Source organism: Amycolatopsis kentuckyensis (assembly GCF_041679295.1).
Lineage (GTDB): Bacteria > Actinomycetota > Actinomycetes > Mycobacteriales > Pseudonocardiaceae > Amycolatopsis > Amycolatopsis kentuckyensis_A.
The window spans coordinates 1054356-1110552 of the sequence record NZ_JBGDMD010000002.1; the positions used below are offsets into that span (position 1 = coordinate 1054356).

Annotated in this window: 52 protein-coding genes (2 of these 52 only partly in view); 34 read left to right on the forward strand and 18 right to left on the reverse strand. The window is 72.1% G+C overall.

What is annotated here, in order from left to right; translation table 11 throughout:
- The 16 genes from ACERZO_RS11150 to ACERZO_RS11225 all read left to right on the forward strand — a co-directional run.
- Positions 1-111, forward strand: partial view of an ExsB family transcriptional regulator gene (locus ACERZO_RS11150; protein WP_372664463.1) — the end only. The gene continues 714 nt to the left of window position 1, outside the view; only the last 111 of its 825 coding nucleotides appear in the window; the start codon falls outside the window, past its left edge; its stop codon occupies positions 109-111.
- 265 nt (positions 112-376) lie between these two features.
- Positions 377-2191, forward strand: coding sequence for an AfsR/SARP family transcriptional regulator (locus ACERZO_RS11155; protein ID WP_372664464.1), 1815 nt, complete (start codon positions 377-379; stop codon positions 2189-2191).
- A gap of 234 nt (positions 2192-2425) precedes the next feature.
- Positions 2426-4090, forward strand: coding sequence for a class I adenylate-forming enzyme family protein (locus ACERZO_RS11160; protein WP_372664465.1), 1665 nt, complete (start codon positions 2426-2428; stop codon positions 4088-4090).
- A complete protein-coding gene (gene aroF, locus ACERZO_RS11165; protein WP_372664466.1) occupies positions 4087-5151 on the forward strand; it encodes a 3-deoxy-7-phosphoheptulonate synthase in 1065 nt (354 codons plus the stop codon). Before ACERZO_RS11160 ends, aroF begins: the two co-directional genes overlap by 4 nt.
- Before the next feature lie 73 nt (positions 5152-5224).
- Entirely contained in the window at positions 5225-7147 is a 1923-nt protein-coding gene (locus ACERZO_RS11170; protein WP_372664467.1) for an FAD/NAD(P)-binding protein, read from the forward strand.
- Positions 7144-8454: a class-II fumarase/aspartase family protein gene (locus ACERZO_RS11175; protein WP_372664468.1), complete on the forward strand. Its 1311-nt coding sequence runs from the start codon at positions 7144-7146 to the stop codon at positions 8452-8454. Before ACERZO_RS11170 ends, ACERZO_RS11175 begins: the two co-directional genes overlap by 4 nt.
- Positions 8451-9542, forward strand: coding sequence for a branched-chain amino acid aminotransferase (locus ACERZO_RS11180; protein WP_372664469.1), 1092 nt, complete (start codon positions 8451-8453; stop codon positions 9540-9542). Before ACERZO_RS11175 ends, ACERZO_RS11180 begins: the two co-directional genes overlap by 4 nt.
- Positions 9539-10135: a mycothiol-dependent nitroreductase Rv2466c family protein gene (locus ACERZO_RS11185; RefSeq protein ID WP_372664470.1), complete on the forward strand. Its 597-nt coding sequence runs from the start codon at positions 9539-9541 to the stop codon at positions 10133-10135. The genes ACERZO_RS11180 and ACERZO_RS11185 overlap by 4 nt, the downstream gene beginning before the upstream one ends.
- Positions 10136-10145: 10 nt before the next feature.
- A complete protein-coding gene (locus tag ACERZO_RS11190; RefSeq protein ID WP_372664471.1) occupies positions 10146-11414 on the forward strand; it encodes an ATP-grasp domain-containing protein in 1269 nt (422 codons plus the stop codon).
- A gap of 50 nt (positions 11415-11464) precedes the next feature.
- Entirely contained in the window at positions 11465-12682 is a 1218-nt protein-coding gene (locus ACERZO_RS11195) for an ATP-grasp domain-containing protein (RefSeq protein WP_372664472.1), read from the forward strand.
- On the forward strand, positions 12679-13920 hold the full coding sequence (locus ACERZO_RS11200; protein ID WP_372664473.1) for an MFS transporter: 1242 nt from the start codon (positions 12679-12681) through the stop codon (positions 13918-13920). Before ACERZO_RS11195 ends, ACERZO_RS11200 begins: the two co-directional genes overlap by 4 nt.
- A 19-nt stretch (positions 13921-13939) precedes the next feature.
- Positions 13940-15274 carry a hypothetical protein gene (locus tag ACERZO_RS11205; protein WP_372664474.1) on the forward strand — a complete coding sequence of 445 codons (1335 nt, stop codon included), beginning with the start codon at positions 13940-13942 and terminating at the stop codon, positions 15272-15274.
- A 16-nt stretch (positions 15275-15290) separates the two neighbouring features.
- Positions 15291-15965 (forward strand): cyclase family protein, encoded by a 675-nt coding sequence (locus tag ACERZO_RS11210; protein WP_372664475.1) that lies wholly within the window; start codon positions 15291-15293, stop codon positions 15963-15965.
- Positions 15958-17115, forward strand: coding sequence for a DUF362 domain-containing protein (locus ACERZO_RS11215; RefSeq protein WP_372664476.1), 1158 nt, complete (start codon positions 15958-15960; stop codon positions 17113-17115). The genes ACERZO_RS11210 and ACERZO_RS11215 overlap by 8 nt, the downstream gene beginning before the upstream one ends.
- Positions 17112-18452: an anthranilate synthase component I family protein gene (locus ACERZO_RS11220; protein WP_372664477.1), complete on the forward strand. Its 1341-nt coding sequence runs from the start codon at positions 17112-17114 to the stop codon at positions 18450-18452. The genes ACERZO_RS11215 and ACERZO_RS11220 overlap by 4 nt, the downstream gene beginning before the upstream one ends.
- Positions 18449-19030 carry an anthranilate synthase component II gene (locus ACERZO_RS11225; RefSeq protein ID WP_372664478.1) on the forward strand — a complete coding sequence of 194 codons (582 nt, stop codon included), beginning with the start codon at positions 18449-18451 and terminating at the stop codon, positions 19028-19030. The genes ACERZO_RS11220 and ACERZO_RS11225 overlap by 4 nt, the downstream gene beginning before the upstream one ends.
- Here the strand turns inward: ACERZO_RS11225 and ACERZO_RS11230 are convergent.
- From ACERZO_RS11230 to ACERZO_RS11245, 4 genes are all read right to left on the reverse strand, one after another.
- Entirely contained in the window at positions 19027-19296 is a 270-nt protein-coding gene (locus ACERZO_RS11230) for a hypothetical protein (protein ID WP_372664479.1), read from the reverse strand. The two genes, ACERZO_RS11225 and ACERZO_RS11230, sit on opposite strands and share 4 nt — an antisense overlap.
- Before the next feature lie 146 nt (positions 19297-19442).
- Positions 19443-20030, reverse strand: a complete 588-nt coding sequence (locus tag ACERZO_RS11235; protein WP_372664480.1) for a TetR/AcrR family transcriptional regulator — start codon at positions 20028-20030, stop codon at positions 19443-19445.
- Entirely contained in the window at positions 20014-20847 is an 834-nt protein-coding gene (locus tag ACERZO_RS11240) for a class I SAM-dependent methyltransferase (RefSeq protein WP_372664481.1), read from the reverse strand. Before ACERZO_RS11240 ends, ACERZO_RS11235 begins: the two co-directional genes overlap by 17 nt.
- Before the next feature lie 46 nt (positions 20848-20893).
- Positions 20894-21853, reverse strand: a complete 960-nt coding sequence (locus ACERZO_RS11245; protein WP_372664482.1) for an ArsR/SmtB family transcription factor — start codon at positions 21851-21853, stop codon at positions 20894-20896.
- A 429-nt stretch (positions 21854-22282) separates the two neighbouring features.
- On the opposite strand from ACERZO_RS11245, the gene ACERZO_RS11250 reads away from it, so the two are divergent.
- The 5 genes from ACERZO_RS11250 to ACERZO_RS11270 are packed head-to-tail and all read left to right on the forward strand — an operon-like array spanning position 22283 to position 26612.
- Positions 22283-24466, forward strand: coding sequence for a HAMP domain-containing sensor histidine kinase (locus ACERZO_RS11250; RefSeq protein ID WP_372664483.1), 2184 nt, complete (start codon positions 22283-22285; stop codon positions 24464-24466).
- 5 nt (positions 24467-24471) lie between these two features.
- Complete coding sequence (locus tag ACERZO_RS11255; RefSeq protein WP_372664618.1) at positions 24472-24894, forward strand: roadblock/LC7 domain-containing protein; 423 nt, start codon at positions 24472-24474, stop codon at positions 24892-24894.
- Positions 24891-25268, forward strand: a complete 378-nt coding sequence (locus ACERZO_RS11260; protein ID WP_364462721.1) for a DUF742 domain-containing protein — start codon at positions 24891-24893, stop codon at positions 25266-25268. Before ACERZO_RS11255 ends, ACERZO_RS11260 begins: the two co-directional genes overlap by 4 nt.
- Entirely contained in the window at positions 25249-25836 is a 588-nt protein-coding gene (locus ACERZO_RS11265; RefSeq protein WP_372664484.1) for a GTP-binding protein, read from the forward strand. Before ACERZO_RS11260 ends, ACERZO_RS11265 begins: the two co-directional genes overlap by 20 nt.
- A gap of 17 nt (positions 25837-25853) precedes the next feature.
- Positions 25854-26612, forward strand: a complete 759-nt coding sequence (locus tag ACERZO_RS11270; protein WP_372664619.1) for an MHYT domain-containing protein — start codon at positions 25854-25856, stop codon at positions 26610-26612.
- Here ACERZO_RS11270 and ACERZO_RS11275 read toward each other — a convergent pair.
- Both ACERZO_RS11275 and ACERZO_RS11280 read right to left on the reverse strand, forming a co-directional pair.
- A complete protein-coding gene (locus ACERZO_RS11275) occupies positions 26609-27217 on the reverse strand; it encodes a PaaI family thioesterase (protein WP_372664485.1) in 609 nt (202 codons plus the stop codon). The genes ACERZO_RS11270 and ACERZO_RS11275 overlap by 4 nt on opposite strands.
- Positions 27218-27248: 31 nt before the next feature.
- Positions 27249-28010 (reverse strand): SDR family NAD(P)-dependent oxidoreductase, encoded by a 762-nt coding sequence (locus tag ACERZO_RS11280; RefSeq protein WP_372664486.1) that lies wholly within the window; start codon positions 28008-28010, stop codon positions 27249-27251.
- Positions 28011-28079: 69 nt separating this feature from the next.
- On the opposite strand from ACERZO_RS11280, the gene ACERZO_RS11285 reads away from it, so the two are divergent.
- Positions 28080-28583, forward strand: a complete 504-nt coding sequence (locus ACERZO_RS11285; RefSeq protein WP_372664487.1) for a hypothetical protein — start codon at positions 28080-28082, stop codon at positions 28581-28583.
- A gap of 23 nt (positions 28584-28606) precedes the next feature.
- Positions 28607-29149 carry a ferritin gene (locus ACERZO_RS11290; protein WP_372664488.1) on the forward strand — a complete coding sequence of 181 codons (543 nt, stop codon included), beginning with the start codon at positions 28607-28609 and terminating at the stop codon, positions 29147-29149.
- Between the two features lie 3 nt (positions 29150-29152).
- Here the strand turns inward: ACERZO_RS11290 and ACERZO_RS11295 are convergent, their stop codons facing one another.
- The 6 genes from ACERZO_RS11295 to ACERZO_RS11320 form a co-directional block, all read right to left on the reverse strand.
- On the reverse strand, positions 29153-29623 hold the full coding sequence (locus tag ACERZO_RS11295) for a hypothetical protein (RefSeq protein WP_372664489.1): 471 nt from the start codon (positions 29621-29623) through the stop codon (positions 29153-29155).
- Positions 29624-29743: 120 nt separating this feature from the next.
- A complete protein-coding gene (locus ACERZO_RS11300) occupies positions 29744-30850 on the reverse strand; it encodes an alpha/beta hydrolase family protein (protein WP_372664490.1) in 1107 nt (368 codons plus the stop codon).
- The gene (locus tag ACERZO_RS11305) at positions 30847-31959 is read right to left on the reverse strand and encodes an alpha/beta hydrolase family protein (protein WP_372664491.1); all 1113 of its coding nucleotides are present in this window, start codon (positions 31957-31959) and stop codon (positions 30847-30849) included. The genes ACERZO_RS11300 and ACERZO_RS11305 overlap by 4 nt, the downstream gene beginning before the upstream one ends.
- Before the next feature lie 19 nt (positions 31960-31978).
- Complete coding sequence (locus ACERZO_RS11310) at positions 31979-32962, reverse strand: transporter (protein WP_372664492.1); 984 nt, start codon at positions 32960-32962, stop codon at positions 31979-31981.
- Complete coding sequence (locus ACERZO_RS11315; protein ID WP_372664493.1) at positions 32959-33840, reverse strand: ABC transporter ATP-binding protein; 882 nt, start codon at positions 33838-33840, stop codon at positions 32959-32961. The genes ACERZO_RS11310 and ACERZO_RS11315 overlap by 4 nt, the downstream gene beginning before the upstream one ends.
- Positions 33837-34232 (reverse strand): GntR family transcriptional regulator, encoded by a 396-nt coding sequence (locus tag ACERZO_RS11320; RefSeq protein ID WP_372664494.1) that lies wholly within the window; start codon positions 34230-34232, stop codon positions 33837-33839. The genes ACERZO_RS11315 and ACERZO_RS11320 overlap by 4 nt, the downstream gene beginning before the upstream one ends.
- 546 nt (positions 34233-34778) lie before the next feature.
- Here ACERZO_RS11320 and ACERZO_RS11325 point away from each other — a divergent pair.
- Positions 34779-36251, forward strand: a complete 1473-nt coding sequence (locus ACERZO_RS11325; protein ID WP_372664620.1) for an alpha/beta hydrolase — start codon at positions 34779-34781, stop codon at positions 36249-36251.
- 43 nt (positions 36252-36294) lie between these two features.
- Here the strand turns inward: ACERZO_RS11325 and ACERZO_RS11330 are convergent, their stop codons facing one another.
- Positions 36295-37500 carry a glycosyltransferase gene (locus ACERZO_RS11330; RefSeq protein WP_372664495.1) on the reverse strand — a complete coding sequence of 402 codons (1206 nt, stop codon included), beginning with the start codon at positions 37498-37500 and terminating at the stop codon, positions 36295-36297.
- Between the two features lie 87 nt (positions 37501-37587).
- Positions 37588-38919 carry an NAD(P)/FAD-dependent oxidoreductase gene (locus ACERZO_RS11335; RefSeq protein ID WP_372664496.1) on the reverse strand — a complete coding sequence of 444 codons (1332 nt, stop codon included), beginning with the start codon at positions 38917-38919 and terminating at the stop codon, positions 37588-37590.
- 260 nt (positions 38920-39179) lie between these two features.
- Here ACERZO_RS11335 and ACERZO_RS11340 point away from each other — a divergent pair, with 260 nt between their 5' ends.
- From ACERZO_RS11340 to ACERZO_RS11355, 4 genes are all read left to right on the forward strand, one after another.
- Positions 39180-39860 carry a hypothetical protein gene (locus ACERZO_RS11340; protein WP_372664497.1) on the forward strand — a complete coding sequence of 227 codons (681 nt, stop codon included), beginning with the start codon at positions 39180-39182 and terminating at the stop codon, positions 39858-39860.
- Between the two features lie 167 nt (positions 39861-40027).
- The gene (locus ACERZO_RS11345; protein WP_372664498.1) at positions 40028-41599 is read left to right on the forward strand and encodes a DNA polymerase Y family protein; all 1572 of its coding nucleotides are present in this window, start codon (positions 40028-40030) and stop codon (positions 41597-41599) included.
- 138 nt (positions 41600-41737) lie between these two features.
- A complete protein-coding gene (locus tag ACERZO_RS11350) occupies positions 41738-45046 on the forward strand; it encodes an error-prone DNA polymerase (protein WP_372664499.1) in 3309 nt (1102 codons plus the stop codon).
- 81 nt (positions 45047-45127) lie between these two features.
- Positions 45128-47098: a cellulose binding domain-containing protein gene (locus ACERZO_RS11355; RefSeq protein ID WP_372664500.1), complete on the forward strand. Its 1971-nt coding sequence runs from the start codon at positions 45128-45130 to the stop codon at positions 47096-47098.
- Between the two features lie 67 nt (positions 47099-47165).
- Here the strand turns inward: ACERZO_RS11355 and ACERZO_RS11360 are convergent, their stop codons facing one another.
- The gene (locus ACERZO_RS11360) at positions 47166-47582 is read right to left on the reverse strand and encodes a MarR family winged helix-turn-helix transcriptional regulator (protein WP_372664501.1); all 417 of its coding nucleotides are present in this window, start codon (positions 47580-47582) and stop codon (positions 47166-47168) included.
- 54 nt (positions 47583-47636) lie between these two features.
- On the opposite strand from ACERZO_RS11360, the gene ACERZO_RS11365 reads away from it, so the two are divergent.
- Both ACERZO_RS11365 and ACERZO_RS11370 read left to right on the forward strand, forming a co-directional pair.
- On the forward strand, positions 47637-48035 hold the full coding sequence (locus ACERZO_RS11365; protein ID WP_372664502.1) for an SRPBCC family protein: 399 nt from the start codon (positions 47637-47639) through the stop codon (positions 48033-48035).
- Positions 48032-48715: a class I SAM-dependent methyltransferase gene (locus ACERZO_RS11370; RefSeq protein WP_372664503.1), complete on the forward strand. Its 684-nt coding sequence runs from the start codon at positions 48032-48034 to the stop codon at positions 48713-48715. The genes ACERZO_RS11365 and ACERZO_RS11370 overlap by 4 nt, the downstream gene beginning before the upstream one ends.
- Here the strand turns inward: ACERZO_RS11370 and ACERZO_RS11375 are convergent.
- Positions 48686-50713 carry a glycogen debranching N-terminal domain-containing protein gene (locus tag ACERZO_RS11375; RefSeq protein ID WP_372664504.1) on the reverse strand — a complete coding sequence of 676 codons (2028 nt, stop codon included), beginning with the start codon at positions 50711-50713 and terminating at the stop codon, positions 48686-48688. The two genes, ACERZO_RS11370 and ACERZO_RS11375, sit on opposite strands and share 30 nt — an antisense overlap.
- Positions 50714-50828: 115 nt before the next feature.
- Between ACERZO_RS11375 and ACERZO_RS11380 the strand changes: the two genes are divergently transcribed.
- From ACERZO_RS11380 to ACERZO_RS11395, 4 genes are read left to right on the forward strand one after another with little or no spacing between them, the layout of a single operon-like run.
- Positions 50829-51875 carry a LacI family DNA-binding transcriptional regulator gene (locus ACERZO_RS11380; RefSeq protein ID WP_372664505.1) on the forward strand — a complete coding sequence of 349 codons (1047 nt, stop codon included), beginning with the start codon at positions 50829-50831 and terminating at the stop codon, positions 51873-51875.
- 25 nt (positions 51876-51900) lie between these two features.
- Entirely contained in the window at positions 51901-53130 is a 1230-nt protein-coding gene (locus ACERZO_RS11385) for a sugar ABC transporter substrate-binding protein (protein WP_372664506.1), read from the forward strand.
- Positions 53131-53134: 4 nt separating this feature from the next.
- Positions 53135-54190 (forward strand): carbohydrate ABC transporter permease, encoded by a 1056-nt coding sequence (locus ACERZO_RS11390; protein ID WP_372664507.1) that lies wholly within the window; start codon positions 53135-53137, stop codon positions 54188-54190.
- A complete protein-coding gene (locus tag ACERZO_RS11395) occupies positions 54187-55002 on the forward strand; it encodes a carbohydrate ABC transporter permease (protein WP_372664508.1) in 816 nt (271 codons plus the stop codon). The genes ACERZO_RS11390 and ACERZO_RS11395 overlap by 4 nt, the downstream gene beginning before the upstream one ends.
- 1 nt (position 55003) lies before the next feature.
- On the opposite strand, the gene ACERZO_RS11400 is transcribed toward ACERZO_RS11395, so the two are convergent.
- Both ACERZO_RS11400 and ACERZO_RS11405 read right to left on the reverse strand, forming a co-directional pair.
- Positions 55004-55858, reverse strand: a complete 855-nt coding sequence (locus tag ACERZO_RS11400) for an LLM class flavin-dependent oxidoreductase (RefSeq protein ID WP_372664509.1) — start codon at positions 55856-55858, stop codon at positions 55004-55006.
- On the reverse strand, positions 55858-56197 hold the 3' end of the coding sequence (locus tag ACERZO_RS11405; RefSeq protein ID WP_372664510.1) for an aldo/keto reductase. 680 nt of this gene lie beyond the right edge of the window; 340 of the gene's 1020 nt are visible here — the last part of the coding sequence; its start codon lies beyond the right edge, outside the window — the gene reads right to left on this strand; its stop codon occupies positions 55858-55860. Before ACERZO_RS11405 ends, ACERZO_RS11400 begins: the two co-directional genes overlap by 1 nt.

Genomic DNA, 56197 nt, shown 5'->3' on the forward strand with positions numbered 1-56197 from the left:
GCGCGGCCGGGGCTCGCCGCGGCCGTGGTCGGCGAACTCGCCGGCCTCGGGCTGACCGGCCCGGGCGAGGTCGGGGCCTATCGCCCACCCGCACTCGCGCCACCGCCGTAGGTCATTCGCCTGCGCGGTGATTTGTGCCGTCGCCGAACGGGCTATGAAAAAACCACACACCGGACCCGTCGCTATCGCGTCGGACATATTCGTCGGCCAATTGCGACGATTCGTGTACGGACCGAGTCGATCATTCTCGGTTGCCGTGCCGAAAACACCGTGTCGGTTGTTCCGTCCTGCCGAGCGCGTTTCTCGGCTATATTTCCCGAGTTCGGCGGTCACCGCTGCGAGCGGTAGCCGCCCGCGTACGGTGGGGGAGGATCGCATGTACTTCGAGTTGCTCGGCACCTTGCGGGTCCAGCGTGACGGGGAGCGGGTGGACCTCGGCGGGCTGCGCCAGCAGCGGCTGCTGGTGATGCTGCTGTTGAACGTGAACAAGGTGGTCGGCGCCGACCGGCTGCTGGAGGCCATGTGGGACGGTGAGCCGCCGGTGACCGCGCGAAGACAGCTGCACAACGCCGTCGCCGCGCTGAGACGCAGCTTCGGGGCGGCCAAGCACCTCGTCGTCAAGGACGGTCCCGGCTACCGGATCACCGCGGACCCGCAGAACGTCGACGCGCACCGGTTCACCGCGCTGGTCGCGTCCGCCTCGGCGGCGGCCGCGGCCGGGCGGACCACCTCCGCCGTCGAGCACCTGGAGGCGGCGCTCGCGCTGTGGAACGGGCCCGCGCTGTCCGGGTTGCCGAGCTCGGTGTTCGAGATCGCCGCCGCGCGGCTGGAAGAGAACCGGTTGACCGCGACCGAACGGCTCATCGGGCTGCGCCTGGACGGCGGCGAGGCGTCGGCGCTCGTCCCGCAGCTCGGCGAGCTCGTCTCACGGCACCCGCTGCGCGAGGAGACCCGCAAGCTGCTGATGCTGGCCCTGCACCGGTGCGGCCGCACGGCCGACGCGCTCAACGCGTACGAGCAGGGCCGGCGGATGCTGCGCGACGAACTGGGCGTCGACCCCGGCGCGAGCATCCGTGAGCTGTACGAACGGATCCTGCGCGACGACCCGCCGAAGCGGCGGCCCGAGCCCGCGCCGGGCCGGTCGTTCCTGCCGTACGACACCGCGCACTTCACCGGCCGCGCCGAGGAACTGCGCTTCCTGGCCGGCAGCCGGCCGGCCGGGACCGCGTTGAGCATCCTGGCCGTCGACGGGATGGCCGGCGCCGGCAAGACGACGCTGGCCGTCCGGCTCGCCCACCAGCTCGCGCACCGGTACCCCGAGGGGCACCTCTACATCGACCTGCACGGGCACACGGACGGCCAGCCGCCGCTCGAACCGGACGCGGCGCTGGAGCGGCTGCTGCTGGACTTCGGGCTCCCGGCGGCCCGGATCCCCCGCGACGCCCGGCAGCGCGCGGCCCGCTGGCGCGCGGAGGTCGCCGAGCGGCGCGTCCTGGTGGTGCTGGACAACGCCCTCGACGCCCGGCAGGTCCGCCCGCTGCTGCCCGGCACCGGCAAGGCGCAGGTGATCATCACCAGCCGCCGTCGGCTGACCGGCCTCGACGGGGTGACGTCCCGTTCCTTGGACGTCTTCCCGGCGTCGGACGCGGCCGCGCTGTTCACCCGGATCGCCGGACCGGAGCGGACCGCGGGCCGGCCGGACGCGGTCGCGGAGATCGTGGCACTGTGCGGGAACCTGCCGCTGGCGATCACGATCGCCGCGTGCCGCTTCCACAACCGGCCCGCGTGGACCCTGGACGACCTGGCCTTCCGCCTGCGCGACCGCGGGCGGCGGCTGGCCGAGCTCAGCTTGGAGGACCGCAGCGTCGCGGCGCGGTTCGAGGTGTCGTACGAGCGGCTGACGGCCGAGCAGCGCCGGCTGTTCCGGGCACTGGGCGCGTTCGCGGGCGAGGAGTTCGACGCGGCCGACGCGGCGCTGCTGCTGAGCCGGCCGGTGCCGGACGCGGAACGGGTGCTGGAGGAGCTGTTCGACGCCCACGTGCTGCGGCAGCGCACCGCGGGCCGGTACCACTTCCACGCCCTGGTCCGGGAGCACGCGCGGGCGAAGGGCGAGGAGCCCGAGGCGCTGCTGACGACGTTCGGCCGCACGACGCTGCCCTCGGTCGGCGAGCTGGAGTGCAGCCTCGGCTGACCCCGCCGCGGTGTAGTGAATGACTCATTCCTGTCGCCAGGCGACAGGAATGAGTCATTCACGTCGTCCGGGCTGTCCTTCCGTGACAACTCCGGTACCCAGCGCAAACCCTTGCCCCGCAATGCCTCCGTCCCGATGCACCACCGATGCACCGGCGAGGCTACGCCGATGGTCCCGCCCGGCATCCTCGGGTCCAGGAGACAAAACCGTGGTCCCGCAGCAGAAAGTGATGCCATGGAGTTCACGCACAAGACCGTCCTGAGCCCCGAGCTGCGCGCCCGGGTGCTCGCCGATCCGAGCATCGGCGGGGGAAACCTGCTGCCCGCGATGCTCGAGCTCAACCCGTTCCCGGACGAGCCCTTCATCCACTCGCTCACGCCGATCCCGTACACCGACGGCGGAACGCGGCACTGGTTCAGCCTCCGCGACCTCGACCACCTCGTGCAGAGCTGGTCGGTCTGGTACCTCGAGCGCGGGGTGCGGCCGCACGACCGGGTCGCCGTCTTCCCGCCGGACTCCATCCAGTACTTCCTGCACCTGTCGGCGCTCGCGCAGATCGGCGCGATCTCCATGCTGATCAACAGCAACGCGAAGCGGGACAGCGCGGTCGCCCTGATCGAGCGCAGCGGGGCCACCGGCCTCTACACCGACGCCGAACGGCTCGCCCGGATCGCCCCGGACCTCGACCGGCTGAACCTGAAGTGGGTCCACACCGACCAGGACGGGCCGCCCTCGGCCGTCCTGCCCGACGCGGACCGGTTCCGGCACCACCCGGACGACCCCGTCGGCCTCATGCACTCCTCCGGGACCACCGGCCTGCCGAAGCCGGTCATCCACACCCACAAGACCATTTTGGACGGTCCGAAGTGGCGGGCGGTGAACTACCAGGAAGAGTCCGACGCGCTCATCCTCAACGCGCTTCCGCAGTCACACCAGGGTTGTGTGTCGTTCAACGCCTACGCCGTGCTGGGCGGGCAGCCGATGGTCGTCCACCGGGACGTCTCCGGCAGCGAGCTGGCCGAAGCCGTCGAGGCGCACAAGCCGACGATGGTGATGGCCTTCGGCCACGCCTACCCGGAGCTCGCGGCGATCGAGACGCCGAAGGGCGCGCTCGACTCGGTGAACATCTGGGTGTCCATGGCGGACGCCATTCACGAGCGGCACCTGAAGAACATCCTCGGCCGCCGGTCGCCGGAGCTGCCGCCGGCCGCGTTCCTGGACCGGCTCGGCACCACCGAGCTGGGCTGGGGTGTGCTGATGCAGCCGCGCACCCTCGCGACCGAACGCAACGACCGCTGCGTCGGCAAGTCGGTCGGATTCGCCGAAGTCGCCATCGTGCGGGAGAACGGCACGCTCGCCGAGCCCTACGAGTACGGCTTCCTCGGCGCGAAGCCGCCGTCGATGACCGTGGGGTACTGGGGCAACCAGGACACCTACTACCGCAGCAAGCTCGCCGGCTACTGGCTGACCGGGGACGTCGCCTACCGCGACGAAGAGGGCAACTTCTACCAGGTCGACCGCGCGGTCGACGTCGTGCACACCGCCGAGGGCCCCGGCTACTCGGTGCTGATGGAGGAGCTGATCCTCAACGAGGTCGCCGGCGTCGAGGACTGCACCGTCGTGGCCGGCGGTTACGGCGGGGAAAAGGTGGCCGTGGCCGTCGTGACCGGCCGGGACGTCGACGCCGAGAAGGTGCTGTTCGCGGCCAACGAAGCCCTGCGCGCCAACGGGAAACCCGAGCTGTCGGTCGTCGAGGTCGCCACCGGTGCCGACGACTTCCCGCTCGGCGTGACCGGGAAGTCGCTCAAGCGGTTCCTCCGCGACAAGTACAAGGACCTCGCCGTCCACGTCCGGGACCGCCGGGGCAAAAACCTCGCGACGAGCGACGCGCTCGCGTGACCACCGGAGAAGAGACGATCGCCGTGACCCACCAAGACCAACTGCTCGTGTTCGACGAGACCGTGACCCGCGCCCGGGTCGACGGCTGGCTGCGGTACCTGGAGTCCGCCGGCTCGCCGACACAGGTGTACCGCCTCGGCGCGAGCCACGTCCTCCCGGTGTCCGGAGTGGACAACCCCGAGCTGCTCGCCGCGGCGGCGGACCTGCCGTCGCCGACCCGGCGCGTGCCGCGGGGCGGCGAGGCGTGGCTGGGCCGCCGGGAGCTGCGCCCGGCCGGGACCGAGGTCACGCTCGGACCGACCACGATCGGGGACGGCTCGGTCGCGGTGATCGCCGGCCCGTGTGCGGTCGAGACGCCGGAGCAGATGCTGGCGACGGCGGAGCTCGTCGCCGAGCACGGTGCCGTCGCGTTGCGGGGCGGGGTCTTCAAGCCGCGGACGTCACCGCATTCGTTCCAGGGACTCGGGTTCGGCGGTCTCGAACTGCTCGTCGAGGCCCGGAAGCAGACCGGCTTGCCGTTCGTCACCGAAGTCGTCGACGCGGAGCACGTCAAGCGGCTGGCCGAGGTCGTCGACGGCTTCCAGATCGGCGCGCGGAACATGCAGAACTTCGCGCTGCTGAGCGCGGTGGGCCAGAGCGGCCTGCCGGTCGTGCTCAAGCGCGGGTTCGGCTGCACCGTCGAGGAGACCCTCGCCGCCGGGGAGTACCTGCTGCTGGAGGGCAACGACCAGGTGGTGCTGTGCGAGCGCGGCATCCGCACGTTCGAGCCGTCGGCGCGGTTCACCCTCGACCTGACGGCGGTGGCGCTGTGGAAGCAGCGCACCCACCTGCCGGTGATCGTGGACCCGAGCCACTCGGGCGGGCGCCCGGAGCTGGTGGAGCCGCTGTCGCTCGCCGCGGTCGCGGCCGGCGCGGACGCGCTGCTGATCGACGTGCACGTCCGGCCGGAGGAGGCGCTGTGCGACGCCAAGCAGGCGTTGCGGCCGGAGCAGTTCGCCGGGCTGATGACCCGGCTCGCCGGCGCTGCCGCCGGCCTGGGCCGCACCTTGCGGAAACGCTGACCAAGACCTCGTGAGTGAGAAACAGTGTTCCAACCCTGTTTCTCACTCACGACCTGTACGGGAGTGGGAGATCGTGTTCGGGGAGACGTCGGAGATCGCCGTGGTCGGGCTCGGCCCGCGCGGGCTGTCGGTCGCGGAACGGCTGAGCGCCAACGCACGCGCGCTCGTGCCGCGGGGCCACCGGCTCGTGGTGCACCTCGTCGACCCGCGGCTGGCCGACGGCGGCCAGGTGTGGCGCAGCACGCAGGACCGCCTGCTGCTGATGAACACCGTCGCGTCGCAGGTGACGATGTTCGTCGACGACACCGTCGACTGCGCGGGCCCGGTCGTGCGCGGCCCGAGCCTGTACGAGTGGGCGCGCTCGATCGCCCTGCTCGGCAGCCCGGCCGTGCCGGACGCCGTCCGGGCCGAAGCCGAGGAGCTGGGCCCGGACGACTACCCGTCGCGCGCGTTCTACGGCAGCTACCTGCGGTGGACGCGGCGGCGGATCACCCGGACCGCGCCGCCGTCGCTCGAGTTCGTGGCGCACCAGGCACGGGCCGTCGACGTCCGGGACCGCGTCGGCCGGCAGGACGTCCTGCTGGACGACGGCACGACGATCGGCGGGCTGGCCGCCGTGGTGCTCGCGCTCGGCCACCAGCCGCACGAGCTCAGCCCGGCCGAAGCGGACCTGAGCCGGTACGCGGGGCGGCACGACCTGCGGTACGTGCCGCCGGGCAACCCGGCCGACGCGTCGCTCGACGACGTGCCCGCGGGGGAGCCGGTGCTGCTGCGCGGGATGGGCCTGAACTTCTTCGACCACCTGGCCCTGTTCACGCTCGGGCGCGGCGGCGAGTTCACCCGCGAGCCGGGCGGGGCGCTGACCTACGTGCCGTCCGGCCGGGAGCCGCGGCTGGTCGCCGGGTCGCGGCGCGGGGTCCCGTACCAGGCCCGCGCCCGCAACGAAAAGGGCGCGTCCGGCCGGCACGAACCGCGGTTCCTCACCACGTCGGTCATCGAGCGGCTGCGGGACGGCGCCGACTTCCGCCGGGACGTCTGGCCGCTGATCGACCAGGAGGTCCGCACGGTCTTCTACGCGGCCCTCGTGCGGGAACGCGGGTGCGCGTGCGACGTCGAGGAGTTCACCGAAGCGTTCGCGGCGGCCGGGCCCGCGGAGGTGCCCGCGGATCCCCTGGCGATGCGCGAAACCGAGGCCCAGCGGATCGTGCTGACCAAGTTCCGGCTCGACCGGACCTGGGACTGGCGCGGCGTCGCGGCGCCCTACTCGGCCACCGACCTCGCCTCGACGTCGGCGTTCCGCACGTGGTTGCGGTCCTATGTGGACACAGAGCTGGTCGAAGCGCAGAAGGGCAACGTGACCGGCCCGCTCAAGGCGGCCACGGACGTCCTGCGCGACCTGCGCAACGAGATCCGGCTGGTCGTCGACCACGGCGGCATCTCCGGCGCGTCCTACCGCGACGACCTGCGGCGCTGGTACATGCCGCTCAACGCGTACCTGTCGATCGGGCCGCCCGCCGAGCGCGTCGAGCAGTTCGGCGCGCTGCTGGACGCGGGCGTGCTCGAAGTGCTCGGCCCGGACCTGCGGATCGAGGCGGCCGGCGGCCGGTTCGCCGCACGGTCGGCGGCGTGCCCCGACGTCACGATCCGCGCGAAGACCTTGATCGAGGCACGCCTGCCGGACACCGACCTGCGGCGCACGACGGACCCGCTGCTGCGCGCCTTGCTGGCGCGCGGGGAATGCCGCCCGTACCGCATCGGGGAGTTCGAGACGGGCGGCCTCGCGGTGACGCGCCGGCCGTACCACGTGCTGGACGCGGGGAACCGGCCGCACCCGAGCCGGTTCGCCTTCGGCGTGCCGACGGAAGCGGTGCACTGGGTGACGGCGGCGGGCATCCGGCCCGGCGTCAATTCGGTGATCCTCGGCGACGCGGACGCCATCGCGCGCTCGTGCCTGCGGATCGCCGTCGAACGGGACGACCTGGGGAGGACCGCATGAGCGAGCTGCTCGCTCCCGCGTGGGCCGGGACCGGCGCCGGCGCGCTCGTCGACGACCACGCTCTGCTGGCCGCGATGCTCGCCACCGAGGCCGCCTTGGCCGAGGCGCAAGCCGAGCTGGGCACGATCCCCGAAACGGCCGCGAAAGCCATCCGGGCCGTCGGGGTCGAAGACCTCGACGCGCAGGCCATCGCGGCGGGCGTGCGCGAGACGGCGAACCCGGTGGTCGCCTTCGTCACCGGGCTCACCGCGGCCGTCGACCCGGCCGCCGCGGAGTACGTCCACCGCGGCAGCACCAGCCAGGACATCCTCGACACCGCGCTGATGCTGCTGTGCGCGAGCACCCTCGACCGCGTCGAGCGCGATTTGCGAACCACCGCCGCGAGCCTGGCCGAGCACGTCCGGACCCACCGGGACACGCCGATGGCCGGGCGCACCCTGACCCAGCACGCCGTGCCCGTCACCTTCGGGCTCAAGGCGGCGACCTGGCTGCACCTCGTCCTCGACGCCGTCGAGCGGGTGCGCCGGGCGCGTGCCGACCTGCCGGTCTCGCTCGGCGGCGCGGCCGGGACCCTCGCCGCGTACGAGGAGTACGGGCCCGGCTCGCTGGAACTGCCCGACCGGGTGGCGGAAAAGCTCGGCCTGGCCCCGCAAGTCCTGCCCTGGCACGGGATCCGCACGCCGATCGCCGACGTCGCTTCGGCGCTGCTGGTCACCACCGGCGCGCTCGGCAAGATCGCCGCGGACGTCCTCGTGCTGACCCGCACCGAGATCGGCGAAGTCACCGAGGAGCGCGCGCCCGGGCGTGGGGCGTCCTCGGCGATGCCGCAGAAGCACAACCCGGTGTTCGCGACGCTCGTGGCGACCGCGGCCCGGCAGCTGCCGCCGCTCGCCGTCGTGCTGTTCGGGTCGATGACCGCCGAGGACGAACGCTCGTCCGGCGGCTGGCACGCCGAGTGGCAGCCGCTGCGGGACGCCCTGCGCACCACCGCCGGAGCGGCCGCCAACGCCGTCCGGCTGGCCGAGACGCTGCGGGTGCATCCCGACGCGATGGCGGCGAACCTGCGGCTGACGCGGGGCGCGATCGTCTCCGAACGCCTCAACGCCGTCCTGGCCCCGAAGCTGGGCAAGGCCGCGGCCAAGCGCCTGCTGACCGAGGCCACCGCCGAAGCCGAGCGCACCGGCGCGGACCTGGCCGGCCTGCTCGACGTTTCCCCCGGCCTGCTGGACCCGGCGGGCTACACCGGACTTTCCGGCCCGCTGGCCGACCGGGCCCTGGCCCGCTTCGAACGCGAGGAGCGACGATGACGACCCTGGACTTCGCCCACGAGCGGACCGACCCGATGCCCGCCGACCAGCGCGAAGAGCTGCTGCGGATGCCGGGCTTCGGGTCGCTGTACTCCGACCACATGATCACCGCCCGGTGGACCGCCGGCCGCGGCTGGCACGACGCCCGCAGCCGGCCCCTCGCCGGGTTCTCGCTGCACCCCGCCACCATGGCGTTCCACTACGGACAGACGATCTTCGAGGGGCTGAAGGCGTTCTGGCGGCCGGACGGCAAGCACGTCCTCTTCCGCCCGCGCGACCACGCCGCCCGGTTCGCGCGGTCGGCCCGCCGGATGGCCATGCCCGAACTGCCGGAGGCGGACTTCCTCGCGGCCGTGACGGCGCTTCTGCGCGTGGACGGCGACTGGGTGCCGAAGGCCCGTGGGCACAGTTTCTACCTGCGCCCGTTCATGATCGCCAGCGAGACGCACCTGTCGAACCGGCCCGCCGAGGAGTACCTGTTCGCGGTGATCGGCAGCCCGGCCCGGCCCGCGGCCGCGGAACCGGCCCCGATCCGGCTGTGGGCGTCCCCCGAGTACGTCCGCGCGGCCGACGGCGGCACCGGCACGATCAAGTGCGGCGGCAACTACGGCGGGTCCTACGTCGCGCAGCGCGAGGCCGCGGCGCACGGCTGCCACCAGGTCGTCTGGCTGGACGCGCGCGAGCGCCGGTACGTCGAAGAAGTGGGCGGCTCCAACCTGTTCTTCGTCGAGGGCGACCGGCTCGTGACGCCACCGCTGAGCGAAACGCTGCTGGCCGGCGTCACGCGCGACTCGATCCTGCGGCTGGCCCCGCGGCTCGGCCTGGCGGTCGCCGAAGAACCGGTCACCCTCGACGACTGGGAACGCGGCTGCCGGGAGGGTCGCATCACTGAGACGTTCGCGTGCGGGACGGCCCGCGCGCTGGCCCCGGTCGGGCACGCGGTCACGCCGGACCGCGAGTGGGCCATCGGCGACGGCACGACGGGCCCGGTCACCCGCCGCCTGCTGAACGCCCTGCTGGACATCCAGTACGGCGAGACCCCCGACGAGTTCGGCTGGCTGCACGCGGTCACCGGGAGGACTTCGTGAAGATCGACTTCTACTTCGACCCCGCCTGCCCGTTCGCCTGGATCACCTCGCGGTGGATCCTCGAGGTCGAGCAGCACCGCGAAGTCACCCTGCGGTTCCGGGTGATGAGCCTCGGTGTGCTCAACGAAGACCGCGAGATCGAGCCGTGGTACCGCGACTTCTGCGACCGCTCGTGGGGCCCGGTCCGGGTCTGCGTCGCCGCCGCCCAGGAGCACGGCGAGGACGTCCTGCGCGACCTCTACACCGCGCTCGGTACCCGGATCCACAAGGGACGGAACAAGGACTTCCCCGACGTCGTCGCGCAGGCGTTGGCGGAGGTCGGGCTGCCGGCTTCGCTCGCGGACGCCGCCGAGAGCACCGAGTACGACGAGGCCCTGCGCAAGAGCCACGCCGAGGCACTCGCCCCGGTCGGCGCCGACCTCGGGACACCGGCCATCCACGTCGACGGCACCGGCTTCTTCGGGCCCGTGCTCAACGCCATCCCGCGCGGCCAGGACGCCGTCGACCTGTTCGACGGCGTGGTCGCGCTCTCGCGCAACCCGCACTTCTTCGAGCTGAAGCGCGCCCGGACGCCGGGCCTGAGTTACGAGTGAGGGAACGGACATGAGACGCATCGGGTTCGTCGAGTCGAACCGGTCCGGATCCGGCTTCGACGCCCTGCGGGCGGCGCGCGGGCTGGGCCTGCACGTCACCTTCTTCAGCTGCGGGCTGGATCGCTACCACGCGACGCCGGGCGGCACCGAGGTGCTCGAAACGTGCGTCGACGAGTTCGTGTCCTGCCCGACCCACGAGCTGGAACCGCTGCTGGAGGCGGTCAAGGCCGTCGACGCCGCCAAGCCACTCGACGCGCTGCTCTCGGTGGCCGAGTACGAGGTCATCCAGGCCGCCGAAGCGGCCCGCCAGCTCGGCCTGCCCGGCCCCGACCCGGCCGCCATCCGGATCGCCCGCGACAAGGCCGCGCAACGACGGCGGTGGGCCGAACGCGGGGTGCCCGTGCCGGAGTTCCGCGTCGTCACGACGGCCGGGCAGGCCGTGCGGGCGGCGGGGGAGATCGGGCTGCCGTGCGTGGTGAAGGCGGTGGACGAGACCAGCGGCGCGCACGTCGTCCGCTGCACCACGCTCGACGAGGTCACCGCGACGTTCACCGCGATCCGCTCCGCGACGACCAACCGCCGCGGCCAGGCCCGCTCGCCCGAGGTGCTCGTCGAGGAGTGCCTCGTCGGGTTCGAGGTCAGCGTCGAGGTGCTCGCCGAGGCGGGCGCGGTCCGCGTGCTCGGCGTCACGGACAAGATCCTCGGCGGCCGCAACCGGTTCGTCGAGCTGGGGCACAGCTTCCCGACGGCGTTGCCGGCCGCCGTCCGGCGCGAGCTGGAGTCGGCCGCGGTGGCCGCCACCGAAGCCGTCGGCTTCGACCTCGGCATCGCGCACGTGGAACTCAAGTACACCGGCGACGGCCCGAAGCTGATCGAGATCAACCCGCGGCCGGCCGGCGACCGGATCACCGAGCTGATGGACGCCAGTTTCGGCTGGTGCACGATGGAGCTGCTGATCCGCCAGTACCTGGGGGAGTCCGCCGGCGACGTCGTGACCGAGCCGGCGCGCGGCGCGGCGATCCGGTACCTCACCGCCGACCCCGGGGTCGTGACCGCCGTGACCGGCCTGGACATCGCGGCCGCCGTGCCCGGGGTCCGCGAAGCCGGGGTGTCGGTCGGGCCCGGCGGGCGGGTGGACCCGTTGCGGGTGAACGAAGACCGCGTCGGCCACGTCCTCGCGACGGCCGCCGACGCCTACCTGGCGGGCCGGATCGCCGAGGCCGCCGCCCAGCAGATCGTGGTCGAGACCCGCGCCGATGCGCCGCCGATGGCCCGCTGATGGCGGCGTCGGCGAGGCTGGACGGCGTCCGGACGGGAGGAAGAGAAGAAATGCCGAACCTCGTGATGGTGATGCCCTACAAGGCATACCTCGGCAAGGCGCGGGCGGAGGGCTTCCGGGTCACGGCGATCTGGGACCCGGCCGAGGCCACGCGGCTGTTCGGCGCGGACGCGCCCGCGTACCTCAAGGAGGTCGAAAGCCTCGCCGAGAGCCTGTGGCTGGTCGACTTCACCGACCGGGCCGCCTACGCCGAAGCGATCCGCGCGGCCGTCCGGGACACCGGTGCCGGGCACGTCTGGCACGTCGGCAGCGAGGAGAGCATGCAGCTCGCCTACGAGGTCGCCGACGAGCTGGGCGTGGCAGTCAACTCGCCGCGCTCGGTGTTCCTGCTCAACGACAAGCTCGCCATGCGGACCCTGTTGCGCGACAAGGGCATCTCGACCGTCCGGTTCGCCGTCGCGGACCGCTGGCAGGACGTCGAACGGCTGCTCGGCGACTTCACGATGCCCGTCGTGGTGAAGCCCGCCGCGCTGTCGGCCAGCCGCGGGACGCGGCTGCTCACCGACCCGGCCGAGCTGCCCGCTTGGGGCGACGAACTGGCCGCGCTGGCCTACTCCGGGCCGTTGCTGGTCGAGGAATACCTGCGCGGCCCCGAGTTCAGCGTCGAGACGATGACCGTGCGCGGCGAGCACCACGTCATCGGCGTGACGCGCAAGCTGCTCGGCCCGCTGCCGCACTTCGTCGAGCGCGGCCACCTCTTCGGTGAGCCGGAGACGGCGGAGACGCGGGAGGTCGCCGCGCTGGCGGTCGAGCTGCTCGACGCCGTCGGCTACCAGTGCGGCCCGGCCCACACCGAGGTCATCCTGACCGCCGACGGCCCGCGGATCGTCGAGTCGCAGGCGCGGCTGGGCGGGGACAAGATCCCGGACATCATCGCGCACGCGCGCGGGTTCGACGTCAAGCGCGCGATGTTCGCCGCGCTCGCCGGGCGGACGTCGCTGCCGGAGCCGGGCGGCTCGGTGGGGCACATCGCGTACTTCTCCTTCCCCGCCGGGGTTCTGCGGTCGGTGACGGGGCTCGAGAAGGTGCGCGAACTGGACTATGTGGACACTCTGAGCTTCCCGTTCGTCCCCGGAGACGTCCTGCCGGAGACCGTCAGCTCCAAGACCCGGCACGGTTTCGTGATCCTCACCGGTTCCGAAGACGCGGACCAGGCCCAAGCCCGCGCGGACCACGTCCGCTCGCTGATCGAGGTGGTCCTCCGATGAGGAGCTTCTTCGCCCTGCACCGCAACGTCCGGGTCCGGATCGGCCTCGCGTTCGTGCACAAGCTGATCGACGCGATGATCCTCACCTTCATCGCGATCTACCTCGCGGCGCACGTCGGCGTCGCGGTCGCGGGCGCGCTGATCCTGGTGTTCGCCGCGTTCGCGGTGGTCGGCATGCTGGTCGGCGGGCACCTGTCCGAGCGCTGGGGCCGGCGGCCGGTGCTCGTCATCGGCGACCTGATCGGCACCGGCTTCCTCGCGGTGATGGCCGTCGCCTACTACTCGGAGTGGGGCGCGCTCGCGGTCTACTTCTCCTACGCCGTCGTGAAGTTCGGGACGAACCTCGCGCTGCCCGCCAACGACGCGACGATCATCGACGTCACTCCGCCCGACGAGCGCAAGTTTGTCTACACGGTCAACTACTGGGTGATCAACCTCGCCCTCGGCACCGGCGCGCTGCTCGGCGCTTTCCTGTACAGCGCCCACTTCGGCGCGGTGATCCTCGGCGGTGCCATCGGGATGGCTTTCGCCCTCACGATCACCGTGACGATGGTCGCCGAGACCAGACCGGAGGTTCCCCGGCCGCCCACGAAGCTCACCGGGCTCGCGCAGTTCGCCCAGGGCTACAAGGTCGTGCTCGCCGACTCGACGTTCCGCCGGCTGATCATCGCCGCCACGCTGATCCTGACGCTGGAAGGGCAGTTGAGCACGGCGATCGGCATCCGGCTGTCGACGGACTTCCCCACGCAGCCGGTGTTCCCGTTCGGCGCGGTGACCGGCGTGGAGATGCTCGGCGTGCTCAAGGCGGTCAACACGATCCTGGTCGTCGCGTTCGCGCTGGTGGTCAACACGTTGCTGAAACGGATGCCGGACCGCGCGCGCCTCTACGCGGGCATCACGTTGTACGCGGGCGGGTTCGCGGTGCTCGCCGTCACCGACGACGCCTGGCTGCTGCTCGTCGCCGTCGTCGTGCTGACCGTCGGGGAGCTGATGAACCTGCCGGTGCAGCAGGCACTGCTCGCCGAGCTGGCCCCGGACGACGGCCGGCCGCGGTACCTGGCCGCGTACTACCTGCACATCCGGTTCGGCCAGATCGTCAACTCGATCCTGATCAGCTTGAGCGCGGTGGTGAGCATGGCCGGGATGGCCGGGATCTACCTGGCCTTCGGCGTCGTGATCATCCTGCAGTACCGGGCGATCCTGGCCCGCCGCGAGACCCGCGTCGCGGTCTCCGCCTGAATCCACTGGGAAGGTAACCATGTCGGCACGGTCCGAGCGGATCACCAAGGCCTACCTCGCCGGGTGCGAGGAGGCGGACAGCCCGCTGCGCCACGCGCGGGCGAGCCTCGAGCTGTCGGAGACCAAACGCCTGTCCTGGCCCCGGCTGCTGCCGCGGCCGATCGTGGTCGACGAAGCGGAGTACCGGGCGTTCGGCCGCGACCTCGTCACGGTCTACGAACTCGTCGGCAGCCTGCCGCGTCGCCTGTTCGACGGCGACTTCGACCGGTTCCGCCGGTCGCTCGGCATCGACGACCGGCACGCGGCGCTGATGACCCGGCTGCTCGGCGAGGAACCCCCGCCGCTGTACGGCCGTGCCGACGTCTACTACGACGGCTCGGCGTTCAAGCTGCTGGAGTACAACATCGGCAGCGCGCTCGGCGGCCTCGACATGGTGGGCACGCTGCCCAAGGCGTACCTGCGGATCCCGGCGGTCGCCGAGTTCGCCGCCGAGCACGGGCTCGGGTTCCTCGACATGGGCTCCGACCTCGCCGAGGCGCTGCGCAACGCGGGCAAGACGATCGGGGCCGGCGAGCCGGTGGTCGCGATCGTCGAAGGCCCCGGCGGCATGACGACGTACGGCCACCAGCGGCGCGCGATCGCCGAGCTGCTGGAGGAGAACGACGTCGCCTGCCGCGTCGGGGAGATCGGCGACCTGGAGTTCCGGTCCGGGAAGCCGTACCTCGACGGCGCGGGCGTCGACGTCATCCTGCGCTACTACGGCCTCGAGGAAATGCTGGCGCACCCGGACTGCGACGCCCTCCTGGAACCGGTCTTCCGCGCCCACGAAACCGGCCAGGTCGTGGTCTGGACGCCGACGAACGTGTTCAGCAACAAGGGAACGCTCGCGATGCTGTCGGAGTTCGTGGACACCTTCGAGCCGGCCGAGCGGGCGGCGATCGAGCGCGTGCTGCCATGGTGCCGGATGCTCGGGCGCCCCGGCGCCGGCCCGGACGCCGGGCGCATCGACGAATGCATCGAGCGGCAGGACCAGCTGGTGTTCAAGCCGACCGGCCTCTACGGCGGCCAAGGCGTCGTCATCGGCCCGGAGGTCGACGCGGCGACGTGGCGGGAAACCCTGGAGGCCGGTTCGCGGACCGGGTCGCTCGTCCAGGAGATCGTGCGGCCCAACCTGGAGACGGTGATCGACCCCGGCACCGGCGAGCGGTCCGAGTGGTACGCGCTGTGGGCGGCGTTCATGACCCCGGCCGGCCTCTCCGGCGGCGGCGTGCGCGCGATCCCGCCCGGCGGCACCACCGTCATCACGATGATCAACAACCCCGACGTCCGCAACACCTGCCTCTTCACCTGCTGAGCAAGGAGAAACCCCGGTGCCTCGACTCGTCGACCTCACCCACGGCTTCTACGACGGAATGCCGTCCTACCCCGCCGACTGGTTCCCGAAGTTCGTCAGTGAACGCTCGATGACGCCGGAGACCGACCCGTACGGCACCAAGCGCACCTTCTCGTACCTGCACGTGTTCCCGCACAACGGGACGCACATGGAGTACAAGCTGCACTTCTACCCCGGCACCGAGGGCATCGACGAGGTGCCCCTGCGGACGTTGATCGGCCGCGCGTGCGTCGCCGACCTGTCGCACAAGGGCGAGCTGGACGAGGTGACCGGCGAAGACCTGGAGAAGGCGCTGCGGCCGGTGTGGCAGGCGGGTGACCGGCTGCTCATCCGCACCGACTACCTGCGGCACAACTGGGGCCGGCCCGACTACTGGGACCGCCCGCCGTACCTGACGCCCTCGGCCGCGCAGTGGGCCATCGACAACGGCGCGTGCCTCATCGGCTTCGACTGCCTCACCGAGCGGCCGGGCGACGGCGAGTCGCCGGTGCACCACGCGCTGCTGGCCGCCGGGATCCCGCTGCTGGAGTACGTCACCAACATGCACGAGCTGACCAAGCAGGTGGTGCAGCTGATCGCGCTGCCGACCAAGGTCGCCGGCGCCGAAGCCGCGCCCGCGCGCGTGATCGCCGTGGAGGACAGCGATGACTGAACAGGTCGCCCTCACGGCCGTCGGTGGCGACGCCGATGTGCCGGACGGCCTGGCCCGCATGCTCGACCTGCTCGGCGACCCGCTGTCGGCGCTGCCGCCGGGCGCGGAGGTGCTGATCAAGCCGAACCTCTTCCAGACCGCGCCCGGGTTCCACGTGCGGCCGGCACTGCTGGCCGCGATCGCCCGCGCCGTCGCCGAACACGGGGCGCGGCCGGTGATCGCCGAGCGCACGCACGCGATCTACGAGATCCTCCGCGACCACGAGGCCGCGAAGTACGCCCGCGTCGTCAGCTTCGACGACCTGCCGCTGCGCATCACCGGCATCCCGGGGGCGACGTCGCTGCGGGTGCCGATCGCCGTCCCCGAGCTGATCCTGGACTGCGACTACTTCATCGGCGTCCCGCAGCTGCGCACGCACGCGAGCGTCGTCTACTCGAACGCGATGAAGAACCTGGTCGGGCTGCTGCCCGGGTACACCACGCGGATCGTGCACATGGCGGGCGTCGACGAGTCCACTGTGGACCTCAACCTGATGCGCCCGCAGGACCTGGTCGTGTGCGACGGGACCACCGTGATCGAGGGCAACTACCCGATGGACGGGCAGGCCCGGGAGGTCGGCTTCCTGGCGGCGAGCCGCAACGCCGTCGCGCTGGACGTCGCCGTCGGGACCCTGGCCGGCTTCGACCCGGACAGCGTCGCGTACCTGCGGGACGCGCACGCGCGGGGGATGGGCCCCCTTTCCCCCGACGACATCGAGCTGCTCGGGACCCCGCTCGACGAGCTGGCGTTCGACATGGTGAAGGCGCCGGTCGAGATCGTCGTGCCGCGTGAGGGCATCCACGTCTACGCCGACAACGCTTGCCCGGCGTGCAGCCGGTTCGTCGCCGGGGCCATGCGGGCGCTGGCCGGCGAACTGTGCGAGTGGGACGGCGAGATGACGGTCATCTCCGGGCCTCAAGTCGAGGTTCCGCCGCTGCGTGGCGAGGTCATCCTCGTCGGGAACTGCCTCTACGAGAGCCGGGACCTCGGCATCTTCGTCGAAGGCTGCCCGCCGCGGGCGATCCAGCTCGCCGCGTTCCGCTACGCCATGGGCAAGCCCGTCGGCGACCACGAACGGACGCAGTTCCGGGTGCCGGCGGTCACGCGATGATCACGTCCGCGCTGTCCCCGGGCGCCCGGCTGCACCGCTGCGTCGTCCCGCTGACGTCCACAGTGGACCCGGTGGCGGCCGCCGCGGCGCTGCGGCCGGCCGGGCGCGTCATGCTCACCGCCGGGCCGGGTGGCCGGGACGCGGTACTTGCTGCGGGCGAGCTCGCCGTCCTGTCGCACCCCGGCGGTGACGGACCCGCCCCGCTCACCGCCGCGGTGGACCTGCTGGCCGGGCTGGACCTGCCGCCGGACACCACCGACGCCGAGGTGGCGTGGTACGGCTTCCTGGCCTACGACGCCGCGCGCGACTTCGAGCGGCTGCCCGGCCGGCACCCGGCGAGCGGGCGGCCGGTGTACGAGTTCTTCCTGCCCGAGGTCCTGGTCACCGAGGGCCGGGTGATCGGCCGGGGCACGACCCCCGCGGCGGCCCGCAAGGCGGCCGAGCAGGTCGCCCGCACGCTCGACCGGCTCGTCGTCGCTCCACTCGGGACGGTCGCGGTCGGCGCCGGGACGTTCGGGTTCGAGTACGACGAGTACGTCCACGCCCTGCGCCGCGCCCAGCAGCACATCCTGGACGGGGACGTCTTCCAGCTCGTGCTGTCCAACCCCTGGACAGCACCGGCCACTGTGGACGGTTTGGCGGTCTACCGGCGGCTGACGGAGATCAACCCGTCGCCGTACCACTTCTGGTTCGGCGGGCCGGAGTTCGAGGCCGTGGGGGCGTCGCCGGAGCCGTGCCTGACGCTGTCCGGCGGCCGGGCGCTGATCCGCCCGCTGGCCGGCACCCGGCCGCGGGGCCGCGACGGCCTCGCCGACCGGCTCGCCGAGGACGACCTGCGCTCGTCGGTGAAGGAGCTGGCCGAGCACCGGATGCTGGTCGACCTGGCCCGCAACGACCTGGGCCGGGTGTGCCGCCCCGGCACGGTTTCGGTGGAGCGGCTGATGGCCGTCGAGCGGTACTCGCACGTGATGCACCTGACGTCCGACGTGTGGGGCGAGCCCGCCCGGGAACGCGGCACGGCCGAGCTGATCCGGGCGACGTTCCCGGCGGGCACGATGACCGGCACGCCGAAGGTGCGCGCGATGGAGATCATCGATTCGCTGGAGCCCGCGCGCCGCTGGCTGTACTCGGGCGCGGTCGGCTCGTTCGGGGTGTCCCATGTGGACCTGTACCTGACGATCCGCAGCATGGTGTGGTGCGACGGCGAAATCCGGCTGCAAGCGGGCGGCGGCATCGTCCACGACTCCGACCCGGCCGAGGAGTACGCGGAGTGCCTGGCGAAGCTCGGGTCCGGGGCGCGGGCCCTCGGTGTGACGGTGGAAGGGGCGGCCGCGTGATCTGCGTGCTCGACAACTACGACTCGTTCGTCTACAACCTGGTGCAGTACCTGGGCGATCTCGGAGCGTCCTGCCAGGTCTACCGCAACGACGAGGTTTCGGTGGCGGACGTGGCAGCGCTCGAGCCGGAGCTGGTGCTGATCTCCCCGGGCCCGGGCGACCCGGCGGACGCGGGCATTTCGGTCGAGCTGGTCCGCGCGCTGGCGGGCCGGGTGCCGATCCTCGGGGTGTGCCTGGGGCACCAGGCGATCGGAGCGGCGTTCGGCGCCCGGGTGGTCCACGCGGCCGAGCCGATGCACGGAAAGTGCTCACCCGTGGCCCACGACGGCCGTGGCGTGTTCGCGGGGCTGCCGAACCCGTTGACGGTGGCCCGGTACCACTCGCTGGTGCTGGACCCGGCGTCGCTGCCGGCGGACCTGGTGGTGACGGCGTGGTCGTCGACGGGCGAGGTGATGGGGGTACGGCACCGCGAGCTGCCGATCGAGGGCGTCCAGTTCCACCCGGAGTCGTTGTTCACCGAGGGCGGGATGGCGATGGTGGCGAACGCGATGCGCTCACGCACCCTCGTCCGCAGTTAGACGAGTTCCGCCGAGACGACCGACGGCAGTTCCCGCAACCGCTCCAGCAGCGGCGCGGTCTCCTCGGCGGCCAGCAAAACCGCGCAGACCATGCTGCTCTCCCGGACGCCGTCCTTGATGTCGACCGACAGCTCGTGGACCAAGTGGCCGCCCAAGGCGCCGACCAGTGCCGGGATCTCCTCGGCGCCGCCGACGAAGTACGTGGCGATGCGGCGGCGCAGCAGCATGGCCGAGCGGGCCGCGGGAATGGCGAAAGACGTGGACATGGCTGATCTCCCAAGAGAAAGAAGGGTATGAGAGGCCAGGTCCCGGAAAAACGCGATCGACGACGCTGCGCGCCGGCGACCTGGGTTCAGCCGGCGCGCCGGGTTACGAGTCGCGAGGACGTCATGAGGCGCTGCACGGCGTCAGGCTAACACGAGGGCAGCACCCGATCCAGGAGCGCGGTCACCGTGTCGCGGTAGCGGCGCGGGTCCAGCTCCGGCTCCCACGAGCGCTGGAGCAGGAAGCCCTGGATGAGCGCGAGCAGGACCCGCGCGAACATGTCCGGCTCGACGCCCTCCGGCAGCCCGGTCCCCGCCAGCGCGCGGCCGACGTCGTCGAGCGGGGCGAGCCCCTCGGCGACGATCCGCCGGAGCCGCTCGTCGTGCTGGGCGCGGGCCCAGACGTGGACCGTGACGCGCCGCCGCCGGGCCTCCTCCGGGTCGGCCACCCAGTCGAAGTAGGCGTCCAGGAACCGCTTCAGCGCGGCCGGCCCGCCGTCCGCGATCGCCGCCTCGACCAGGTCGCGTTCGCGCTCGTGCCGGTCGGCGGCGACCGCCTCGATGATCGCCTCCTTGCCGTCGAAGTAGCGGTAGATGGCGCCCGCGCTCATCCCCGACTCGGCGACGATGTCCTGCATGGACGCCCCGTCCGGGCCGGCCTTCTCGAAGCAGGCCATCGCCGCGTCGAGGATCCGCTGCCGCTGGGCCGCGCGGCGCTCGTCACTGATGCGGGGCATCCGCGCTCCTCGCCGCGATCGCGATCCGGTAGAGCCGCGAGCCGCCGCCCGCGTCCCGGGCCGAGACGTCCTTGCGCAGGTCGAAGCCGTGCCCGGCCAGGAACGCCCGGGTCTCGGCGGGGAGCAGCCCGAAGGTCCACGGCTCCCCGGACCGCGCGACGGCCCGCACCCACCGCCGCGCCTCGGGGAACGGGCTCGGCTCGTGGAGGGCCCGCACGTCGACGTAGGTGAAGACCAGGTCGCCGCCCAGCCCGTGCACGGCGGCCAGCGTCGTGCCGACGGCCTCGGCGGTGAGGTAGTTGGTGACGCCCTCCCAGACGAACACGCTCGGTTTCCCCCGGTCGAAGCCGCTTTCGACGAGCCGGGCCGCGAGGTCGTCGCGTTCGAAGTCGACCGGCACGTACTCCGGGCCCGCGCCCAGGACGGCCCGCTTCCGGGCCTGGGTGGCGGGGTGGTCGACCTCGAAGACGGCCCGGCCGGCGAGCGCGGGCAGCCGGTGGGCGCGCGCGTCGTAGCCGGCGCCGAGCAGGACGCACTGGGTTTCGCCGGTCATCGCCGAGGTGACGGCGTCGTCGATGACCTTGGTCCGGGTGATGCCGGACGCGCGCGGTCCCGGCCCGGCGACGGCGTCGTAGAGGCCGAAGGCGAGGTGCCGGACGCCGGGGAGCCGCGCCGCTTCGGCGAGGACGCGCAGCGACGGGCGCAGGAAGGCGGTCGCGTACGGGTCGTCGAAGAGGCGGCGGGCGGCCGGCCGGTGGGACTCGAACGCCCGCTGCAGGGCCATGGTCTCCGCGGTGAAGCTGGCTCGGGACTCCATAGCGAATGATTGTTCGCTTTGGCGGGCGGGGTGCGCAACCCCGGCGTCAGCCGGCGCGGATGACGCCCAGGCCCAGCGGCGTGATCTCGTGGATCTGCGACTTGCCCGACCGCGCGCTGGTGATCAGCCCGCTGGCCCGCAGCACCGACGCGTGCTGGCTGGCCGTCGCGAGCGAAACGCCCGTCATCGACGCCAGCTCGCTCGTGTTGCACCGGGTGGTCGCGACCGTCACCAGCACCCGCGCCCGCGTCTGGCCGAGCAGCGCCACCAGGGACGGCCCGGGCTCGGCGTCGCTGTCGAAGCGCGGGTGGCCGATCGAGTAGACCAGCGCCGGCGGCAGGTCCGGGTCCTTGTACGTCGTCGGCATGCCGTGCGCGAAGAACGTCGGGATCAGGCGCAGGCCGCGGCCGTCGAGGTGCAGCTCCTGCTCGATCGGGAAGCGCACCCGCAGCACCGGCGGCGTCCACGTGACGTCCGGGTGCAGCGTCGAGAGCAGCAGCTGCGGCCCGCCGCGGTCCAGGTTGGCCTGCAGCCGGCGGCGGTCGCGGGCGACGACGTGGCGGACCGTCGCCCAGTCCGGGGCCAGGCACTGGCGGTAGTAGTCGTGCAGGGCGGTGCCGAGCCGGTGCAGTTCGCGGGTCTCGCCGCCGGCCAGCCGGCGCAGCCACGGCGAGACGCGCGTGCCCTGCGCCGCCAGCTCCGCGACGTCCCCGGCCAGCGCCTTCACCGGGGTCTCGAGCACCGCGGCCACGCCGTCACCGATCGTGGTGTGCCCGGCCGGGGTGAGGAAGTCCGGGCAGTACCCGTACGGCGGGACGGCCGACATCAGCAGCCGGCCGGACTCGGGCACGGCGGTGCGCGAGCCCTTGCGCCACCGGCCGAAGAACGGCTCGCCCTCGGGCCGGCGGATCCGGTAGCTGCTCATCAGCAGCTCCCACATCGGATCGGCGTCCTCGGCGATGGTCACCTTCGCCAGGTCCGCGTCCGTGAAGTGGATCTTCAGCATGCCCGCACCGCCCTTTCCCGGCCGAGGATAGCCGTGGTGACGGGGAGTGACGTTTCACCCAGGCGCGAAAGGTCCGCACGGCTGTTGACGCTGCTCACGAGCCGCTGGCACCGTCTTGCTCACCTCTCGCCGGATTTCACGGCGAGTGGCGCGGGCCGGCTGGGGGTCGGCCCGGCCCGGGACCGTCCGAAGCGGACGGAAATTCACGCACTCGGCGAAAGCGAAAAGCGGCGTCGCCGACCATTACCCTCCGTAGCTGATGCGTACGGGGGAAACGGCCGCCGTTCCTTGACAGCACCGCCGCCCGCGGAGTTATGTCTCCGGTCTGAATTCCAGGAAAAAAATCCAGGAAATCGTTCTCGGGCCACCGGTACGAATCGAGCCACGCCACCGATGAAAGAAGACGAACCGCTTCGCCGTCGTTCCGCCGTGTCGTGGAATCCCGGCACCTGGCGGCTGCGCACCAAGATCTCCGTCGTGTTGTTGCTGCCCGTCCTGGTCGCGCTGCTGCTGGCGGGCGGACGGGTACAGGCCGAGCTCGCCGAGGCCGGTGCGCTCAGCGCCGTGCGCGATCAAATGCCGGTCGTGCAAGGGATCGCCGAGCTCACCGGCCTCGTCGACGACGAGATGATCCACGACGGCGCGGCCGTGCAGACCGCCGCGGTCGACGCGAAAACCGCCTCGATCCGGCATGACGCCGAATTCGCGCAGCTCGGTCCGGAGCTTTCCCGCACGCTGGAAGATCAATTGGGAAAATTGGCCGGCCTGCGTCAGCAGGAAGGTCCGGCCGGTGGTAAAGCCGCCGCCTACCACGACTTCGTCGTCAGCTTGAGCGAGGTCATCCCCGGCATCGTCGCGCAAGCCGGGAATGTCGATCTCGACGCTCCGGCCGATATCACGAAAGCATTGACGCAGCTGAGGACGTCCCTCGCCGGTCAAGAGGTGCCGGCCGGAAGATCCGCGGACTCGCTCGCGGCCGCCGTCGCCGAAGAGGCGGTGCTCACCGGGCAGATCCGCCGCGCGCTGCCGTCCGGTGCGGTGGCGGCGCGGTTCGCCGCCGCGACCATCCCCGGCGCCGGCGGGCCCGCGGCCAAGCGCGCGGCGCTCGGGACCATCCTGGACGACGAGGTGAAGACGCTCTCCGACGCGGTCGGCGCGCGGACCAACCTCACCCGGTCCGACGCGCTGCGCGACGCCGCGCTGGTGATCGCGGCGCTGCTCGGCGCCCTCGCCATCGCGCTCGCCGTGGCCCGCTCGGTGGTCGCCCCGATCCGGCGGCTGCACGCGGCCGCGGTCGACACCGCCCGCCGCCGGCTGCCCGCCACCATCGAGCGGATCCGGGAGGGCGAAGACGTCGACTGGCAGACGACCGAGCGGCTGCCCGTCGAGTCCGGCGAGGAGGTCGGCGAGCTGGCCCGCGCCTTCGACGACATGCACCGGCAGGCGGTGCGGCTGGCCGTCGGCGAACAGGCCGAGATGCGGATCCAGGTCAGCGAGATGTTCATGACGCTGTCGCGGCGCAGCCAGTCGCTGGTGGAGCTGCAGCTGTCGGTGATCGAGGACCTCGAAGCCGACGAGCAGGACCCGCAGCGGCTGGCCGAGCTCTTCCGGATCGACCACATCGCCACCCGGCTGCGGCGCAACGGCGAGAACCTGCAGGTCCTCGCGGGCGGGCGGCCGGTGCGCCGCGACGTCGGGCCGGTCGCGACGGTCGAGCTCCTGCGCGCGGCGACGTCGGAGGTCAAGGACTACCAGCGCGTCACGCTCGGCAACGCGCCCCGCGGGTCGGTGCAGTCCGAGGCCGCGGCCGACGTCGTGCACATCCTCGCCGAGCTGCTGGAGAACGCGATCCGGTCGTCCCCGCCGGACGAGCAGGTCGTGCTCACCGCCGACCGCGGCTTCGACGGCGGCGTGCTGATCGAGGTCGTCGACGTCGGGCTCGGCATGACCCGCGAGGACCTCGAGGCGGCGAACGCCCGGCTGGCCGCCGGCGCGTCGGTGAGCCCGGAGACCACCCGCCGGATGGGCCTGTTCGTGGTGAGCAGGCTCGCCGCCTCGCACGGGATCACCGTGCGGCTGCGGCACACGACCACGCGGACCGCGAGCGCCGGCATCACGGCCAGCGTGCACGTGCCCGGGGTGCTGATCCTGGTCGACCTGCCGCCGCGGCCCGGACTGCCGGCGGTGCCGCCGGCTCGCAACGGCAGTGCCCGCCACGAGCCGGAACCCCGGTGGCCCGCCGAAGAACCGCCGGCCGTCGCCGACCCCGTGCCGATGCCGACGCCGATCTTCGACCAGATGCTGTCGCACTGGTTCGCCGACCCGCCCGCGCAACCGGCGCGCCCCGGCGAGTGGGCGACCCCGGCCGACGACGTCCGGCTGGCCGCCGAGGCCGCGGTCGGCACGCTGGACGACCTCGAGTTCACCGAGTCCGGCCTGCCGACCCGGCAGCCCGGCGCGCAGCTCGCGCCCGGCTCGGTCACCCCGCGTCAGCCGCAGCAGGCCGACTCGTCGTTCCGGGACCCGGCCGCGGTGCGGAGCAACCTTTCCCGGCACTACAGCGGCATGCGCGCGGCCCGCCACCGGGTCGCGACCGACCCGAAGGGCCCGTGATGAGCATGACCACCCGGCAGGAAGGAGCGGAAGTGACCGACCAGTCCCGGAACTGGCTGGTGTCGGCGTTCACGCAGGAGGTGCCCGGCGTCGCGCACGCCGCGCTCGTCTCGGCGGACGGCTTGCTCGTGGCGGCGAACGAGGCGATGCCGCGCGACCGCGCGGACCAGCTCTCCGCGATCGCGTCCGGGCTCGCCAGCCTGGCGCTCGGCACCGCGGACCTGTTCACCGCCGGCCGGGTCGTGCAGTCGGTCATCGAGATGGAACAGGGTTTCCTGCTGCTGATGAACGTCGGCGACGGCTCGAACCTGGTCGTGCTGGCCAACCCGGGCTGCGACATCGGCCTGGTCGGCTACGAGATGACGCTGCTCGTCGACCGGGTCGGGAAGATGGTCGAGACGCCGGCCCGGCCCGGGGTGGGCCGGTGACGGAAGGCCGGCGCCGCGAGGGCGGGCGGCACGCGGCATCGCTGGCCCGCCCGTACGCGTGGACCGCCGGGCGCACCCGGCCGACGGTCGATCTGGCGGTGGAAGCCCTCGTCGAGACGACGGCCGAGGGGCGGACGGCGCCCTTCAGCCCGACCAACCCGCTGGCCGCGGTGACGCAGCTGTGCCTGCACCAGCGCTCGGTGGCGGAGGTCGCGCTGCACCTGGGCGTGCCGCTGGGCGTGGCCCGGGTGCTCATCGGCGACCTGCTGGTCGCCGGCCAGGTGTCCATCCGCGACACGCTCACCGCGGACGCCTCCTTCGACGAACGCAACGACCTGCTCGAAAGGGTCCTCAGTGGACTACGTGCACTCTGACAAGCGGATCACCTCGGCCAAGATCGTCGTGGCCGGCGGGTTCGGGGCCGGCAAGACGACGTTCGTCGGCGCCGTCTCCGAGATCGACCCGCTGCGCACCGAAGCCGTGATGACGGCCGCGGCCATCGGCGTCGACCGGACCGAAGCGGTGCCGGGGAAGTTCGCCACGACGGTGGCGATGGACTTCGGCAGGCTGACGCTGGCCGACGACCTGATCCTCTACGTGTTCGGCACGCCGGGCCAGCACCGGTTCTGGTTCATGTGGGACGACCTCGTCTGCGGCGCGGTGGCGGCGATCGTCCTGGTCGACACGCGCCGGCTGGCGGACAGCTTCGCCTCGATCGACTTCTTCGAGTCGCGCGGGCTGCCGTTCCTGGTCGCCGTCAACCAGTTCCAGGACACCCGCCAGCACCCGCCGGAGCAGGTGCGCGAAGCGCTGAAGATCCCGGCGGAGGTCCAGGTCGTCACCTGTGACGCGCGCTCGCCGGAGTCGACGAAGCAGACCCTCATCGCCGCGGCCGAACACGCGTTGGTCGCGTTGCACGCGCCGCGGCAGCGGCAGGCCTGAAGGAGCCCGACATGCACATGGACCACGACGACTTCGCGATGGGCCAATGGCTCGTGGTGCTCGCGTACCTCACTTCGGTGGTGGGGTGCGCGCTCGGGCTCGCGTGCACGCTGCAGGCGCGCACGACCGACAACGCGCGCACCCGGCTGACCTGGCTCGGGCTCGCGGCGCTGTCGATCGGCGGGGTCGGCATCTGGGTCATGCACTTCATCGCGATGCTCGGGTTCTCGACGCCGGGGCTGCCGGTGCGCTACGACATCCTGCGCACCGCGCTGTCCGCGGTCCTGTCGGTGGCGGCGGTGTTCTGCGGCCTGCTGGTGTTCGGCGTCCGCAACCGGTTCGCCTGGCGGCGGCTGCTGCTCGGCGGGCTGCTGACCGGGCTCGCCGTGGCCGTCATGCACTACACGGGGATGTGGGCGGTCGAGATCAAGGGGACGATCGGCTACGACCCGACGCTGGTGGCGCTGTCGGTGGTGATCGCGGTCGTGGCGGCGACGGCGGCGCTGTGGTTCACGGTCGGGCTGGACAAGCTCCTGCCCCGCCTGGCGGCCGGCCTGGTGATGGCGGCGGCGGTGACGGGCATGCACTACACGGGCATGGCGGCGGTCCGGCTGCACCTCGACCCGGGCGCCCCGGACCCGTCGGGCGCGGAGGTGTTTTCGTTCCTGTTCCCGGTGTTCGTGCTGGCGGCGCTGGCGATGGCGGTGCCGATCTGCGCGGTGCTGATGGCGTCGTCCAGTTCGGACGCGCCCCGGCACACCTCGGTCGCGCCCTAGTCCGAAGTGGACGCCGGGAAGCTGAAGTGGACGAGGATCGCTTTGGCCGTCGCGCAGATCTCCTCGCCCGCGCGGAGGGTGCCGGTCGCGTGCAGCTTCCGCCCGTCCCGGCGTTCCAGCCGCCCTTCCGCGCTGAGCGGTACTGCGTACGGCGTGCCCCGGTGGTAGTCGACCGTCAGGGACGCCGTCATGCCGGGGAAGCCGGCCGCGGCGGTGGCGCGGCCCAGCACGTGGTCCAGGACCGCTGCCACCCAGCCGCCGTGGACCCGGCCCGGTGGTCCTTCGTGCGCCGCGCCGAGGAGGACCTCCGCGCGGACCTCGTCCGGTCCCACGTGCGTCCACGACAACGGTGGCGCCAACGGGTTCCCCGGTCCCTCCAGCGGGTTGTTGACGCTCAGGTGACCGCCGCCTTCGAGGGCCGCCAGCAGCAACGGCGGTGCGGCGCCGGTCGCCCGCAGCGCGGCGGTGACCGCTTCGACCCGGCTCGCGGCGGTGGCCAGGTCGGCGTCGTCGCCCGCGCACACGGAAGCTTCGATCAGCTCGCGGATCCGGGACCCCAGCAGCGCGCGCCCGGGCGGCACGCCGTCGACGATCGGGAAGGTCATCGCGCCCCCAGGAACTAGAACGTGTTCCACGTTACCAGGTCGGCCGGGCCGTGACGCCGCCGTCGACGACGAGGTCGTGCCCGGTGACCCAGGAAGCCAGCGGGGAGGCCAGGAAGACGCACGCGTTGCCGACGTCTTCGGGCGTGCCGAGCCGGCTCAGCGGCGCCGCGCGGTGCCACCGCTCGACGCCTTCGGGCCAGTCCCGCTCGAGGCCGTCTCGCGCGATCAGCCCGGGCGACACGGTGTTGACGCGGATCCCGCGCGGGCCGTACTCGAGCGCGGCGCCGCGGGCGTGCATGACGAGCGCCGCCTTGGCCGCGCTGTAGTGGACGTGCCCGGGCGCGGGCTGCCGGGCTTCGATCGACGCGACGTGCGTGACGCTGCCGCCGGCCCCCAGCAACCGCGCGGCGGCCTGGGTGCAGGAGAAGGCGCTGGTCAACGTTGCGTCGAGCATCGCGCGCCAGCCTTCGACGGTCAGGTCCGCGAGGGGTTCGACGGGCTGGACGCCGGCGTTGTTGACGAGCGCGTCGAGCCGGCCACCCCAGTCCGCGACGGCTGCCAGCAGTGCGTGGCACGCGTTGTCGTCGGTGAGTTCGGCGGCGAAGGCGCGGGCCCGGCCACCCGCGGCTTCGATGGCGGCGACGAGGTCGTCGCCCGCACCGGGACGCCGGTGGTGCACGGCGACCGCGCTCCCGGCTTCGGCGAACCTCAGGGCGATTCCGCGGCCGAGGGTGCCGGCCGCGCCGGTGACGCAGGTGACGGTCCCGGAGAGGTCGGGGAGGTGGCTCGGCACGCGGGCGATCGTAGCTCCCGGCGAAATTCTTCCGGCGGATTTGCCGCCTTTCCCCGGTATCGTGCCGACATGCTCGCCGCCCTCGCCCCAGCCGCACCGGGTTCCGCGCCGTGGTGGGGTGTTCCCGTGATCGCCGGAGGCTTCCTGCTCGCGGGCGCGGTGATCGCGTTCCTCGCGACCTCGCTGAGCGATCGACGGCGGCTGAGCCGTGAGGACCGGCGCCAGCAGGACCGCGACCTCCGCGACTCCTACCTGGCGATCACCCGGTACTTCGGGCGGATCACCGCGTTCCGGTACCAGGTGCTCACCGACGAGGGCGACCGCCGGTCGAGGTACCAGGCCGGCGCCGAGGCGCTCGCGGGCCTGCGGGAGCAGGTCGCGATGCTGGAGGTGATCGGGACGCCCGCGGTGATCGCCCGGGCGCACGAGCTGGAGGACCGCAGCGCCGCGGTCGTTTCCCTGTGGCACGAGCTGATCAACCCCGGGAAACCCGAGTACCGGGCCCTGAACGCGGCCCGCAACGAGCTGCTCGACGCCGTCAAGGACAGCGTCCGGGGCGCGCGCCGTCCGTAGCCCGCGCGCGTACCTTGTGGGGCATGGCCGATACCCAGCGTTCGAAGTTCTCCGAGCTCCTGCAGGCGCAGATCCGGCACGAGTTCACCGCTGCCCAGCAGTACACCGCCCTTGCCGTCTGGTTCGACGCCCGTGACCTGCCGAGGCTGGCGAAACGCTTCTACCGGCAGTCGATCGAGGAGCGCAACCACGCGCTGGCCATGGTCCAGTACCTGCTCGACCGGGACCAGCCGGTGGCGATCCCCGGCAGCGGCGACGTCCGCAACGACTTCTCCAGCGTGCACGAGGCGATCGAGCTGGCCCTCGACCAGGAGCGGGCGGTGACCGCCGACATCGAGGCCATGGCGAAGGCCGCGCGGGCGGAGGAGGACTACCTCGGCGAGCAGTTCGTGGCCTGGTTCCTCAAGGAGCAGGTCGAAGAGGTGGCCCAGATGTCGACGCTGCTCACGGTCGTCGAGCGCGCCGCGGACAACCTCTTCGAGGTCGAGAACCACCTCTACCGCGAGGCGGCGACCGGTGTCGAGGACGCGCCGGACATGCCGCCGGTCGCCGGCGGCAAGCTCTGAGCGCTACAGGAACGTGGTCAGCCACGTCGCCGGCCAGAACGTCTGGCTCAGCACGACGGCGAGCAGGCCGAGCCGGACGAGCCGCCGCTGCCGTTTCCCCAGTCCGGCGGCGATCAGGACCAGCCCGAGCAGCGTCGCCGCCAGACCGGCCAGGACGGCGGCGCCCAGCAGGAAGCTGAGCAGCGATTCCTGACCGGAGGTGGAATCCTGCTGCTGGAGCCCGAAGACGACGTCGCCCAGCCCGGAGCACACGGCGGTGACGGTGCCGAGGGTGACCGCCACCGCGGCGGCGCGGGCGAGACCGCGCCCGGGCGGCCGTGCGGCCACGGGGACGCTCGGCGGCGCCGGCGTCCTTGCGGCGGCGACCGGCGGTTTCGGCCGCGACGCCCGCCACTGGGCGACCGCGACCCAGGACCCGACGACCGCGGCGACGGCGCTGACGAGTGCGGAGAGCAGGGTGAGCGTCTCGTACACGGAGTCCAGTATCGGGCCTGGCGGGCCGAACGTTCGATCTACGAATTCCGCGCGGTACGAGCACCGCGACCGCCTGGCGGAAGCGGCACACCCCCAGCGAGTGCCGCTTCCGCCGTCCCCCTAGCGGCAGAACGAGACTTCCGGGAAGCCCGGCGCGTCGAGCACCGGCCGGTTCTCGCCCCGCAAGTGCCGGTCGAAGAACGCGTTCACGTACGTCCGCGTGATCTCCTGCGTGCGCGCGGCGCTCGTCGTCGCGCCCATGTCGACACCCAGCTGGTCGCCGACCAAACCCACGTCCGTGAACGACGCGTGCTGCGTGCCCGTCACCTCGAGCCAGCGCTTCCAGCCGGTCAGCCGCGCCCAGTCGCGGTCCCACGGCTCGTTCGGCGGGCAGGGCGCCGCCGCGAGCTGGTGGCTCAGGAACATGAACGGCCGCGCCAACCCGGGGGCGGTGAGCGCGACGTTCGTCGTGCCGTCGATGTCGATCCCGGCGCGGATCCGGGAGTCGGCGACCATCGTCGGCAGCGTGCTCGCCCCGCCGACCGAGTGCCCCGCCATGCCGATCCGCGACGCGTCGATCAGCGACGCCCACCGGGAGTGCGTCAGGGAATCCAGCACGAACGAGACGTCGGCGGCGCGGCCCAGTTCCAGCTTCGTCCAGAACGCGCCGTCGTGCGGCACCTCGCAGGACGCGCACCCGGCGAAGTGCCCGTCCGGGAAGCTCGTGCCGGTGTTCTCGTACGTGTGGCCGACGAGCGCGACGGCGTACCCGTGGCTCGCCAGGTCCTCGGCCAGCGCGGTGAGCGTGGCGCGGGGCTTGGTGTAACCCGGGGAAAGCACCACCAGGGGCAGGTGGTGCCCGGCCGGCCGGGCATCGGCCACCGAGTTGGTCGCCACCCCGGTGAGCAGGTCCGGCGGCACGTCCAGGCCGCTGTCCCGCAGCAGGGCCGCGGATTCGGCCGCGGTCAGGTACTGCGTCTTCGGCCCGTGCGCGGGCGCCGCCGGGTAGAAGAGCGAGACCATCAGCTCCCGGTAGGGCACCGACGGCACCCACGGGTCCGGCCGTGACGTGTCCTTCAGGTACACCTGCGTGCTGCCCACCGGCCGGTGCCCGGTCGGCGCGGGCAGGGAGAGCGTCATGTCGACCTCCGGGGAGTGCGGCAGAGCCGGGGCCACGGGTGAAGACAACGCCAGCGCGGTGACCGCGGCGAAGATCGTCGTTTTCATCCGATGAACGTCACTTCCGGGTAGGCGGGCGACGGCGCGGCCAGCAGCGGCTGGGGCCGGCACCGCAGGTTCCGGTCGAAGAAAGCGCTTACGTAGTTCCGCGTGATCGTCAGTGCCCGGCCGGCGTCGATCGACGCGCCGAGGTCGACGCCCAGCTGCTCGGCCAGCACGCCGAGGTCGGTGAACGACGCGTGCACCGTGCCGGACACCATGAGCCAGCGCTTCCAGCCCGTCAGGTGCGCCCAGTCCGTCTCCCAGTCGTCGTACGGACCCGGCTGACCCGGCACGTAGTCGTCCATGCTGCCGAGGAACAGGAACGGCCGGGACAGCCCGGACGCCGGCAGCGGGACGTGGATGCTCCCGTCGATGTCGGCGCCGGCCCGGATGCGCGGGTCGGCCAGCATCGCCTGCGTCGTGATCGCGCCGCCCGCGGAGTGGCCGGTCATGCCGATCCGCGCCGGGTCGATCAGGGCGCCCCACTTCTTCGAGCGCAGCAGCTCGTCGAGCACGAACGACGTGTCCTTCGACCGGACCTGCGCGAACTTCTCCCAGAACCCGGGCTGGTCGTCGACTTCGCAGGCGGCGCAGCCGGTGACGTGCCCGTCGGGGAAGGTCGTGGCGCGGTTTTCGTAGGTGTGGTCGATCGCCGCGACGGCGTACCCGCGGCTGGCGAGGTCTTCGGCCAGGGCGGTGAGCGTGGCGCGCGGCTGCGTCCAGCCCGGTGACAGCACGACCAGCGGCAGGTCGTGCCACCGCCCGGCCGGTTTCGCGTCGACGACGGCGTTCGTCCGGACGGTGCTCAGGACGTCCAGGGGCAGCCCCGGGATGTTCTCCCGTTCGAGGTTGCGCTCGGACTCCAGCGGCGTCATGTACTGCTTCGTGGGCCCGTTCGCCGAGGTCGCCGGGTAGAAGACGGAGACCATCAGCTCCCGGTAGGGCACCGTCGCCACCCACGGATCGGGGCGCGAAGAGTCCACAAGGGACAGTGTGCTGACGCCGACGGGCGCATGGCCGGTCGGCCGGGGCAGGTGGGGCGTCGTGGCCGCCGAAGCGACCGGCGACGCGGACAGCGTGAGTGTCAAAGCGGTGGCTACCGCGAGAGTGCGCATGATTCCCCCAGGAATCGGTTCAGGACAGGTGACGGACGCGACGGAAGCAGAACCAGGTGAGCAGGGCGGTCATCGCGAGGTACAGCGCGAGTTCGAGCCACTGCAGCGGCCAGAACCGCGAGCCGGGCTGGTAGGTCAGGCGCTGCTGGTAGCCGTGCTGGCCGAGCTGGGCCATGCACGCTTCCATGCTCCCGCGCTCCGGCGGGCCCTGACCCGGCCGTGGGGCGCACGTCTGGATGAAGTCCGGCAGCGGCTCGGCGACGTTGCCCGCCGGGTCGATGGTCTCGTTCGCCAGCACCCACGCGCCGGCCGGGTTCCGCACGCCGATCTCCAGGATGCCGTGGGTGTCGTCGCCGGTGATGTTCGTGATGTCCTTGCTGACGATCGGGACCGTCATCTGCGCCGGCGGGATGAGGTACGGCCGCACGAAGTTCGGCACCACGAGCAGCACGGCGGCGAGCGCGACGAGCGTGACGGCCATCGCGGCGACCGTCCGCTTCAGCAGCATCCCGACCGCGACTCCGAGCGCGAGCGCGAAGGCCGCGTAGCCGATCGGCACGATGCCGCGGGCGCCGAAGACGACGGGCATGATGCGCGAGAGCATCCCGCGGTCGGTCTGCTGGGCCGCGAGCGCGTCGATCGGGCTCGCCCACCACGACACCGCCCAGCCGAGCAGGCCGGCCGCCACCATCGCGGCGAGCAGGCCGAAGCCGAGCTTGGTGGTGAGCCAGCGCTTGCGCGTGACGGTCTGGTTCCAGACCAGGCTGTGCGTGCCGCTCTCCAGCTCGCGCGTGATCATCGGGACGCCCCAGAACACGCCGATCGCCGCGGGCAGCAGGTACAGCACCAGGATCGTGCCGCCGAAGAGGACGTCCTGGTCGGAGAAGTCGGTGCGCCCGATCAGGTCCGGCCCGGTGACGGCGAGCACGACGCCGATCAGGACCAGCGCGGTGAAGACGGACAGCGCCGACAAGCGGAACTGGCGCCAGGTCAGCCAGGTCATCGGAGGACCTCCAGGGCGGGACGGGCGGCGGCGGGGTTGCTCATGTACTCCAGGACGAGGTCCTCGAGGCCGATCCGCGCGACCGTCCACGCGGGATCGAGGATCGGCGCCTCGGTGCGCACGAGCACGGTGGTCTGGCGGTCGGTGTGCTTCTCGGAGACGACGTGCTGGTCCGCCGGCAGCGTGCCGACGTCGCGGCGCGGCCCCGACAGCCGGTGGTGCGTGGCCAGCAGCTCTTCGACCTCGCCGATCACCCGGACCTGCGAGTCCACCAGCACGACGAGGTGGTCGCAGACGCGTTCCAGGTCGTTGACCAGGTGCGAGGACATCACGACGGAAAGCCCGTGCTCGGCGACGGCTTCCATGAGGTCCTGCAGGAACTCCCGGCGCGCCAGGGGATCCAGCGCGGCGACCGGCTCGTCGAGCAGCAGCAGTTCGGGGCGCTTGGCGATGCCGAGGGTGAGCGCGAGCTGCGCGCGCTGGCCGCCGGACAGCTTCCCGGCGTGCTGCTTCGGGTCGAGCCCCAGGCGTTCGATCCGCTTCGCGGCGAGCGCGGTGTCCCAGCGCGGGTTGAGGTGCGCGCCGAGCCGCAGGTGCTCTTCGATGGTCAGCCCGGTGTAGACGGGCGTGCTCTGGGCGACGTACCCGACCTTCGCCAGCTGGTCCGGCCCGCTGCCGGGCACCCCGCCGCACACCTCGATGGTGCCGGTGGTCGGCTCCAGCATGCCGGAGGCGATGTTGAGCAGGGTGGACTTGCCGGCGCCGTTGGGGCCGACGAGCCCGGTGACGTGGCCGGCCTCGATCTCGAGCGTGCAGCCGGTCAGCGCCTGCTTGCGCTTGTACTTCTTGCCCAGTCCCCGGGCGGTCAGGACGGTCACGCTATGTCCTCTCTGGCGGAGTCGCGAAACGTGGACATCAGCAGGGCCTCGATGCTCTCTTCGTCGAGCCCGGCCTTGCGGGCCTTGCCCAGCCAGCGGCGCAGGTCCTGCCGCAGCGACCCGAGCACGGCGAAGGAGGCGCCGCCGTTCAGCGTCGCGGTGACGAAGGTGCCGACGCCGGGCCGGGCCGAGACGAGGCCGTCGTGCTCCAGCTCGCGGTAGGCCTTCAGCACGGTGTTCGGGTTGATGGCGAGGGAGGCGACCACGTCCTTGACCTTCGGGAGCTGGTCTCCCTCGGCGAGCAGGCCCAGGCGGAGGGCGTGCCGCACCTGCTGGACCAGCTGCTGGTACGGCGAGAGGCCCGACCGGGCGTCGAGGTGGAATTCGATCATCGGCAACTCCATTTATCTAGTTGCCTAGTACTATAGCTAAGCGGTGCAAGTTCGCGCCAGCCCCTCGGCGCGCGACGGTGGGCTCGGAGGTCTTGAATGAGTCGTTCAGGACCTCCGAAGACCTGAATGACTCATTCAGGACGCCGGACCGCCGGCACTCGCGGGCGGGCGCGGGGTGCCTGGCGTCCTGCCCGGCCGCCGCCCCGCCCGGCCGCGCGCCCCGCCCCGCCCTGCCGCGCGCCCTGCCCAGCCGCCCCGCGCTGTCGCGTCCGCGCCCGCCGCCCGCCACCCGGCCGCGGGCTTCCGCCGCCCGGCCGCGGGCTTCCGCCTCGCGGGCCGGCGCCCTACCTCCCTGCGCGGGAACCCTCCCCGGGCCTCGCGCGAACAACCCACGACAGCCGTGATCTTTTTCGGCGCGGCTGCCAACCCCATCACCCCCTCACCCGTCTGTGGGGGTGATCGTTTCCTCCGACGAAAGGGTTCTTCGTGCGTCGATTTCCTGGGGGAGGCATCGTCCGCGGCATCGTCGTCGCGCTCGGTGTCTCGATGGCCGTCGTGGCCGGTCCGGCGGTGGCTTCCGCCTCCGTCGACAGCGTTCCTGCACCGAAGCTGAGCTGGGCCGGCTGCGAAGACGGCTTCCAGTGCGCCACCGCTTCGGTGCCGCTGGACTACGACCGGCCCGCCGGCGCGAAGATCGACCTCGCGCTCATCAAGCTGCCCGCCACCGATCCCGCGCACAAGATCGGCACGCTGTTCGTCAACTTCGGCGGCCCGGGTGCGTCCGGCCTGCAACGCCTGCGGGAGCGCGGCAAGTGGCCGTGGCTGTTCTCCGACCAGCTGCGCGCCCGGTTCGACCTCGTCTCGTGGGACCCGCGCGGCATCGCGAACAGCACCGCCGTCCGGTGCTTCGACACCGTCGCCGAGCAGGAGTCGTTCTTCGGCTCCTTCCCGGAGATGCCCGGCGACCCGAGCGGCAACGCCGCCTTCTACGCCAAGTCCAAGGAGCTCGCCGACCGCTGCACGGCGAAGGCCGGCCCGATCCTCGAACACGTCTCGACGGCCAACACCGCGCGGGACCTCGAACTGCTGCGCCGCGCGGTCGGCGACGCGAAGCTGACCTACCACGGCATTTCCTACGGGACCCAGCTCGGGGCCACGTACGCGAACCTGTTCCCGAACCGCATCCGGGCGATGGTGTTCGACGGCACGATGGACTTCGTGGGCAACGCGACCGGCCACGACGGCGCCGGGAAGACCGTCCCGCTGGACACCCGGCAGGACGTCGCCACCGGCATCTCGCAGACGTTCGACCAGTTCCTGCGCCTGTGCACGGAAGCCGGCCCGAAATGCGCGTTCTCGTCGGGCGACCCGAAGGCGAAGTGGGCGGCCATCACGGCACGGGCCAAGCAGGCCCCGATCACCGTGGACGGCGAAACCTGGACGTACTCCGGGATCATCAACGCGGCGGCGGACCTGTCCGACTCGCGGGGCTGGCCGGACATCGCGTCCCTGTTGCAGCGCCTGTACGACGCCCCGCGCACCGCGGCCGCGTTCAAGGCGGGCGAGCCGTACACGTCCAACCGCACCGAGGCGTTCAACGCGATCCAGTGCAGTGACAGCGACGTCCCGACCGACCCGGCGATCTACAGCCGGTACGCCGAATCCGAAGACCAGCGCGTGCCGTACTTCGGCCGGATCGCGGTGCTGGACATGATGAGCTGCGCGTTCTGGCAGGCGAAGGACACCGACCGCTACACGGGCCCGTGGAACCGCCCGACGTCGGCGGAGATCCTGGTGCTGAACAACCGCTACGACCCGTCGACGCCGCTCCACGGCGCTCGGGACGGCGCGGCGGAACTGGCCCGCGCCCGGGTGTTCGTCACCGAGGGGTACGGCCACTCGTCGATGTACGTGCCGAGCACCTGCACCGAGCAGGTGAAGCGGGACTACCTGATCTCCGGGGCGTTCCCGGCGGCGGGCAAGACCTGCGCGATCGACGCGAGCCCGTTCGCGGGCTGAGGCGAAGGGGCGGCACTTTCCCGGGAAAGTGCCGCCCCATTGCTCAACCGGCCAGTTCGACGAGCCGTTTCGCGGCCACCAGCGCGCCGTCGGGACGGATCTCACCGCCCACGGCCTTCGCCCGGCTCTGTGCGGCGAGCGCCGTGTCCAGCGCGGCGGACAGGGACTCGACCGTCGGTGCCGGATCCGGGTGGGCCGCGCCGATGCCCAGCTCGACGACCCGCGCCGCCCAGTGCGGCTGGTCGGCGATCCGCGGCACGACCAGCTGCGCCGCGCCGGCCCGGGCCGCCGTCGTGGTGGTGCCGGCGCCGCCGTGGTGCACCACCGCCGCCACCCGGCGGAACAGCGCCTGCTGGTTCACTTCCCCGACGGCGAAGCAGTCGTCGCCGTCGTCGATCGGGGCCAGTCCCGCCCAGCCGGCGGCCAGCACGATCCGGCGGCCCCGTGAGCGGGCCGCCTCGATCGCGATCCGCGCGATGCCGTCGGGCGCGTAGGCGGCCATGCTGCCGAAGCCGACGTACACCGGCGGCTCGCCGGCGGACAGGAACTCCTCCAGCCCGGTCGGCAGCGGCCGGTCGTCGGGCATGATCCACGCGCCCGTCTGGAAGACGTCCAGGTCGGTTTTGCCCTCCGACGGGCACAGCAGCGGGTCCGCGGCCAGCCACGGCTGATCGGTGAACACGTAGTCGCGGAGGTTGTCCACCGGCGGCAGGCCCAGCGCTTCGCGGTGGCTGCGCACGGCCGGCCCGTACAGGGCGTCGACCCGCTGGGCGTCCTGCTGCCACAGCACCCGGTTGTCGGTCTCGTCCGGCGAGGACGGCGTGCCCGGCCGCGCCCCCGGCGGGAAGTGCCGCGACGGCAGCCCCAGCAGGTGGAAGCACGCGAACACGTACGGCAGGCCCAGGTGGTCCGCCACGTCCCGCGCGCCGGCCGGCATCAGGCCCGTCGCCAGCAGCGCGTCACACCCCTCGGCCGCCGCCGTGAGCGTCTCGAACCGCGCGTCGACCAGCCGCGGCGCGAGCTTGAACGCGTCCTCGGCCGTCGGCGGCTTCGGATTGGCGACGATCGAGTGCACCGTCGGGCCCAGCGGCACCAGCGGCACCTCCGCCCGCGCCAGCAGCCGCCCGAAGTCGTCGTCCGGCGGCGCGCAGACCACGGCGTCCGCGCCCAGTTCCCGCAGGGCCACCGCGAGCCCGGCCAGCGGCTCGACGTCCCCTCGTGAACCCCACGTCGTCAACAGCACCCGCATTGATCGTTCCCCCGTTTTCCCTGGTGGTGGCCTACGGCGGGCCATTGTGGGGGATCACCCCGGCCTTGCCGCAAGCCCCGGGGTCGGCTATACCTTGAAGGGGGCGGGGAGTTCCTCCGGCCGGGCACCGCCGCTGACGAACGCGTCGCGCGGGTGCTGCACCGAAGCCAGCGACAGGATGTCGCGCCCGAACAGCGCCGCCGTCAGCCACACCGCGAGCACGCGGACCTTGCGTTCCCAGCTCGGCACCGCCAGCACGTGGTAACCGCGGTGCATGAGCCACGCCGGCAGGCCGGTGAGCACCAGGCGCCGGTACTGGAAGATGCCGCGGCCGAGACCGAGCGTCGCGATCGACCCGAGGCTGTGGTGGACGTACGGCTTCGGCGTCCGGCCGCGCAGGGTCGCGATGATGTTGCGGGCCAACAGCTTTCCCTGCCGGTACGCGTGCTGCGCGTTGGGCACCGTGCGCGCGCCGGGGACCGGCGAGGCGAGGTCGGGCACCGCGGCGTCGTCGCCGGCCGCCCAGGCGTCGGTCACGCCCTCGACCCGCAGGTCGGGCCGCACGACGACCAGGCCGCGCGCGTCGACCGGGAGGTCGGTGTGCTTGCCGATGACGGGGTTCGCGCCGTTGCCGGCGGTCCAGACGATCAGCTCCGAGTCGAACTCTTCGCCGGTCGAGAGCGTCACGTGCCCACCGGTCGCCGACGTCACCAGCGTGTCGAGGTGGACGCGCGCGCCCCGCCGTTCCAGTTCGCGCACGACCCAGCGCCCCGGCCGGTCGGTGACCTCGGGCAGGATCCGGCCCGACGCCTCGACGAGGTGGAACGCCAGTTCGTCGCGACGCAGTTCGGGGTAGCGCTTGAGCAGCGCGGTGGCCAGCGACAGCAGCTCGCCGAAGCCTTCGACGCCCGAGAAGCCGCCGCCGACGAAGGTGACGGTGAGCAGCTTCCGCCGTTGCGGGCCGTCGGGGAGCACGGCGGCGCGGTCGAACGACGTGAGCAGCCGGTCCCGGATCGCGACCGCCTCCTCGACGTGCTTGAGGCCGATCGCCTCTTCGGCGACGCCGGGCACGGGCAGCTTGCGGGTGACGGCGCCGGCGGTGACGACGACGATGTCGTAGCCGAGCTCGAAGGCGTCCCCGTCGGTCGGCTGCACGGTGACGGCGCGGTGCGCGTGGTCGACGGCCGTGACGGTCCCGGCGACGACGCGGGTCCGGCGCAGGTGCCGCCGCAGCGACACGGCGGCGTGCCGCGCCTCGACGGCCCCGGCGACGACTTCGGGCAGGAACGGTTGGTAGGTCAGGTAAGGCCGCGGGTCGACGAGGGTGACCTCGGCCTCGTTCCGGCGGAGTTTCTTCTCCAGCTTCCAGGCGGCGTAGAACCCGGCGTAGCCCCCGCCGACGATCAGGATCCGGCGCATTTCGTCCTCTTTTCTCGCTTCACCCCCTGGACGAGGTGGCGGGCGAGGACGTGACTGATAGCCGCGTCACAGCGAGGACCCGCTCGCGGTGGTGCTCCTCGTGCAGGTCGCGGCGCCGGGCCGGAGCGGTCCTGCCCCGCGGGGGTGACCCCCGGCTTGACAGCGGGCCGCTCGTCTCGCACTATGCGAACAAGTGTTCGATAACTTTCTCCTGGGTACGCCTACCCGGTGCGAGTACGTGGTGCTGGAGGTGAGCGGTGGTGGCGGTGCCGGACGCGCTGGCCGGGCTCACGGCGATCCCGGGGGTCCGCACGGCGGCGCAGCTGGATTCTTCCCCGGCTTCCGACTTGCTGGCCGTGCTGCCGCCGTTGGCGGAGCTGCTGCCGGGCGGCGGCTTGAAGCGAGGCAGCACGATTTCGGTGCGCGGCGCGACATCGCTGGCACTGGCCCTGCTGGCGGCGGCGACCCGCGAGGGCTCGTGGGCGGCGGTGACGGCCCTCCCAGAGCTGGGCCTGGCCGCGGCGGCGGAGCTCGGCGTCGACCTGGAGCGGATCGCGCTGGTGCCGCACCCGGGCGCGGAGCTGACGGGCGTGCTGTCGGCGTTGGTGGACGGGTTCGACTTGGTGGTGCTCGGCCCGGTCCACGTCGAGTCCCAGCTGGCGCGGCGGTTGGCGGGGAGGGTCCGCAACCGCGGGGCGGTGTTGGTGACGGTGGGCCCGTGGCCGGGCGCGGACGTGGAGCTGCGGGTGTCGAGCCGCCGCTGGCACGGCTTGACCCCGGACGGGTACGGGCATTTGCGGACGCGCGAAGTGCTGGCGACGAGCATCGGGCGGGGCGCGGCGGTGCGGCCGTCGTCGGTGCGGTTGCAGTTGCCGGGACCTGGTGGGGCGGTTGCGGCGGGTGAGCCCCGGAAGCGGCGGCTCGCCGAGGTGGCCGGGTGAGCCGGTTTCCCGCGGTGGTCGCACGATGACCGGCGCGGGTGCCGTGGTCTGCGCGGCCGGCCGGGCACCTCGTTCTGCGTGCTCGCGAACCGGCGCGCGATTCCGGGTCGTGCCGGCCGAAGTCTCGTGATGACCCCGGATCCACTGCCGCGCAAGCCGTTCGCGGGATGAGCGGTTCACCACGGCTGCTGGTGCTGTGGTGCCCGGACTGGCCGGTCGTCGCCGCCGGGGCCGTGGCCGGTACTCCGCCCCTCGCGCCCGCCGCCGTCTTCTCCGCCAACCGCGTCGTCGCCTGCTCCGCCTCCGCCCGCCGCGATGGTGTCGGGCGCGGGATGCGCCGGCGGGATGCCCAGTCGCGGTGTCCCGATCTCGTCGTCCACCAGCACGATCCCGACCGCGACGCCCGCCTCTTCGAACCCGTCGCCGCCGCCGTCGAACGGCAGGCCGTCGGGGTCGAGGTCGTGCGGCCGGGCATCGTCGCCGTGCCCGTCGCCGGCGCCGCCGGGTACTTCGGCGGCGAGGAAGCGCTCGCCGAGCTCCTCATCAACGAGGTCGAAGCGGGCGCCGGCGTCGAATGCCAGGTCGGGATCGCCGACGGGCTCTTCGCCGCCACCCTCGCCGCCCGCCGCGCGGCCCTCGTGCCGCCCGGCGGCACCGAAGCCTTCCTCGCGCCCCTCCCGATCACCGAGCTGAACCAGCCGGGCGACGACCGCGGCGAGCTCGTCGGCCTGCTGCGGCGCCTGGGCCTGCGCACCCTCGGCGCGTTCGCCGCGCTGGCCGAACGCGACGTCGCCGGCCGCTTCCCGAAGGACGCCATCACCGCCCACCGCCTCGCCCGCGGCCTCGCCGAACGCCCGCCGCTGCGCCGCGCCCTCCCGCCGGACCTGACGGTCACCGAGGAGTTCGACCACCCCCTGAGCCGCGTCGACGAAGCCGCGTTCATCGCGAAAACCCTCGGCGAGCGCTTCTTCGCCGGCCTCGCGAACCACGGCCTCGCCTGTACGCGCCTGGCGATCGTCGCGATCACCGAAGCGGGCGAAGAACGCGTACGCGTCTGGCGCTGCGCCGAGCCCCTGACCGCCCGCGCGACGGCGGACCGCGTGCGCTGGCAGTGCGAAGGCTGGCTCACCGCGCGCGACCGGCCCAGCGCCGGGATCGTCCGGCTGCGCCTCGACCCCGAAGAGGTCGTCGGCGGCCAGGCGCTGCAGCTGCAGCTCGGTTCCCTGGGCCGCGACGCCGACGCGGCCGAGCGCGCGGGCCGCGCGTTGGTCCGCATCCAGGGGCTCCTCGGGCCCGACGCTGTGGTGACCCCGCTGCTGGACGGCGGCCGCGGCCCGGCCGAGCGAGTCCGCCTGATCCCGTGGGGCGAGCCGCGCAAACCGTCGGTCGAAGACCGCCCGTGGCCGGGCCGCCTCCCGGCACCATCGCCGACGCGGGTACCACCCGAGCCGCCCCCGGCGAGCGTGCTCGACGCGGTGGGCGACCCGGTCGCCTGCACGGACCGCGGCGAGCTCACGTACCCCCCGGCGACGATCGCGATCGACGGCGGCCCGGTGCGCCGCGTCCTGGGCTCGGCGGGACCGTGGGTGGTGCAGTCGTCACTGCCCGCAAAACGGGGCGACCGCCCGCTGGCCCGGATCCAGGTGGTGCTGGCGGGGGAGCACGACGACCTCGCGCTGCTGCTGCGGGTCACCGTGGGCATGGATCCACAGTGGACGGTCGAGGGTGTCTACGACTGACCGTCCTTTGTGATCGACGCGACTGCCGAGTTGACACCGCGCCCCGCTCCGCTCAGGATCGAACCACGATATTCGTACGTGTGTTCGAACAGTAGTCGCTGGCTTCCCCACAGCGAACTCCTTGTGGGGAGCGGAGTTTTGGCGTTCAACAATCCGGGTGTGCCGTGGTCCGAAGTGGAACGGATCGCCTCCGGGCGACCCCCGGTTCCCGGCGACGGCAACGATGCCCCCGCGTGGTCGCGCAAACGCGAAGGGTACGCCGGCGCGCCCGAGGACCTGCGATCCCGCAGAGCCCGGGACGACGGCGGCGACCGGATCCGCGCCCCGTACGCCGAGCTCCACGTCCACTCCAACTTCAGCTTCCTCGACGGCGCCTCCCACCCCGAGACGCTCGTCGAGGAGGCCGCGCGGCTCGAGCTCGACGCCCTCGTCCTCACCGACCACGACGGCCTCTACGGCGCCGTCCGGTTCAACGACGCCGCCCGGGAGCTCGGGGTGCGCGTCGGGTTCGGGGCCGAGCTCTCCCTCGGCCTGCCCGGGCCGCAGGCCGGCGAGCCCGATCCGGCCGGGTCGCACCTGCTCGTGATCGCGCGCCGGCAAGCGGGTTACCACCGGCTCTGCAAGGTCATCTCGCGCGCGCAGCTCGCCGGCGGGGAGAAGGGCCGGCCCGCCTACGACCTCGACGAGCTCGTCGACGAGCTGGCCGGGCACGTCGTCGTGCTCACCGGGTGCCGCAAAGGACCGGTGCGCCGGGCGCTGGCCGCCCACGGGCCCGCCGCCGCGCGGGCCGAACTCGGCCGGCTCGTCGACCGGTTCGGACGCCGGCACGTCGCCGTCGAGCTGATCGACCACCGGCAGCCCCTCGACGACGCGGCCAACGACCTCCTCGACGGCATGGCCCGCGAGCTGGGGCTGCCGACCGTCGTCTCGAACAACGTGCACTACGCCCGTCCCGAGGACGCGGTCGTGGCCGACATGGTCGCCGCCGTCCGGGCGCGCCGCTCGGCCGAGGACCTCGAAGGCTGGCGGCCGCCGTCCGGGCAGGCGTTCCTGCGGTCGGGGATGGAGCAGCGCCGCCGCTTCGAGCGCCGCTACCCGGGCGCGGTCGGACGCGCCGCCGTGCTCGGCGTCGAAGTCGCGTTCGACCTGAAGCTCGTCGCCCCCGACCTGCCGCCGTTCCCGGTGCCGCCCGGGCACGACGAAATGTCGTTCCTCTGCGAACTGACCTGGCGCGGCGCGGCGAAACGCTACGGGACGCGGGACGAGAACCCCGAGGCCTACGCCCAGCTCGACCACGAACTCGACGTCATCGAAAAACTCGGCTTCCCGGGCTATTTCCTCGTGGTGTGGGACATCGTCCGGTTCTGCAAGGAGGCGGACATCCTGTGCCAGGGCCGCGGTTCCGCGGCGAACTCCGCGGTCTGCTACGCGCTGGAGATCTGCCACGCCGACCCGGTGAAGTGGAACCTGCTGTTCGAGCGCTTCCTCGCGCCCGAACGGGACGGCCCGCCGGACATCGACATCGACATCGAGTCCGACCGTCGCGAGGAGGCCATCCAGTACGTCTACGAAAAGCACGGCCGGTTCCACGCCGCGCAGGTCGCCAACGTCATCACCTACCGCGCGCCGTCGGCGATCCGCGACGCCGCGAAGGCCCTCGGCCACAGTCCCGGGCAGCAGGACGCCTACGGCAAGCTCGTCGACCGCTGGAGCCGGACCGGTCAGCAGACCGCCGGCGAGATCCCCGCGGACGTCCTCGACCTGGCCGCGCGGATCGAGGACTTCCCGCGCCACCTCGGCATCCACTCCGGTGGCATGGTCATCTCGAAGCAGCCGGTGTCCGAAGTGGTCCCGGTCGAATGGGCGGCCATGGCGGACCGGTCCGTGTTGCAGTGGGACAAGGACGATTGCGCGGCCGTCGGTCTGGTCAAGTTCGACCTGCTCGGCCTCGGCATGCTGTCGGCGCTGCACTACACGCTGGACCTCGTCGCCGAACACCATGGATCCACTGTGGACATCGGCAAGCTCGACCTCGCCGACCCGAAGGTTTACGACATGCTGTGCGAAGCCGACGCCGTCGGAGTGTTCCAAGTGGAATCCCGCGCGCAGCTGGCGACGCTGCCGCGGTTGCGGCCCAGGGAGTTCTACGACCTCGTCGTCGAAGTCGCGCTGATCCGGCCCGGCCCGATCCAGGGTGGTTCGGTGCACCCGTACATCCGGCGCCGCCGCGGTGACGAGCAGTGGGAACACGCCCACCCGCTGCTGGCGTCCAGTTTGGACCGGACGCTCGGCGTGCCGCTGTTCCAGGAACAGGTGATGCAGATGGCCGTCGACGTCGCGAGCTTCACCCCGGCCGAAGCCGACCAGCTCCGGCGCGCCATGGGCGCCAAGCGGTCCAGCGCGAAGATGAAGGCGCTGATGGCGCGGTTCTTCGCCGGCTGCGAAGCCAACGGCCTCGACCGCGAGCTGGCGACGCGGATCTTCGAGCAGATCCACGCGTTCTCCGGCTACGGTTTCCCCGAAGCCCACTCGATGTCGTTCGCCCTGCTCGTTTACGCGTCGGCGTGGTTCAAGCGCTACTACCCGGCCGCCTTCTGCGCCGGCCTGCTGCGCGCGCAGCCGATGGGCTTCTACTCACCGCAGTCCTTGGTGGCCGATGCGCGGCGGCACGGCGTCCGCGTCCGCGAACCGGACATCAACGCCAGCCTCGCGCACGCGACGCTCGAACCCGACGCCGAGAGCACCGGCGGGGTGGCGCTTCGCCTCGGCCTGGCCGGTGTCCGGCACCTCGGTGCCGCCGTCGCCGACGAAATCGTCGCCGAACGCGCCGCGAACGGCCCCTACGCCGGGGTCGGCGACCTCACCCGCCGCGTCCAGCTGAAGAAGAACGTCGTCGAGGCACTGGCCACGGCCGGCGCGTTCGGCGGCGACCGGCGTCAGGACCTCTGGGCCGCCGGCGCCGCGGCGACCACCCGGCCCGGGCACCTGCCCGGTCTCGCCCCGGGCCTCGACGCGCCCGCGTTGCCGGGCATGACGCGGCTGGAGGTCACCGCGGCGGACCTGTGGGCCACGGGTGTCTCCCCGGACAGCCACCCGGTCGAGTACCTGCGCTCGTTGCTCCGGAAGCGCGGCGCGATCACGACGGCCGAGCTGGCGCGGGCCGAGGACGGGACGCGCGTCTGGGTCGGCGGCGCGGTCACCCACCGCCAGCGCCCGGCGACCGCGGGCGGGATCACGTTCCTCAACCTGGAGGACGAGACCGGCATGGCCAACGTCATCGTGTCCCAGGGGCTCTGGCGCCGGCAGCGGCTGGTCGCCCACACGAGCGCCGCGTTGCTGGTCCGCGGGTACGTCCAGGCGGCCGAGGGGGTGGTCACGCTCGTCGCGGACCGGCTCGAGCCGCTCGACCTGACGATGCGGACGGGGCCGTCCCGGGACTTCCGTTGACTTCCGGGCCGCGCGCTGGTTCTCTGCTCTGAGAGCGCTTCCAGCCATCCGTTCGCGCCCGACGAGAGGATGGACCCTTCGATGACAGCTCGACGTCTGCGCTGGGCAGCGTGGCCGGTGGCGGCCGTGCTCGTGGCGGCGGTGCCGGCGGCCGCCGCGGCGACGCCGGCCGAAACGACCGTGACCGTCAACGCGAAAGCGGGGCTGGCCACCGTGCCGGACACCGCGGTCGGCGTCAACCACGCCGTGTGGGACAGCCAGCTCGGCACCGATGCCGTCGCCGACCTGTTCGGCGCCGCCGGGGTCCGCACGATGCGGTACCCGGGTGGCTCGTACGGCGACATCTACCACTGGAAGGACAACACGGCGCCTGGCGGTTACGTGGCGCCGAACACCGATTTCGACACGTTCATGGGCGGCGTCCGGCGGGCGGGCGCCCAGCCGATCGTCATCGCCAACTACGGCACGGGTACCCCGGAGGAAGCCGCGGACTGGGTGCGGTACGCCAACGTCACGAAGGGTTACGGCGTCAAGTACTGGGAGATCGGCAACGAGCTGTACGGCAACGGCCACTACGGCGCGAACTGGGAGGCCGACAACCACGAGGACAAGAGCCCGGCCGCGTACGCCGCGGGCGTCGTGGCCTACGCCGACGCGATGAAGGCCGTCGACCCGACGGTGAAGATCGGCGCGGTGCTGACGACCCCGGCGAACTGGCCGGACGGCATCGTCGCGGCCGGCGACACCGGCACGTGGAACCAGACGGTGCTCTCGATCGCGGGCCCGCACGTCGACTTCGCCGTGCTGCACTGGTATCCGAGCGGCTCGACGGCGGAGGAAGCGCTTTCCCGCAGTGAGCAGGTGGACGACATGCTCTACCTGGCGCGCGAGCAGATCACGAGGTACGCGGGCAAGCCGCTCGGCATCGCGCTGACCGAGACGAACACACCGGTGGGCATGAACACCCAGCCGGGCGCGCTGTTCGCGGCCGAGGCGTACGCGTCGATGCTGGAGAACGGCGTGTTCACAGTGGACTGGTGGGACACGCACAACGGACCGACGGCATTGTCCACAGTGGCTGGTTACCCGGACTACGGTGACCTGGGTGTGCTGTCCAGCGGGACCTGTTTGGACGGTGGTTGCGAGCCGGCGTTGAACACCCCGTTCGCGCCGTACTACGGGTTGAAGATGATAAGCACGTTCGCGCGCCCCGGTGACCAGTTCATCCGCGCCGCCGCGGACGACCCGCTGATCGATGTGCACGCGGCCCGCCGTCCGAACGGGGACGTGGCGATCCTCTTGGCGAACAAGGACCCCGCGGCGGCGCGGTCGGTCAACCTCTCCGGTCTGCCGTCGCGGGTGTCCGAGGTGTACACGTTCACGAACGGCGCATCATCGATCACGCAATCGTCTACTTGGGACGGAACGCTACCACCGTATTCCCTGACGACGCTGGTGCTGCGTGGCGCTGTTTCGCCGTTGCCCGCCCCCGGCCGGCCGACGGCGACGACAACGGACACGACGGCGACGATCAGCTGGCCGGCATCGGCGCCGGGCGTGAAGTACGAGGTGTACCGGCAGCTGGGGGCAGTCAGCGAGGAGTGGGGCGAGACGACGGGGACGTCCTTGTCGGTCGGAAACCTTGCCCCGGGAACGCGGTACACGGTCAACGTCCTGGCCCGCGACGCGGCGGGGCGGGTGTCGTGGGCGTCACCGCCGCTGACGTTGACGACGGGTGCGCCGGCGTCGAGCAGCTGCCGGGTCCGATTGACGGACGTGAACGACTGGGCGAGCGGTTTCGTCGGCGGGATCACCGTATCGTCGTCGGTGGTGACGGGCGATTGGACGTTGACCTTCACGTGGCCGACGGCGAGGCAGCGGGTGACGAGCGGCTGGAACGGCACGTGGGTCCAGGAGGGAGCGGCGGTGAAGGTGACGTCGTCGGCGGCGTTGGTTTCGGGTACGGACGTCGGGTTCGTGGCTGATTATGGAGGGCCGAACATCCTGCCTACGGCCTTCAGGCTGAACGGGACCCTCTGCTCGCTCGGCTGAACCGACGTGAATGACTCATTCATGTCGTCAGGCGACATGAATGAGTCATTCACTACGTCGGTGCGGGTCAGTCGGAGTTCGCCAAGTGGGCCAGCGCCGACCGCAGCACCCGGCGCTCCTCAGCACTCAACCCAGCCAACTTGCGCTCCTCCAAAACCCTGATCGCCGCCCGGACCGCCGCATGCCGCTCGATTCCCGACTCCGTCAACCGCACCACTCGGGCCCGGCGGTCGGCCGGGTCCGGGGCTCGGCTCACCAGCCCCGCCGCTTCCAGGCCGTCCAGCAACGCGATCAACCGCGTCTTGTCGTAGTGGATCTGCTGGGCCAGCACCAGCTGGCTCGGTGCCGCCCCCGGGGACAACGCCGACAACACCACGTACTGCCACATCGTGAGCCCGTGCGACTCCAGCACCGGGCGCTCGGCCTCGGCCAGCGCGCGGCCCGCTCCGGCGCACAACGCCCCGAGATCGTCGTCCTCGTTCACGGGAGGAGATTTTACGCGTGGACAGATGATAAGCAGATGCGTATCGTTTGCTTCATGACCGCATTCAAGCCGGGGCGCGCCGAGACGCGCACCATCTCCGTTTCCGCGCCGCCCGCGCGGGTCTTCGCCTACCTGTCCGACGTCCGCCGCCTGCCCGAGTGGGCGCCGGGCTTCGCCACCTCCGTCGAGCACGACCACGGTGACGTCTGGCGCGTCGGCGAGGACGCGCGGCCCGTCGCCGTCAAGGTCGCGGCCGACCACGGCGTCGTCGACTTCGTCAGCGCCGACGCCCCCAACCTCGGCCTCTTCGCGCGCGTCGTGCCCAACCTGGCCGGGGCCGAGCTGATCTTCAGCCTCTTCTTCCCCGAGAACACCGAACCGGCGGCCGTCGACGCGCAGATGGCGGTCATCGACGAGGAACTGCGGGCCGTCCGCGCGCACGTCGAACGGTGAACCGGGACATCCGGTCGCTCGACGACCTCCTGAGGATGCTGGACGGCCTCTTCGAAAACATCGAGTGGGACGGCTTCTACGCCGACCGCGAGCGGCCGATCCCGTTCTTCGTCGACGAACCCGACGAGAACCTCGACACCTGGCTCCGCGACGGGCCGCTGACCGGCGGCCGCGCGCTGGAGCTGGGCTGTGGACCCGGCCGCAACGCGCGAAGGCTCGCCGAGGCGGGCTACGACGTGGACGCCGTCGACGGCTCACCGGAAGCGATCGCCTGGGCCCGCGAACGCGTCGACGGCGTCCGCTTCCACCAAGCCGACATCTTCGCGATGGGTCTGCCGCACGAGGAATACGACCTGGTCTACGACTCGGGCTGCCTGCACCACCTCGCGCCGCACCGGCGGATCAGCTACCTGGCCCTGTTCGACCGCTATCTCAAGCCCGGCGGGCACTTCGGCCTCGTCTGCTTCGCCGCCGGAACCGGAAACCCCGACTCCGGCACCGAGATCCCGGACGCGCAGCTCTACCGCGACCGCAGCCTCCACGGCGGCCTCGCCTACGCGCCGGACGAGCTGCGAAAGCTGTTCGACGGCTTCACTGAACTCGAACTGCGCCCGATGAAGGAGAACACCGGCCGCTTCGGCGAGACCTTCCTACTCGCCGGACTGTTCCGAAAGGACTGAAAACCCCGGCGGCACCCGCAGCTCGGTGACCTCGCCGGCAACGGAAATGGACACGTCGAGAGTGCCACCCGCGAACGGCAACCCCCTCACCCGCAACGCGCCGACCGGACTCGGCCGGGGCGGGGACAGGGAAATCGTGCCCGCCGGGACATCGACCTCCAAGCCCAGGAAGGCCACGAGCAGGCTCACCGCGGCCGCCGCCGACCACGCCTGCGGGCGGCACGATGCCGGGTACGACAGTGGCGCCGACGTCTCCGAAACGCCGTACCCGGCGAACAGTTCCGGTAGCCGGTAGCCGAACGCCGGAGCGGCCGAAAGCAGTTGCGCGCCCAGGGAAGCCGCGCGGGAAGACTGGCCGGACAGCTGTAGACCGCGCACGACGATCGCGGTGTCGTGCGGCCACACCGAGCCGCAGTGGTAGCTCAACGGCGAATAACCGCCCGAGGACGCGCTCATCGTGCGCAGGCCGTACCCCGACGCCAGTGCGGGGTCCAGCAACAGCGAACCGATCGACGCACTTTCGGAAGGCGAAAGTATTCCGGTGCCGAGGAGGTGGCCGATGTTGCTCGTCAACGCGTCCACCGGCCGCTTGTCGCCGTCCAAAGCCAATGCCGGGTAGCGGCCGTCCGAAGTGGACACCCAGAACCTGTCCCGGAACCGTGAACGAAGGGAATCAGCCCACTCGGAAAGACCGGAAACAGGCTCACCCAGAGCCGTCAGCAACGAGACCGCACCCACGACGGCTTCGTGTTGGTACGCCTGGACTTCACTCAACGCGATCGGCGGCTTCGCCTGCGCACCGTCGTGGAAGCGGACCGCGTCGCCGGAATCCTTCCACCCCTGGTTGGCCAGGCCGTGCCCGCTCTCGTCGCGGTATTCGGCGAACCCGTCGCCGTCCGGGTCCGCGGCGCCGGTGATCCACGACAGCGCGAACCGCAGCGTCGGCAGCAGGTCGCGGACCTCGTCCTCGGGCAGGCCCCAGCGCCAGGCGTCGTGCAGCAGGCACACCCACAACGCCGTCGCGTCGACCGTCCCGTAGTACTCGGCGGGCAGGGAGGCGCCGTCGATCGTCTCGAAGACGTCGCGGCGCCGCTCGTGCAGGATCTTGCCCGGCGCCTCGCCGGTCGCCGGGTCGTGGCGCGTGCCCTGCGCCCGGGCGAGCGTCCGGAGCGTCCCGCCCGCGAGGCCGACCGACAGCGGCAACGCGAGCCGCGCGGCCCACAGGCTGTCGCGGCCGAACAACGTGAGGAACCACGGCGCGCCCGCGCCGGCGAACGCGTCGGCGGGGTGGTCGCGCTCTGCCAGGAGCAGCCCGTCGAGGTCGTCGAGCGCGCGGTCGAGCAACGCGGTGAACCGGCGGTCGTCGGCGTGCACCTCCGGCCGGGGCAGCCGGGTGCCGGCCGGTGCGAACAACGCCCGCTCGTCGGAAACCGACAGTGACCAGCGCAGCGTCGCCGGGCCGTCGACGGTCCAGCGCAGCCGGAGCCGCGGCCCGTCGACGACGACTTCGGCGCCTTCGGCCGTCACTTCGGAGACCGCCGAGGAAGCGGCCCACCGGGTGCCGGCCGGGACGACGGGGGAGCGCCGGCCGCCCGACTTGATCTCGTCGATCGGCGCGAAGTCGGCGGCCAGGACGACCTCCACGACGCGCCTTCGATTCACCGAAGCCGTCGAGACCAGCGAAAGCTCCTCGGTCATCCCCGACGCCGTGACCGTGCGGTCGCGCCGCAGCCACACCGTCGGGTCGGGGCCGGGGTCGCCCAGCCGGCGCAGCAGCCCGGTGAACCGCGCGCGGCCGGCGCCCGGCTCGTCGCCGCCGATGGCCTCCGGCTCGTCGCCGTCGACCGTCACCACGGCTTCGCTGAGCAGCCGCAGGTCGCCGTGGAGCAGGCCTTGGGTCCCGCCGGCGCGGATCTGCCCGTCCCGGCCGGACAGGACGACGGTCGGGGCGTGCAGCGCGATCGCGAGGTCGTGGAGCAGGGGCTGGAGGTCGGCCATGACTACGATTGGATCGATCAAACGAAAGAATGTCAACTGACTTCGAAGTCTTGACAGCTCAGCGCCACGGGTTCAGAGTGGCCCGCAGTTGAACGTTCAAACCCGGAGGCAGGACATGGGACGGCCCACGCTGAACTCGGTGGCCGAGGCGGCCGCGGTGTCGCGCCAGACCGTGTCCAACGTGATCAACTCGCCCGAGGTCGTGAGCCCGGAGACGCGCGAACGCGTCCTGGCCGCCATCGAACGGCTCGGCTACCGCCCGAACACCGCGGCGCGGCAGATGCGCACCACGCGGTCGCAGATCATCGGGCTGTGCATCCCGCCGTCGGGCAACGGCGTGAGCGGCGTCGTCCTCGACCAGTTCCTGCACTCGCTGACCGCGACGGCCGAGCGCTACGACCACCGGATCATGCTGTTCACCGCGGCCGACGACGAGGCCGAGACCCGCGCGTACGCCGACCTGATCGCCTCGGTCGGGATCGACGGGTTCGTGCTGACCAGCACCCACCACGACGACCTGCGCACCCGCTGGCTGCTCGAGCGCGAGCTGCCGTTCGTCACGTTCGGCCGGCCGTGGGGTGCGGAGGACACGCACCCGTGGGTCGACGTCGACGGCGCCGCGGGGACGCGGCTGGCCACCGATCACCTGGTCCGCCAGGGACACCGGCGGATCGCGTTCGTGGGTTGGCCCGAGGGGTCGGGCAGTGGCGACGACCGCCGCGCCGGCTGGGCGGCGGGCCTGGCCGCGGCCGGCTTGGGGGAGGGGCCGCAGGTCGCGGTGTTCGACGGCGTGGAAGGGGGACGGTCGGCCGCCGCCCGGCTGCTGGACGCGGGGGGCAGCGACCCGGCCCCCGCCCGGCTGCCCGGCGCCGCCCACCCTGCCGACAGCGGCGCGCCGACCGCGTTCGTCTGCGCCAGCGACTCGCTCGCCCTCGGTGTCACCGCCGAACTCCGGGACCGCGGGATCCGGCCCGGGGCCGATGCCGCCGTCATCGGCTTCGACGACACCCCCACCGCCGCCGTCCTCGGGCTGAGCAGTGTCGCCCAGCCCATCGCCGATGTCGCGGCCGAATGCGTGCGGCAGCTGCGGACCATCCTGCGCGGGAAGACCGAACCCGCGACCACCCTCTTCACCCCGCACCTCGTGCTCCGCACCACCTGAGTCCCCGCGCGATCAAGGAGGATCGATGCTTCCCCGCCGAACTGTGGCCGCCTTCGCGGCGGCCGGCCTGCTGCTCCCGCTTTCCGCCTGCGGCAGCGGCTTCGACGACTCGTCCCGGCCCGCCACCCAGCAGGCCGGGCCCGCCACGCTCAAGGTGATGATCGCCGCGAGCGGGGGCGCCGAGCTCAAAGCCATGCAGGACGCCGCCGCCGCGTGGCACCCCGAAGGGTCGAAAGCCGAGGTCGTCTCCGCCAACGACCTCGCGCAGCAGCTCAGCCAGGGGTTCGCCGCGGGCAGCCCGCCGGACGTCTTCGCCGTCGATGCCACCAAGTTCCAGGGCTACGCCGACGAAATGCTCCCGTACGGCGACAACCTGTCCTATAAGGACGACATCTACCCGACGCTGCGCACGACCTTCACCAAGGACGGCAAGCTCTACTGCGCCCCCAAGGACTTCTCGACCCTCGCCCTCGCGATCAACACCGACGACTGGGCCGCGGCCGGGCTGACCGACAACGACGTCCCCAAGACGTGGGACCAGCTGAAGACCGTCGCGCAGAAGCTGACCACCGGCGGCCGCACCGGGCTGGTGTTCAACGACACCCGGGACCGCATCGGCGCCTTCCTCGTCCAGGCCGGCGGCTGGGCCGTCGACGCCGACCAGAAGAAGGCCACCGCCGACACGCCGCAGAACCTCCAGGCCCTGACCTACGTCCGCGACCTGCTCGCCTCCGGGGCGGCCAAGTACCCGAAGCAGATCGGCGCGGGCGACTCCGGCGAAGCGTTCGGCCAGCACAAGGCGTCGATGAGCATCGACGGCAACTGGCTGGCCGGCGGCATGAAGAAGGACTACCCGAACGTCAAGTACCGCGTCGTCGCGCTGCCCGCCGGGCCGGCCGGGCCCGGGACGCTGTCGTTCACGCAGTGCTGGGGCATCGCCGCCAAGAGCAAGTTCCAGGAGCAGGCCAAGCAGCTCGTCGACTCGTTCATGCAGCCGCAGCAGCAACTCGCGTTCGCCGAAGCCTTCGGCGTGATCCCGTCGCGGCAGTCCGTGCGAACGCAGTACGAGCAGAAGTTCCCCGCGCAGGCGGCGTTCGTCGCCGGCGCCGAGCACGCGCACGGGCCCGTCACACTGACCAAAATGGACCCCGTGCTGACCGACTTCGACGCCCAGCTGCAGCAGCTGCCGGGCGCCGACCCGAAGCGGATCCTGCAGCAGCTGCAGCAGAACACCGCGGCCGCGCTCGGGCAGTGACGTCGTGAGCACCGTCCTCACCGCTCCGGCCGCCGCGCCCGCGCGAGGCGGCCGGAGCCGCCGCCCCCTCCGGCGCGACGGCCGGGCCGGCTGGCTCTTCCTCACCCCGACGCTGCTCGTGCTCGGCCTGTTCATGGTGCTGCCGATCCTGATGGCGCTGTGGGTGAGTGTCAGCGACTGGACCGGCAACGGCAGCCCGTTCTCCTCGCGCGTGCACTTCGTCGGCGGGGACAACTACGCCGCGCTGCTCGCCGAACCCGGGCTGACGCGCCGGAACTTCGCCACCAGCGTCCGCAACAACGGCTACTTCGTGCTGTTCGTCGTGCCGCTGCAGACGGCGCTGGCGTTGTTCCTCGCGCTCACCCTGCACCAGAAGAAGCTCAAGGGCCGCCAGTTCTTCCGGACCGCCTTCTACTTTCCGACCGTCACCAGTTCGGTCGCGATCTCGGTCGTGTTCCTCTTCCTCTTTTCCAGCACCGGCACGGTGAACGCCGCGCTGAAGCTGTTCGGAGTGGACGGTCCCAGCTGGTTCGCCGACCCGCGCGGGATCTTCCACCTCGCCGTCGGCGACCCGGCGAACCCGCCGGCCGCCCTGGCGGGCCACGGTTTCCTGGGACTGTCCTGGTGGGACTGGCTGGCCGGCCCCAGCGTGGCGATGTGCTCGATCATCGTGCTCGTCGTCTGGACCTCCACCGGCGGCTTCATGCTGATGTTCTACGCGGCGCTGCAGAACCTGCCGCCGTCGGTCGACGAGGCCGCCCTCATCGACGGCGCGACGCCGTGGCAACGCTTCTGGCGCGTCACGCTCCCGCAGCTGCGCCCGACGTTGTTCCTCGTGCTGACGCTCGGCCTGATCGGGACGTGGCAGGTCTTCGACCAGGTCTACGTGCTCAGCCGCGGCAACCCGGCCAACACCACGCTGACCCCGGCGTACCTGTCGTACTCGACGTCGTTCGTCGGCCACCAGTGGGGCCAGGGCGCGGCGATCGCGTTCCTCCTGTTCGTCGTGATCGTGGCCTTCACGCTGGTGCAGCGCTGGGCCCTGCGGGAGCGCCGATGAAGAAACGCTGGCTCGGGTACGCGGTCCTCGTCCTGGTCGCCGCGTTGTACATCTACCCCTTCCTCATCCAGCTCGCGACGGCGTTCAAGACCGACGCCGACGCCACCGCGCACCCGCTCCTGCCGTGGCCGCAGCAGTGGTCCGTCAGCGTCTTCCGGACGCTGGCCGAGCAGGACTTCCCGCGCTGGGCCATGAACTCCGTGTTCGTCTCGGTGACGATCACCGTCGGCCGGGTCGTGTTCGACTCCCTCGCCGGCTACGCCTTGTCCCGGCTGCGGTTCCGCGGCCGGCGGACGGTCTTCGGGGCCGTCCTGGCGGTCATCGCCGTCCCGAGCGTGGTACTGCTGATCCCGAAGTTCCTGGTGCTCAACCAGCTCGGCATGTACGACACCTACGCGGCGATGATCATCCCGCTGCTGGTCGACGGCACCGGGGTGTTCATCATGAAGCAGTTCTTCGACACCGTGCCGGTGAGCGTCGAGGAAGCCGCCCGGATCGACGGTGCCGGACCGTTCCGGACCTTCTGGTCGGTGGTCCTGCCGATGTCGAAACCGGCGTTGATCACCGTGACCATCCTGTCGTTCCAGGGATCGTGGAACGAGCTGCCGCACTACATCGTGTCCCGGCAGGACCCGGCGCTGAACACGCTGACCAGCGGTGTGGCGAGCCTGGTGTCCGGCGAGCTGGGCCAGGGCAACCAGTTCCCGCTGAAGCTCGCCGCGGCACTGCTGATGACGCTGCCGGTCGCGATCGTCTACTTCGTGTTCTCGCGCCGGTTCACCCAGGGCACCTACGAAGGAGCCGACAAGTAGGTCAGCGGATCAGCTCGTCGGCGACCCACTGGACGACGCCGTCCGGATACGGGTTGCCCAGGCCGAGCACGACGTGCCCGAACCCGTGGTCGACCGCCTCCTCGATCTTCTCGCGCGTGGCGGCCGGCTTGTCGTAGTCGACGGCGAGGAAGATCGAGCGCAGGATCGAAGCCGGGTCGCGGCCGATCTCCGCGCAGTAGCGGTCGAGGAGCTTGCTGCGGCCGGCGAGGTCGTCGATGTCGCCACCGCCCGGGATGTTCCACTGGTCGGCGTGCTCGGCGACCACGCGCAGCGTCGCGCTCGCCCGGCCGCCGATCATGATCGGCGGGTGCGGCCGCTGCACGGGCTTCGGGTTGCCGAACGCGCCCTTCAGCTTGACGTACTCGCCGTCGAAGTCGAACGGGGAGTCCTCTGTCCACAAGCGACGGATGACCGTGCACGCCTCGGCCAGCGCGGCGACGGCGTCGTCCTGGGTGTGGTACGGCAGGCCGTGGCCGTCGTATTCGCGCCGTGCCAACGGGTGGCTGGGCCGCGAACCGGCGCCGATGCCGAAGTCGAGGCGTCCGCCGGAGACGATGTCCACGGTGGTCGCGATCTTCGCCAGCACCGCCGGTGGCCGGAAGCGGTTGCTGGTGACCATCAGGCCGAGCCGGATCCGCTCGGTCTGCGCGGCCAGCGCCGAAAGCAGCGTCCAGCCCTCGAAGATCGGGCCGTCCGGGTCACCGCCGATCGGCATGAGGTGGTCGAACAGCCAGGCGTGCTCGATCTCCGGGATCTCGTCGGCTTCGCGCCAGACGCGCTGGATCTCGTCGTAGCCGACGTTCATCGGTGCGGTCAGGATGCCGAAGCTGGTCATCAACGCCTCCGGAGGGACTTCTCGAGCAGGGCGGGCGGGGTGTCGAACTTCTCGTGCGCGGCCAGGTCGACGCCGGGCGCGACGACCGCGTCGATCTCGTCGAGGACGTCGGCGGGCAGGGCGGTGTCGGCCGCCGCGAGCTGCGACTCCAGGTGGCCGAGCGTGCGCGGGCCGATGAGCGCGCTGGTCACGCCCGGGTGGGCGGTCACGAACCCGAGCGCCAGCTGGATGAGCGTCAGCCCGGCCTGCTCGGCGATCTTGACGAGCTTCTCGACGGCGTCCAGCCGGGCCTGGTTGGCCGGGTCGGTGAGGTCGAAGCGCTGCGGCAGGACGCCGGCG

What these genes read in the sequence shown, in the direction of transcription:
- ACERZO_RS11395 (WP_372664508.1), top strand. Translation starts at nt 54,187, where the DNA reads ATGAAGAAACGCTGGCTCGGGTACGCGGTCCTCGTCCTGGTCGCCGCG.
- ACERZO_RS11320 (WP_372664494.1), bottom strand. Translation starts at nt 34,232, where the DNA reads ATGATCGAATTCCACCTCGACGCCCGGTCGGGCCTCTCGCCGTACCAG.
- ACERZO_RS11285 (WP_372664487.1), top strand. Translation starts at nt 28,080, where the DNA reads ATGCTCGCCGCCCTCGCCCCAGCCGCACCGGGTTCCGCGCCGTGGTGG.
- ACERZO_RS11365 (WP_372664502.1), top strand. Translation starts at nt 47,637, where the DNA reads ATGACCGCATTCAAGCCGGGGCGCGCCGAGACGCGCACCATCTCCGTT.
- ACERZO_RS11245 (WP_372664482.1), bottom strand. Translation starts at nt 21,853, where the DNA reads ATGCTGAAGATCCACTTCACGGACGCGGACCTGGCGAAGGTGACCATC.
- ACERZO_RS11220 (WP_372664477.1), top strand. Translation starts at nt 17,112, where the DNA reads ATGATCACGTCCGCGCTGTCCCCGGGCGCCCGGCTGCACCGCTGCGTC.
- ACERZO_RS11155 (WP_372664464.1), top strand. Translation starts at nt 377, where the DNA reads ATGTACTTCGAGTTGCTCGGCACCTTGCGGGTCCAGCGTGACGGGGAG.
- ACERZO_RS11180 (WP_372664469.1), top strand. Translation starts at nt 8,451, where the DNA reads ATGACGACCCTGGACTTCGCCCACGAGCGGACCGACCCGATGCCCGCC.
- ACERZO_RS11325 (WP_372664620.1), top strand. Translation starts at nt 34,779, where the DNA reads ATGGCCGTCGTGGCCGGTCCGGCGGTGGCTTCCGCCTCCGTCGACAGC.
- ACERZO_RS11200 (WP_372664473.1), top strand. Translation starts at nt 12,679, where the DNA reads ATGAGGAGCTTCTTCGCCCTGCACCGCAACGTCCGGGTCCGGATCGGC.
- ACERZO_RS11330 (WP_372664495.1), bottom strand. Translation starts at nt 37,500, where the DNA reads ATGCGGGTGCTGTTGACGACGTGGGGTTCACGAGGGGACGTCGAGCCG.
- ACERZO_RS11215 (WP_372664476.1), top strand. Translation starts at nt 15,958, where the DNA reads ATGACTGAACAGGTCGCCCTCACGGCCGTCGGTGGCGACGCCGATGTG.
- ACERZO_RS11160 (WP_372664465.1), top strand. Translation starts at nt 2,426, where the DNA reads ATGGAGTTCACGCACAAGACCGTCCTGAGCCCCGAGCTGCGCGCCCGG.
- ACERZO_RS11270 (WP_372664619.1), top strand. Translation starts at nt 25,854, where the DNA reads ATGGACCACGACGACTTCGCGATGGGCCAATGGCTCGTGGTGCTCGCG.
- ACERZO_RS11195 (WP_372664472.1), top strand. Translation starts at nt 11,465, where the DNA reads ATGCCGAACCTCGTGATGGTGATGCCCTACAAGGCATACCTCGGCAAG.
- ACERZO_RS11335 (WP_372664496.1), bottom strand. Translation starts at nt 38,919, where the DNA reads ATGCGCCGGATCCTGATCGTCGGCGGGGGCTACGCCGGGTTCTACGCC.
- ACERZO_RS11255 (WP_372664618.1), top strand. Translation starts at nt 24,472, where the DNA reads ATGACCACCCGGCAGGAAGGAGCGGAAGTGACCGACCAGTCCCGGAAC.
- ACERZO_RS11235 (WP_372664480.1), bottom strand. Translation starts at nt 20,030, where the DNA reads ATGCCCCGCATCAGTGACGAGCGCCGCGCGGCCCAGCGGCAGCGGATC.
- ACERZO_RS11300 (WP_372664490.1), bottom strand. Translation starts at nt 30,850, where the DNA reads ATGAAAACGACGATCTTCGCCGCGGTCACCGCGCTGGCGTTGTCTTCA.
- ACERZO_RS11345 (WP_372664498.1), top strand. Translation starts at nt 40,028, where the DNA reads ATGAGCGGTTCACCACGGCTGCTGGTGCTGTGGTGCCCGGACTGGCCG.
- ACERZO_RS11175 (WP_372664468.1), top strand. Translation starts at nt 7,144, where the DNA reads ATGAGCGAGCTGCTCGCTCCCGCGTGGGCCGGGACCGGCGCCGGCGCG.
- ACERZO_RS11205 (WP_372664474.1), top strand. Translation starts at nt 13,940, where the DNA reads ATGTCGGCACGGTCCGAGCGGATCACCAAGGCCTACCTCGCCGGGTGC.
- ACERZO_RS11240 (WP_372664481.1), bottom strand. Translation starts at nt 20,847, where the DNA reads ATGGAGTCCCGAGCCAGCTTCACCGCGGAGACCATGGCCCTGCAGCGG.
- ACERZO_RS11385 (WP_372664506.1), top strand. Translation starts at nt 51,901, where the DNA reads ATGCTTCCCCGCCGAACTGTGGCCGCCTTCGCGGCGGCCGGCCTGCTG.
- ACERZO_RS11375 (WP_372664504.1), bottom strand. Translation starts at nt 50,713, where the DNA reads ATGGCCGACCTCCAGCCCCTGCTCCACGACCTCGCGATCGCGCTGCAC.
- ACERZO_RS11190 (WP_372664471.1), top strand. Translation starts at nt 10,146, where the DNA reads ATGAGACGCATCGGGTTCGTCGAGTCGAACCGGTCCGGATCCGGCTTC.
- ACERZO_RS11400 (WP_372664509.1), bottom strand. Translation starts at nt 55,858, where the DNA reads ATGACCAGCTTCGGCATCCTGACCGCACCGATGAACGTCGGCTACGAC.
- ACERZO_RS11275 (WP_372664485.1), bottom strand. Translation starts at nt 27,217, where the DNA reads ATGACCTTCCCGATCGTCGACGGCGTGCCGCCCGGGCGCGCGCTGCTG.
- ACERZO_RS11310 (WP_372664492.1), bottom strand. Translation starts at nt 32,962, where the DNA reads ATGACCTGGCTGACCTGGCGCCAGTTCCGCTTGTCGGCGCTGTCCGTC.
- ACERZO_RS11355 (WP_372664500.1), top strand. Translation starts at nt 45,128, where the DNA reads ATGACAGCTCGACGTCTGCGCTGGGCAGCGTGGCCGGTGGCGGCCGTG.
- ACERZO_RS11230 (WP_372664479.1), bottom strand. Translation starts at nt 19,296, where the DNA reads ATGTCCACGTCTTTCGCCATTCCCGCGGCCCGCTCGGCCATGCTGCTG.
- ACERZO_RS11380 (WP_372664505.1), top strand. Translation starts at nt 50,829, where the DNA reads ATGGGACGGCCCACGCTGAACTCGGTGGCCGAGGCGGCCGCGGTGTCG.
- ACERZO_RS11305 (WP_372664491.1), bottom strand. Translation starts at nt 31,959, where the DNA reads ATGCGCACTCTCGCGGTAGCCACCGCTTTGACACTCACGCTGTCCGCG.
- ACERZO_RS11290 (WP_372664488.1), top strand. Translation starts at nt 28,607, where the DNA reads ATGGCCGATACCCAGCGTTCGAAGTTCTCCGAGCTCCTGCAGGCGCAG.